Below are 56299 nucleotides of genomic sequence, written 5' to 3'. Positions count from 1 at the left end.
GCCCTGACCGCCGCGGTCTCCGTCGGCGCCACCGCCATCCCGCCCGCGGAGGTCTGGTCGGTCGTCCTGCGACGCCTGGGCGGCGCGCCGCCCCGACCGGGCACCGACGACCTCATCGTCTGGCAACTCCGCGTCCCCCGTGCCCTGTTGGCCGCCCTGGTGGGCGCCGGCCTCGGTCTGGTGGGAACCGCGACCCAGGCGCTGGTCCGCAACCCGCTGGCCGACCCGTACCTGCTGGGCATCTCCCACGGCGCCTCGCTCGGCGCGGTCGCCGCGATCGTGCTGGGCGCGAGCACCGGCGGACTGCTCGGCCTGGGGCTGTCCGCGGCCGCCTTCACCGGCGCACTGGCCGCGTTCGCGCTGGTGTGGTGCCTGACCCGGCGCGGCGGCGGCTTCTCGCCGCTGCGGCTGGTGCTGGCCGGCGTGGGCGTCGGCCAGTTCCTCTCCGGATTCACCAGCTACCTGGTCCTGCAGGCCGGCGACGAGCAGCAGACCCGCAGCGTGCTGTTCTGGCTGATGGGCAGCCTCAGCGGGGCCACCTGGAGCCTGCTGGGGCTGCCGCTGCTCGCCGTCGCGGCCGGACTGCTGGCCCTCCAGGCCCGGGCCCGCGCCATGAACGCCCTGCTCATGGGTGACGAGACCGCCGCCGGCGTGGGCGTGCCGGTGACCCGGCTGCGCCGCGAACTGTTCGTGGTCACCAGCCTGCTGACCGGCGTCCTGGTCGCGGTCTCCGGCGCCGTCGGCTTCGTCGGCCTGATGGTGCCGCACCTGTGCCGGCTGGTCATCGGCGGCGACCACCGCCGGCTGCTGCCGCTGTCCGCGCTGACCGGGGCGCTGCTGCTGGTCGTCGTGGACCTGGTGTGCCGTACGGCCATGGACACCCAGGAACTGCCGGTCGGGGTGGTCACCGCACTGATCGGCGCGCCCGCCCTGCTGTTCGTGCTGGACCGGCGGACGGCGGCCGACCGGTGAACGTCGCGATCGAGGACCTGCACGTCGGCTACGCGGACCACAACGTCGTCGCCGGGGTCCACCTGATGGCCGCCTCCGGCGAGATCGCCGGACTCGTCGGCCCCAACGGCAGCGGCAAGTCCACCGTCCTGCGGACCGTCTACCGCCATCTGCGGCCCACCGCCGGACGCGTCCTGCTGGCCGGCACCGACCTGCGCACACTCACGCCCGGCCAGACCGCACGGCAGGTCGCCGCGCTGCCCCAGGAACGCGGCAGCGACTTCGAACTGACCGTCCGCGAGGTCGTGATGATGGGACGGACACCCTACAAACGGGCCTTCGCCGCGGACGACGGCGAGGACCGGGAACGGGTGGCGCACGCGCTGGCCGCCGTCGGACTCGCCGGACAGCAGGCCCGAAGGTTCTCCGCCCTCTCCGGCGGCGAACGCCAACGCGCCCTGCTGGCCCGCGCGTTCGCCCAGGACCCGGAGGTGCTGGTGCTGGACGAACCCACCAACCACCTCGACATCCGCCACCAGGTCGAACTGCTCACCCTGCTGCGCGACCGCCGCCGCACCACGCTGATCTCCCTGCACGACCTCAATGCCGCCGCCTCCCTCTGCGACCGGCTGCACGTGCTGCACGGCGGCCGGGTGGTGGCCTCCGGCACCCCGCGCGAGGTGCTCACCCCGGACCTGCTGGCCGAGGTCTTCGGCGTACGCGCCGCGGTGACCGAACACCCCCTCACCGGCGACCTGTTGATCGCCTACGACCACCGCGCGCCGCTGCCCGCGGAGCACGGCTGACGGGCGGCGGCGCCGACGGCAGGGGCGGCCGACGGGGGAGGGTGGCCCTCGACCGCCCTCCCCTCGTTCTCACCCCGCCGCCACGAAGTGGCTCGGCCGGCCGTCCCGCAGCACCGGCCGGCCGAGCCGCTCGGCCTCCGCCCGGTGCCGCAACTCCCGCCTGCCGTCCGGGTGTTCCAGCACGCACGAGTGCCAGGGCGTCAGCCAGACGTCCGGCGCCGCCAGCAGCCGGATCCCGAACTTCGCCGAGCCGCGCGGCTGCGGATGGATCGAGAGCCGCACCGCCCCCGGGTGATGGCGGGCGACCAGCTCGCCCCAGGCCCGGCTGCGCCGCATCACGCCGTACGCGCGCCGGCGGCAGTCGCGTTGCAGTGCCGAACGGGTGCCGGAGAACGCGGCGGTGTCCTCGAAGAGGAACCGGGTGATGCCCTGGTACAGCCGGCGGGTCGGCTCGTGGCCGCGGGTCTGTGCGCGCAGCGCCTCCAGCGCGGGGGCGTGCCGTTCGTCGACCAGCGCCCGCAGGGCGTCGTACGACAGCCCGGGTCCGTACACCGCCCGCAGGTCGAACACGTCCAGCCGGGTCAGCCCCTCCGCCCGGATCAGGGCGCGCAGCGCGTCGCCGTAGGCGTCGACGGTGCGGTCGGGGACGTGGATGAGGTCGCTGAAGACATGGCCGTCGGAGCAGACGATCACCCGCGCGCCGGGCGGGTGGACGGCCTCGATCCGGGCGCAGAGCCCGTCCAGGAAGCGCAGGGCCAGCCGCTCGCCCTCGTCGGGGAGCGGGCCGAGCACCTTGGCCGGGTTCGGCGACTTGCAGGGGAAGCCCGGGAGCGTGAACACGATCGGCCGGCCCGCCGCCACCGGGCCCATGAGCTGCCGGTGCTGCTCGGGGAACGCCTCCGGCCCGTCCCCGCCCGCGGCGTCCAGCGTCCGCCGGTACGGCAGGAGGACGGCGAGCACCGCCGCGCACACCGCCCCGGGGTCGGCGGGCGGCGGGACGGCGGCGGGACGGGCGGGCAGCAGACCGTCGGGGTGGGTCAGCACGCGGCGGCCGCCCCGTCCGCGAACCGCCCCGAGGTGAACGGGCAACCGCCCCCGGAGACCGCACCGTCGGCGTCCCCGCCGGCGACCTCGCCGGCCCCGTACGCCACCGGCAGCCGGTCGACGCCGCGCGCCAACACCGCCGGAATCCAGGTCAGTTGGTCCTCCGGGGTGGCGAGCCGGAGCCCGGGGAGCCGCCGGAGCAGCGTCTCCAGGGCGATCCGGAGCTCGATCCGGGCGAGCGCGGCACCGGGGCAGAAGTGGATGCCGTGGCCGAAGGCCAGATGCGAACGGGGGGAGCGGTCGAGGTCCAGGCGGTCGGCGTCGGCGAACCGGCGCGGGTCCCGGTTCGCCGCGCACAGCGACACGATGACCGAGTCGCCGGCCGGCACCCGGGTCCCGTGCAGCTCGGCGTCCTCGGCGAAGAACCGCCAGGTCGTCAGCTCGAAGGCGCTGTCGTACCGCAGCAGTTCCTCGACCGCACGCGGCAGCAGCTCCGGACGGGCGGCCAGCTCGGCGAGCTGCCGCGGATGGCGCAGCAGGGCGACCAGGGCCGTGGTGATCTGGTTCGTGACCGGTTCCTGCCCGGCCACCAGCAGCTGGAAGATCATCGAATCCAGCTCGGCCGGCTCGATCCGGCCGTCGTCGCACGCGGCCACCAGCCGGGACAGCAGATCCGTGCCCCGCTCCCGGCGCTTGTGCGCGACCAGGCCGGCGATGTACCGCTGCAGCCCGCGCAGCCGCGCCTCGTACGCCGGCCGGCCCGGGTCCGTGGGCCCCACCGGCTGGACCACCTTCCCCCAGTCCCGGTCGAAGCCGTTCGCCAACTCCTCGGGCAGCCCGATCACTTCGGCGAGCACCTGGAAGGGGAAGCGGGCCGCGAAGGTCTCGACGAGGTCCGTGGTGCCGCTCTCCGGCAGCCCGTCGAGCAGGGCCTCGGCCCGCTCCTGGAAACGGGGCCGGAGCGCCTCGACGCGCGACGGGGCGAAGGTGTCCGTGAGCAGCCGGCGCAGCGCGGTGTGCCGGGGCGGGTCCTGGTGCAGCAGATGCACCTGGAGCTGGGAGTGCTGCGGCTCGGGCATGATCGAGGCGCGGGCCCGCCAGGCCGCGTTGCCCCGGGAGTGGTGCTTTCCCAACCGCGGGTCGGTCAGCGCCTGATGGGCGGCCTCGTACCCGGTGACGAGCCAGGCGCACACCCCGCTGGGGAACCGCACCCGGTGCACCGGGCCGCGCTCCCGCAGCTCGGCGTAGAGCGGATACGGATCTCGGGTGTGGTCCGCCCCGTAGAGCGGGACGGGCTCGGGCAATCTGGACATGGGGGTTCCTCCACGGCACTGACCGGTGACCGCCGTGCGCGAACGGCACGGCGTGGGAGAGGTCGGTCGCCGGGCGCGTCGAGTTCCCGCCGGGCACCGACGAATCCGGCGGAGGCGGGGAGCGGCGGAGGGCGAACGGGGGTGTGCGCAAACCCAGTTAGTCGGCCGGCGACGCCACCGGGTTCCGGTGCCGCCACGGGATGAACCTCACGTGCCAAAGGCCCCCCGATCGGCCGCTTGGCCCCGTGCCCACCTGCCACGATGACGCGATGTCCCGTTCTCCGGCCGACCGCCGTCGGCCCCCGCACCGCACCGCCGCCGCCCGCTTGCTGCCCGCCCGGCCGGTGCTCGGATTCATCGCCCTGCTGGCCGTCCTCTTCGCGCTGTCCTACGCGGCCGGTACGCTCGCCGGCCCGGTCGCCCCGGGCCTGCACCCGGCCGGCGGCCGGCGCGGCGGCGACCAGGCTCCCGCCGAGCACGGGGACATGGGCGGTATGCCCGGGATGGGCGCCCCCGCGCCCCGCCCGCTCCTCGTGGGGGCAGTGCGATGACCGCCCGTACGACCACCCTCACCATCGGCGGGATGACCTGCGCCGCCTGCGTGGGCCGGGTCGAGCGGAAACTCGGCCGGCTGGACGGCGTGGCGGCCTCGGTCAACCTGGCGACCGGCCGGGCCACCGTCCGGCACCCGGAAGCGGTGTCCGTCGACGACCTCATCACCACCGTGGAGGCGGCCGGGTTCACCGCGCAGCCACCGGAACCGGGGGTGCCGCACACCCCGGACGGCGAGCACCGGCCGACGGCGCCGGACGTCGACACCCTCGGCGCCCGCCACCGGCTGCTGGTCACCGCCCTGCTCTCGCTGCCCGTCCTGGTCCTGTCGATGGTCCCCGGCTGGCAGTTCCGGCACTGGCAGTGGCTGTGCTTCGTGCTCGCCGCCCCGGTCGCCGTATGGGGCGCCGCGCCCTTCCACGCCCGTGCGCTGCGCGGACTGCGGCACGGCGCCGCCACCATGGACACCCTGGTCTCGCTCGGTGTCGCCGCGTCCTTCGGCTGGTCGGCGTGGGCGCTGTTCCTCGGCGGGGCGGGCGCGCCCGGCATGACGATGCCCTTCAGCCTGCTGCCCGCCGCGGGTGACGGCAGTGCGCACCTCTACCTCGAAGCCGCCGTCGGCGTACCGCTGTTCGTGCTGGCCGGACGGCACATGGAGGCCAGGGCCCGGCGCGGCACCGGCGCCGCGCTGCGGGCGCTGGCCGAACTCGCCGCCAAGGACGTCGCCGTACGGGTGGCGGGGGAGGAGCGGCGCATCCCGGTCGAGCGGCTGCGGGCCGGCGACCGCTTCCTGGTCCGGCCCGGGGAGCGGGTCGCCACCGACGGCACCGTCGTCGAGGGCAGTTCCGCCCTGGACCTGGCCCTGATCACCGGCGAGAGCCGCCCGGTCGAGGTCGGCCCGGGCTCGGCGGTGGTCGGCGGCGCGGTCAACTCCGGCGGCCTGCTGGAGGTACGGGCCGACGCGGTCGGCGCCGACACCCAGCTCGCCCGGATCACCCGGCTCGTCGAGGACGCCCAGACCGGCAAGACCCGGATCCAGCGGCTGGCCGACGCGGTGGCCGCGGTCTTCGTCCCCGCGGTGCTGACCGTCTCGGTCAGCGTCCTGGGCTTCTGGCTCGGCGCCGGGGCCGAGCCGCAGGCCGCGGTCACCGCCGCGGTCGCCGTCCTCGTCGTGGCCTGCCCGTGCGCCCTGGGCCTGGCCACCCCGACCGCCCTGCTCGCGGCCACCGGCCGCGGCGCCCAGCTCGGCATCCTGGTCCGCGGCCCGCAGGCGCTGGAACGGCTGCGCCGGATCGACACCGTCGTCCTCGACAAGACCGGCACCCTGACCACCGGCCGGATGACCGTCACCGCCGTCACCGCCCGCACCGACGGCCTCGGCCCGGACACCGCGCTGCGGCTGGCGGCCGGCGTCGAACAGGGCTCGGAACACCCGCTGGCCCGCGCGGTCACCACCCGCGCCCGCGACCGGCACCCGGGCCAACCCCTGCCCGCCGTCCGCGAGTTCGCCGCCCTGCCCGGCCACGGCGTACGCGGCACCACGGACGGGCACCGGGTGGAGGTGGCCCGGCCCGGCGACCCGGCCGGGCTGCCGGCCCCGCTCCCGGACGCGGTACGCGACGCCGAGACCGCCGGCCACACCGCCGTCCTGGTCACCGTCGACGGCACCCCCGAGGCCGTCCTCGCGGTCGGCGACGCGCTGCGCCCCGACAGCTACCGCGCCGTCGACCACCTGCGCCGGCTGGGCCTGCGCCCGGTGCTGGCCACCGGCGACCGCGCCGCCACCGCCCGCGCGGTCGCCGGCCACCTCGCCATCACCGAACTGCACGCCGACGTGACGCCCGAGGACAAGGCCGCCCTCGTCACCACCCTCCAGCAGCAGGGCGCCCGGGTCGCGGTGGTCGGTGACGGCGTCAACGACGCGGCCGCGCTGGCCCTGGCCGACCTCGGCATCGCCATGGGCAGCGGCACCGACGCCGCGATCGGCGCCGCGGACGTCACCCTCGTCCGCGAGGACCTCCAGGCCGTCGCCGACGCGGTACGCCTGGCCCGGCGCACCCTGACCACCATCCGGGCCAACCTCGTCTGGGCCTTCGGCTACAACCTGGTCACCGTGCCGCTCGCCGCCGTCGGCCTGCTCAACCCCATGCTCGCCGCCGCCGCGATGTCCGCCAGCTCCCTGCTCGTCGTCGGCAACAGCCTCCGGCTGCGCGCCTGGCAGCCCGGCGCCGGCCCGACCCGGCCGGCCCGCGGCAGCACCGGCCGCCGCCCCACCCGACACCTTACGGAGACCGCATGACACGGCTGCCCGCGGCCACCGTCGTCGTACCGCTGCTCACCTGCCTGGCGACCCTCGGCGCCCTCACCGCCTGGACGGCGGCGGGCCGGGCCGGCACCCCGGCCCGGATGGCGCTCACCGACGGCCGGGTCCTGGTCCCGTCCGGCCCCGAGGCCACCGCCGCGTTCGTCACCGTCCGCAACACCGGCGGCGCGGACGACGTACTGACCGGCGTCACCGGCCCCGAGGGGCACCGGGCGATGCTCGGCCGCTCCCTCGACATCGGCCACAACGCCCGCAGCATGGCCATGGTCCCCACCGCCGCCGTGCCGGCCGGCGGCACCCTGCGGATGACGCCGACCACCCTGGACATCATGATCAGCCCGCCGCCGCGGCTCGCGCCCGGCGACCGGCTCACCCTCACCCTGCACTTCCGCGACAGCCCCCCGCGGACCGTACGGGCCACCGCCGTGCGCCCCGGTGAAATCCGCACGGACGGGGGCCCGGGGACCGGCCGCGCCCGTCCCTGAGCCCCCTCGGCGTGGCGGGCGCGGCCCGGCCCTCAGGCCACCGCGCCCGCGAGCGCACCCGGACGGTCGGCCGGCTCCGGCCGTTCCGCCTCCGCCAGCAGCGCCACCAGCGTCTCCCGGGCCCGCGCCACCCGGGACCGTACGGTCCCGACCGGGCAGCCCATCACCCCGGCGGCCGCCGCATACGGCAGCCCCAGCACCTGGGTGAGCAGGAACGCCTCCCGCCGCTCCGGCGCCAGCGCCGCCAGCAGCCCGGTCAGCGCGATGCCCTCGTCGAAGCCGGGCACCCCGCGCGGCTGCGCCCGCTCGGCCGCCGCCTGCCAGTCGTCGGTCGCGGCCAGCCGGGGCCGCACCGCGTGCGACCGGAACCGGTCCGCCACCACCCGCCGGGCGATGGTCAGCAGCCAGGTCCGGGCCGACGACCGGCCCTCGAACCGCGGCAGACTGCGCAGCGCCCGCACGTAGGTGTCCTGCACCAGGTCGTCGGTGGCCTGCGGATCGCCGCTGAGATGCGTCACATAGCGCCGCACGTCGAGCTGGGTGGCCCGGACGAACTGCTCGACGGCTCGCTCGTCACCGGTCCGGGCGGCCAGCGCCCAGCCGGTCACCGCCTCGTCATCCCGCATTCCGCGACCGCCCCTCGCCGCCGGTCCGCGCTTCGGAGAGGATGGCGGTATGCACTGCGCGCCCCTCCGTACGGCCCTCTCCGCCCGTCTCGACGGGGAGGAGCTGCCACCCGGCCTGACGCCACGCCTGCTCGACGAGCATCTCGCCGGCTGCCCCGGCTGCCGGCGCTTCGAGGCACAGTCCCGTGCCCTGTCGGTGCGGGTCGCGCACGCGCACGCGGCGGCCGGGGACGACCCGGCGACCGTCGAGGCGCTGCTCGCCGGGCTGCGGTCGCGGCCCGTACGGCAGGAAGGGGCCGCACACGCCCGGGAGGAGGGACGTACCGGAGGTGCGGCCGCGGGCTGAGGCCGCCTGGGCGCCCCGAGCGACGGCCGTGGACACGGGCGGCGTCGCCACCGGCATCCGGACACGATTGATCATCTGGAGTCCTTCGCATGATCCGGCCCCGCACGCGGCGGTGACCGGTGAAGTCGGAGCAGGGGACATGAGCGCCCGGCGCCCGTCCCCGACTCGGGAATTCGGCCGTGCTGTCAGCAGACAGCCGGCTCATGCGGCGGACCCCGCAGCGACAACGCGTGGGCCAGCAGGAGTGTGCGCACGGACCGGCGCGGCTCCTGACGCGCGGCACGTACGGCGGGCGGCACGGCGGGCAGCACGATCCGCAGCACCAGCGCCAGCGGCGCGAACAGGCGGGCCGACACGCTCCGGACGAGGCGGAAGGCGGCCCGCTCACCGCCCCACAGCCACCAGGCGCTGAGCAGCGCGACGAGGAGGTGGGCGGTCAGCATGCCGGCCGCGCTGCCGTGCGCCGCACCGCCCGGATGCGCCATCCCCGCCATGCCCGGCATCCCGGCCATGCCCGGCATCCCGGCCATGTCGTGTGTTCCGCCGGACGTCCCGTGCACCGCGGTCATCTGGCGGCGCATCAGCCGCATCATCTCGGCGGTGTCGCCCCCGGAGACCGGCAGTTCCCCGGCGCCGCACAGCAGGCTGTCGGCCCACCGCCGGACCAGCGGCAGCTGCCCCCCGCCGGAACCGGCCATCGCCTGGCCGAGGGAGAAGGCACTGTGCAGGGCGGCCTGGGTGCCGACGGTCAGCAGGCCGACGAGCAACGGCCCGCGTTCCCGGCCCGCGACGCACCAGGCGCCGGCCGTGGTGGCCGCGCCGGCGGTGAGCAGCATCCACCCGGGCACCGCCGTACCGGACATCACCGAGTGACCCAGCGCGGCGAGCAGTACGCAGACCACGGCGAACACCGCGGCCCGAAGCCCCCTGAGTACCTGCCCCGCAACCATGACGGGCCCATCGTCGCACTCCGCTTCCGACGCGGAACGCCTGGGTCAGTGTTTGTGACGATCCGTCAGAATCCCGACCGGCCCCCTTCTCTCGAAATGCCTTGCCGGCCGGGCCGCTTCATGACATCCTGTCGTTAACGCAACTAAAGTAGCAATAAGTAGTAGGCAGTGATGAGCAGCAACACGAGACCTGTGCCCCGACGTTCCACCCCCCGTACCCACCTCCCCGCCCCCTCCCTTCCTCGCCTATCGGTCGCCGCCTCCGTCTCCGACACCGCCGCCGGCCCGTACGCGATCGCCGCCGGGCCCGACGGTGCGCTGTGGTTCACGCTGGTCCACGCGGGCCGGATCGGGCGGCTGACGCCCGACGGCCGGCTCGACCAGTACGCCCTCGACGCGCCGGCCTGCGGACCGTCGCTGATCACGCCCGGACCCGACGGCGCCCTGTGGTTCACCCGGGCCCGGGACCACCGGATCGGGCGGATCACGGTCACCGGCGAGGCGACGTCGTTCGCCGTACCCACCCCGGGCGGCGGCCCGTTCGGCATCGCGGCCGGGTCCGACGGCGCGCTGTGGTTCACACAGATGCACGGCGACCGCATAGGCCGCCTCACCCCGGACGACGGCCGGGTGACCGAGTTCCCGCTGCCGGTGACCGGGGCGTTCCCGTCGGCCCTCGCCGCCGGGCCGGACGAGGCGCTGTGGTTCACGCTCCACCAGGCCAACGCCGTCGGCCGGATCGGTCTCGACGGTGCGATCACCCTCCACCCGCTGCCGACCGAGGCCGCCGGGCCGGTCGGCATCACCTGCGGTTCGGATGGCGCCCTCTGGTTCGTCGAGATCGGTGCGGGGCAGATCGGCCGCATCACGACGGACGGCAGGATCGACGAGTTCCCCCTCCCGGACCGCGCGGCCCGGCCACACGCCATCACCGCCGGTCCCGCGGGCGGCTGCTGGTTCACCGAATGGGCCGCCGGCCGCATCGGCCACCTCACCCCGGACGGCCACCTCCAGGAGTACGACCTGCCGGACCGCGGGGCGGAGCCGCACGGCCTGGCATTCGGCCCCGACGGTGCGCTCTATGTGGCCCTGGAAACCGGGCAGATAGCCCGGATGGAGCCGAGGTAGGCACCGGCCGTCCGAAGCGTCGTCCGTAACGGTCCGGTGGGGCGCGGCCGACAGCCGTGCCCCACCGGTGCCGTCCGGCGGTCACCGCCTCAGGGGCGCGGGCCGAGGACCTCTCCGGAGGCCCGTACGGTGATCGCCATCGCGGGGCAGACGTCGGCCGCGTCGAGGGCGCGCTCGTCCTCCTCGATCCGGTCGCGCAGCGGCCGGGCGTGCGCACCGTCGAGGGTGAAGAGGTCCGGTGCGATGGCGGCGCACGAGCCCGACGCCATGCATAGCTGCGGATCGATCTCGATCTCCCACGTCATCGGCGCACTCACCACCCCACCGGCAGGACCCGGGGGCCGCGTACCAGCATCTGCGTCTTCCACTCGACATCGCCGGCCACATGGAGTCCGGGGAAGCGGGTGATCAGGGCGCCGATCGCTTCCTGGAGTTCCAGCCGGGCCAGCGGGGCGCCGAGGCAATGATGGACGCCGTGCCCGAAGCCGAGGTGCTGGTTGCCGGTCCGGGTGATGTTCAGCGTGCCGGGCGCGTCGAAGCGCAGCGCGTCGCGGTTGGCGGCGCCGACCGCGACCAGCACGGGTGTGCCGGCCCGCACCAGTGTGCCGCCGACATCGATGTCCTCCGTGGCGTAGCGGGCCTGGCCGGCGCCGCTGCCGAGCGGGACGAACCGGAGTAACTCCTCGACGGCGCCGCCGATCAGCTCGGGCCGCTCGCGCAGCAGAGCCAGCTGGTCCGGGTGGTCCAGCAGCGCCAGCACGAAGTTGGGGATCTGGGTGGCGGTGGTCTCGTGCCCGGCCACCAGGATCCCGATGCACAGGTCGACGAGCTCCAGCTCCGAGAGCCGGTCACCGGTGTCCCGGGCGTCGATCAGCGCGGTCATCAGGTCGTCCCGCGGAGCGCGCCGGTGCTCCTCGATCAACTCCCGCATGTAGGCGCGGAGTTCCTCCTGATTGGCATCGAACTCCTCGGCCGTCAGCGAGCTGGTCGACAGCGCGGCATCGCTCCACACCCGGAACTTCGGGCGGTCCTGCTCCGGTACGCCGAGCAAGCGGCAGATCACCGCGACGGGAATGGGCAGCGCATAGCGGTCCACGAGGTCGGCCGGCGGCCCGGCGGCCTCCAGCTCGTCGAGCAGTTCCCGGGTCAACTGCTTGACCTGCGGCCGGAGTTTCTCGACCTGCCGGACCGTGAAGGCCTTCGCGACCAGGGTGCGCAGCCGGGTGTGGTCCGGCGGGTCCATGCCCAGGATGCCGCTGTCCCGGCGGCCCTCGGACTGCCGGGGCTCGTCGTGCTTGGCGCTCTCCGCACGGCTGAAACGCTGATCGCCGAGGACGAACCGGGCCTCCGCGTAACGGGTGACGAGCCAGGCCGGTTCGCCGTAGGCCAGTTGCACCTTCAGCAGCCCCGGGCGGTCGCGGACCTGCTCGTAAGCGTCCGCGAGGTCGAGGCTCTCGGCGACATTGAAGGGGTAGGAAAGGGGTGCTGTGTCGGCTGTGGTCAAGGTGACCTCCCTTGTGTAAGCACCTGCTTACACAAGGTATGACGCTCCCTCGGAGCGGTCAACGACGCATCGGCGCCGTCATCGTGACGGGCCGACGGAGAGGAGCGTGACACGACGATGGGGGAGACCTCCCAGCACGGCACGGACGGCACCTGCCGCCGGGACGCCCAGGGCACCCGGCGGCGTCTGCTGGACGCCGCGGCGGAGCTGTTCGCGGAGCGGGGGTACGAACGGGCGACGGTACGGGACATCGCGGCCCGCGCGGGCGCCAACCAGGCCCTGCTGTTCCGTTACTTCGGCACGAAGAAGGCGCTGTTCGGCGAGGTGATGGCGCGCGGCGGACAGGAGCAGCTGCGGACCACCCCCGCCGACCGGCTGTTCGAGGTCGCACTGCGCGGCATGCTCGCCGGCGGCGGCGGTCCGGGCGCCGACCGTTCCCTGGAGGTGTGCCTGCGCTCCATCGGCGGCAGCGACGAGATCGCGGACGCGCTGCGCGGCCTGGGGGAGGAGTACGCCGAGGTGCTCGCCACCCTCTCGGCGTCCGACGACGGCGGACTGCGCGGCGATCTGGCGCTGTCCTGGCTGCTGGGCATCGGTCTGATGCGGGTGGTGGTCGGCAAGGAGCCGCTGGCGAGCGCCGACCCCGACACGGTCTGCACGCTCGCCGTCGGAGCGCTGCGGCACCTCCTGGAGCAGTTGCCGGCTGACGGGACGACGGCTGACGGGACGACGGCTGACGGGACGACGGACTGACGGGCCGGCGGACCGAAAGGGGAGACGCGCGGGAGGAGGCGGGGGGTGAGGGAGCGGCCGTGAGGGCGCGGACGCGAGGGCGCGCGCCCGGAATGCACCCAAAGTCATTCGTGCCGTTTGCCCCATTTCATACTGCGTTCCGGTGATTCCTCGGCGAGTCGCATGTCAAGGGGCAAAACCCTCCTTATCGTCGCGTATGCAGAGAATATTCATTTTCTGCAGAGTCGAGTGAAGGTGGAAACATGCTCCGTTCGATCCCTCGCGGCCTCGCAGTGGCCGGCCTGACCGCGGCTGCCCTCGTGGTACCGACGGCCGGCGCCGCCACCGCCATGACCGCGCCCCCCAGCAGCGCCCAGCCTCCCCTGTGCTCCTCGCAGCGCTGCGACGAGGGTCACCACGGCAACCGGCACCCCAACCGACACCACGGCGGGCACAAGGGTGTCCACAAGGGCGCCCACAAGGGCGTCCACAAGGGCAAGGGCCGCCTGGGGCACGGCGGCCACGACGGCTACGACGGCTACGACCGCGACGGCCGCCGCGACGGCTACGGCTACGGCCGCAACGACGGGTACGACGGCTACGACCGTGGCTACGGCCACGAGGGCTACGGCCACGAGGGCTACGGCCGCGACGGCTACGGCCGCGGCGGCCTGCTGGGACTCGGCCTGCTCGGGCTCCTCTGACCCCCGTCAGGCAGTCACGCGCAGGAGGCCCGGGAAACACACCTCCCGGGCCTCCTGCATGCTCAACCGGCGGCGGTCCGCGCCCCTGTCCACGGAGTCTGCATGTCACCATCCGCCATCCGCAGCAGGAACCGCCGGCGCACCCTCGTCGCCACGGCCCTCCTGCTGTCCGCCGGCATCGTCCTCACCGGTCTCGTCCGGGAGACACCGCCGACGCCCACGGGTACGCCCACCGGCGCCGCCACCGCCGCCACCGCCGCCCCCGCCGACCGGGGCGGCCTCGACCCGCGCACCGCCGCCGTCCTGCGCAAACCCGCCTACCGGCACGCCCAGTGGGGCCTGTTCCAGCAGGACCCGCGCACCGGCAAGGTGATCCGGTCCCGCTACGCCGACCAGTTCTTCCTGCCCGGATCCACCGCGAAGCTCTTCGGTGTCAGCGGCGCCTGGCACACCCTCGGCGGCGGCCACCGCTTCGTCACCCCGGTGTACGCCGTCGGACAGCGCCGCAACGGCACCCTCAGGGGCGACCTCGACCTGGTCGCCCAGGGCGATCTGACCCTCGGCGGCCGGACCCGCAAGAACGGCACCGTCGCCTACACCACCGTCGACCACACCTACGCCAACCTCATCCCCGGAGCCACCCTCACCCCGCAGAACCCGCTGGCCGGCCTCGACCAACTCGCCCGGCAGGTACGGGCGGCGGGGATCCGGCGGGTCGTCGGCGACGTGGTCATCGACCCGCGGCTGTTCCGCCCCGACCCCGAACTCGACCCGGTCCCCACCCCACTGATCGTCAACGACAACGTCATCGACCTGCTGACCACTCCCGGCAGCGGCCCGGGCGCCCCCGCCGGCCTGGAGGTGCGCCCCAAGGTCGCGCCCTACCGGGTCACCTCCGCCGTCCGCACCGTCGCGGCCGGCCGGCCCGCCGACATCACCGTCACGACCTCCCCCGACGGCACCCGCATCCGGCTGACCGGCACCATCGCCGCCGGCTCCGCGCCCGTCCTGCGCATCGCCCCCGTCAAGGACCCAAACGCCTTCGGCCGCACCGCCCTGATCGAGGCGCTGGCCCGGGTCGGTGTCCAGGTCACCGCGCCGGCCGTCGGCCCCAACCCGGCCGCCCGGCTGCCCCGTTCGTACCGGGGCGCCACCACGGTGGCCCGCTACACCTCCCCGCCCTACGCCGAGTACGCCGAACTCATCCTCAAGGTCAGCCACAACCTCGGCGCGAACCTCGCGATCTGCCTGATGGCCAGCCACAAGGGGAGCACCGACTGCCAGGACGGGTTCCCTGTGCTCGCCGCGTTCCTCGACCGGGCCGGGGTCGACCGCCGGGCCGTCCAGCTCGCCGACGGCCGGGGCGGCAATCCGGCCGATCGGACGACCCCGCGCGCCCTGGCCCAGATCCTGACGTACTGGCAGCGCACCCCCGAGGCGCGGCGCTTCCGCGAGGCGCTGCCCGTCCTGGGCGTCGACGGCACCCTCGCGGACAACTGCCGGCACTGCCCCGCCCGCGGCAAGGTCTTCGCCAAGACCGGGACCGTGGCCGGCGCCGACTTCCTCAACGACCGGATCGCCGTGGGCGCCGAGACCGTCGCCGGCTATCTGGACCGCGGCAAGGGCCGGTTCGACGTGTTCTTCGCCGGTGTCAACGGTGCCTCGGCACCGGACATCAACGGCGTCCTGGCCATCGGCGACGACGTCGCCACCGTCGCCGCCCACCTCCAGCAGCAGCGCACCGGCTGACGGGCGGACCCACCGGGCCGCCCGGCCGGCCGCGCCCTCAGCCGGCCTGGCTGCTGTCCTTCAGGCTGCCCCAGCCGTGCCAGCGCTCGACCTCGATCCAGGCACTGACCCGGCGCCGGTCCCGCTGCGGATACGGCTTGCCCAGATAGCGCTGCGCCAGCCGGTCGATGTCGGTCAGGTGCGCGTCGTCCCGGAGCTCGGACACCCGCCCGATCAGGGTCAGATGGGTGTACCAGTTGCCCTCGTCGAGCACGGTCAGCGTCACCCGCGGATCGTCGCGCAGGTGCTGGAGCCGCTTGCGGCCCTCGTCCATGTTGACCAGCACCCGGCCGTCGTCCCAGAGGTACCAGGTCGCGGTGGACACCGGCTGGCCGTCGGACCGCAGGGTGGTGATCACCGAGGGGTTGGGCTTGGCCAGCATCGTGGTGGCGGAAGCGGGAAGCGGTGGTTTCGACATCTCAAGCCCTCATCAGTTCGTGGTGGCTGCCGTCCCGGACGCCGTGCGGCGGCGCTCCGGCTCCTGGCGGAATCATGACGTCAGCGGAGCGGAATGTTCCGGAGGCGGGCGGCGTTCGGATTCCTGATCATGCGTCTGCCCGGTCCGGCCCCGGACCCGATGAGGAAAGGACCGCCCATGCCGCTCCCGTCCACCACCCCAGGCGCCGCACCGCCGCCCCCGGGAGAGCCGACGCGGGGCGACGAGCTGCGCGGCCGGGTCGTCGTCCTCATCGGCGGCGCCAGCGGCATCGGGCTGCGGGTCGCCCACCAGGCCGTCGCGGCCGGCGCCCGGGTCGTCCTCGGCGGCCGTACGCCCGACAGGCTCGCGGCCGCGGCCGAGGCGCTCGGCGACGCCGCCGACTGGCACCCGGTCGAGGTGACCGACCCCGGTTCCGTCGCCGCCTTCTTCGGCCCGCTCGACCGCGTCGACCACGTCTTCACCACCGCCGCGAACTACCGCGTCGGCCCGCTGCGTGAGCTCAGCGACGAGGACGCGGCGAGCCCCTTCACCTCCAAGTTCTGGGGCCAGTACCAGGTCGTCAAGCACGCGGCGCCGCTGCTGTCCGAGGACGGCTCGGTGGTGCTGATGTCCGGCGCCGCGGGCGCCCGGCCCCCGGCGCCCGCGCCCGCCTACGCCGCGTGCAACGCCGCGATCGAGGGACTCGCCCGGGGTCTGGCCGTCGAACTCGCCCCGGTCCGCGTCAACGTCGTCTCGCCCGGCACCGTCGACGGCAACCTCTGGGCCGGGCGCCCGGCCCAGGACCGCGAGGCCGCCTTCGCGCAGTACCGCAGGGACACCCTGCTGCACCGGCTCGGCACCGAGGACGAGATCGCGCACGCGGTGCTGTTCCTCTTCACCAACCGCTACATGACCGGCTCGACGCTCTACCCGGACGGGGGGTACACCCTGCGGTGAGGCCCGGCGGCCGCGGTGGAATCCGGCATCCGGGACCCGGCGTCAACACGGCGGACCGCTCGGGCGGTCCGCCCGCCCGGCGTCCCGCCCGCCGCGGCTCAGGCGTCCTGGTGCGCGGGCCGGGCCGCCGGCACCTGCCGCCGGGGCGGCAGCACGTCGGGCGCACGATGCGGCCGCAGCGCGGTGAGCGCGGTCTCGGTCTCCTCCATCAGGGCCCGGTAGGAGACCAGCCGCTGCCACTCCGGATCGGCGACTCCGGGTACCGTGGCCGAGCGCTCCGTCCACAGGCGCACCAGCGCCGCGTAGACGGGGGTCTGCCGGGTGATTTCCGCGGTGATCCAGCGTGGCGTGGCCGCGGGGCGGGGGAGGAACGTGTGACCGTGACCTGCGACGGTGCCGGAGGTAGGGGCGCTCATGGCCGTAGAAACGATTCTTCCGGCCTGGGGTCACTGCGTATTTTTGCGGCTGCCCGCACAGGAGTCCCGGCGGCATGGGGTTAAACCCCTCGAATATCACCTCATGCAGTGATCTATGGCCGGGAAGCGGACCAATCCGGACGAAAAAACGTTGTCGCTGTCATGGAACCGAGGGAGTTGTGGGAGCGCCACGCGGTACTCGCACAGGCGTTTTGCAGCAGCGATGACGAGGTCCGCCGGACGCAGGGACTCCTCGACGAGGCCGAGGCCCGCCGGTCCCGGACCCTGGCAGCCTTCGCCGTGACCGTCGGCAGCGACGCGGTGGTGGCGGACCTGCTCGGCCTGGACGAGCGCGAAGTGCGGCTGGCCCGCCGCACGGTGGGCAAGGACGACGCCCGCGCGGTCGCCAAGAGCCTGCTCGCCGAACAGACCCCGGCGCGGGAGCAGACCACGGTACGCGAGCCGTCCCCCGACCGACCGGCCGCCGCGCCGACCGCCACCCGGCCCGCACCGGCACCGGCCGCCCCGGACCGCCCCGCGGCGGACCGGCCCGCGCCCACCGGGGCCACGCCCGGCACCCCCGCCGGACAGACCGGCGCGTCCCCGGTCACCCACGACCCGGCCTGGGCGCCGGCCCTCGACGCGGTCCTGATGACCAGCTGGCACACCGGGGTCGACCTCACCGCACTCGCCACCGAACTCGGCCTGGACGTACGGCTCCTGGTCGCCCGCGCCCAGCAACTGTCCACGGAGACCCGCCCCGCCCCGGCCGCGCCGCCCGACCGCACCGGCCGGCACCGGAGAATGGCCACCCTCCAGCCCTCCCCACCGACCGATGCCGGCCCGGCCGCCTGGCGCGAACGCGCCGACCGGCCCGCGTGGGACCAGTACGAACACGACACCTGGAAACAGCAGCCGTACCAGCAGTACCAGTCGTACGCGACGGCCCATCCCCAGCACACCCAGTACGCCGCCTCGGCCACGTCCACCGGCTACCACCAGTACCCCACCCACCAGCCCCACCAGAATCACCACAGCCACCAGGCCCACCAGCACCCCCACGACAGCCAGACCACCCAGACCGTTCAGACCCTCCACAACGGTCAGCAGCTCCAGCACGGGCACGAGCACTACGCCGGGTACCAGGACGTCCAGGAGTACCCCGGGTACGAGCCCCCGCCGGCGCCCTCCGCACCCCCCACCTGGGACGCCAACGCCATCACCGCCGCCCAGCACGACTGGGACGGCATCCTCAGCCAGTGGGAGGCCACCACCCCCACCACCCCGCCCCTGTCCGCACCGGGGCACGGAGCCACCTGACCGGCTCGCCCTCCGCCCCCGCGGCTCCTCACCCGTTCGGGTGGGCCGTCGTCTAGAGTGGACGGCGGGCCGTGACTGGCGCTTGGGTGGGGCACCACCGGGGAGCGGCCCGGCCACCACGGTCACTGCCGCGCGCCTGGGCGATCCACGACGACGCCCAGGAGTACCCGATGTCCCCGACCGCCCGCCTCATGGACGGCACCGCACTGGCCCGCCGGATCATCGAGCAGGCCGCCGAGCGCGCCGCCGCCCTCACCGAGCAGACCAGCCAGGCCCCGTGCCTGGCGACCGTCCTGGTGGGGGAGGACCCCGCCTCGGTGACCTACGTCCGGATGAAGTGCAACCGCTGCGAGAAGGCCGGCATCCGCTCCCGGCACGTGGCCCTGCCCGCCACCACCACGACCGGTGAACTGGTCGACACCCTCACCGCGCTCTCCCAGGACCCCGGGGTGCACGGCATCCTCCTCCAGCACCCGGTCGGCCCGCACATCGACGAGCGCGCCGCCTTCGAGGCCATCGCCCCCGAGAAGGACGTCGACGGCGTCACCTACCACTCCTTCGCCACCATGAGCTTCGGCGCCGAGGGCTTCGCCTCCTGCACACCCGGCGGAATCCTCCGGCTGCTCGACCACTACGGCGTCGAGCTGGCCGGCAAGCACGCCGTCGTGGTCGGCCGCAGCGCGATCCTCGGCAAGCCGGTCGGGATGCTGCTGCTCGGCCGCAACGCCACCGTCACGTACTGCCACTCCCGCACCACCGACCTTGCCGCCCTCACCCGCCAGGCCGACCTCCTGATCGCCGCGGTCGGCCGGCCCCGCCTCCTCACCGCCGACCACATCAAGCCCGGCGCGGTCGTCATCGACGCCGGCTACAACCCCGGCAACATCGGCGACGTCGACTTCGACTCGGCCGCCACCCGCGCCTCCCTGATCACCCCGGTCCCCGGCGGCGTCGGCCCCATGACCATCGCCACCCTCCTCTCCCAGACCGTCGACGCCGCCACCCGCCAGCTCAAGGGCGCCTGACCCCGGAAGACCTCCGCAAGGCCGGTCCGCCCGGCCGGACGTGATCCCTCCGAGCCGCCTGCCCCGCAGTCGCCCACGGCGCTCCGTGCGCCCTGCGAGGCAGGCGTGCGCCCGGTCAGCGGTTTCAGAGCTGGAGCGACTTCGTCTGCAGGAATTCCCTCAGGCCGTGCGCGCCGAGTTCTCGTCCGACGCCTGATTGCCGGTAGCCGCCGAAGGGGGCGAGGGGGTTGTACGCGCCGCCGTTGACGGTCACTTGGCCACACTGCATCGCGCGGGCAAAGGCGATCGCCTGCTTCTGATCGGCCGCCCAGACGGACCCGGCGAGACCGTAGTCGGAGTCATTGGCAATGCGCAGGGCCTCCTCCTCGTCCTCGTACTTCAGGAACGAGAGCACGGGGCCGAAGATCTCTTCCCGCGCGATGCCCATTTCGGGAGTGACGTCGGCGAAGACGGTGGGACGGACGTAGAAGCCCTGGTCGCGGTCGTCAGGAGCCTCCGGGCCACCCGCGACGAGACGGGCGCCCGCTGCCAGGCCCCTGCGGATGTGGTCGCGGACCCTTTCCCGCTGGGCGCCGCTCACCACCGGGCCCAGACGGCAATCGGGGTCGGCCGGATCACCGGGACGATAGGCGGCGATCTCCTTGACGGCGAGGCGCACCGCCTCTTCGTAGTCAGCGGCGCACACCAGCGTGCGCGTCAAGGCATTGCAGGACTGCCCGGCGTTGCGCATGACGTCGGCGACGTTGGCGCGGACGGCCCGGGCGAGGTCGGCTCCGGGGAGGATGACATTGGCGGACTTCCCGCCGAGCTCGAGAGCGACCGGTTTCACCGCCGCACCGGCAAGGGCCCCGATGTGCTTGCCGACGGCCGTGGAACCGGTGAACGAGATCATGTCGACCCCGGGGTGGCGCACCAGTGCCTCCCCGGCTTCCGACCCCCGGCCCGTGACGAGGTTGAAGACCCCCGCGGGGAAGCCCGCGGCCGCTACGCACTCGGTGAACATCTGGGCCGACAGGGGGGTCAGTTCCGCGGGTTTCAACACGACCGTGCAGCCGGCGGCGAGTGCGGGCACGACCTTGCAGACGATCTGGTGCAGCGGGTAGTTCCACGGGGTGATGGCGCCGACGACTCCGACGGGCTCCAGCAGCACCAGGGAGTTGCCCACCTGCTCCTCGAAGGCGAAGTCGGCCGCGAGACCGGCATGCAAGCGCGTCACGGTGACGGGAAGACCGGCCTGCACCCTCCGGGAGAAGCCGATGGTGGTACCCACCTCAGCGGTGATGAGGGAGGCCATCTCGTCCTGCCGGGCGGCGAGTTGGTCGGACAGCGCGGCCAGTAACGCGGCGCGGCGGGCGGGGGCGGTGGCCGCCCAGCCGGGAAGGGCCGAACGGGCCGCGTCGACCGCGGCGTCGACGTCGGCCGCGGAACCGGCCGGAACGGTCCCGATGACCTGCTCGTCGGCGGGGTTGACGACCTCGAGGGAATCCGTTCCGACCGCAGGTCGCCAGCGTCCTTGGATGAACACCTCGTCGTGCGCGATCACAGGTCTGCTCCTCCATACGTCACGGTTGGTAGGGGAAACCTAACCTCGTGCGCCACAAGGGCACCAGCGTGACCAGGAGTTCGGGCCGGTGTCACAGGGGCTGGGCGGCGCGGGCGAGTTCGCGGCGGTGTCGCATGAAGGGGCGGGGGCGGTTGAGGGCGAGCACCGCGGTGGTGCGGCCGTCGCGTTCGTAGCAGGCGAGGAAGGTGCGGTCGTCGGGGGAGCCTTCGAGGATCCGCGGGGTGTCGTGGGGTCCGCGGCGGCCGGCGAACTGGAGGCGCACGCCGTACTGGTCGGACCAGAAGTAGGGGAGGGACCGGTGGGTGGTGACCGTGCGGCCGGCGAGGAGGTTGCGGGCGGCGACCGCGGCCTGTTCGGTCGCGCTGGTCCAGTGCTCGGCCCGGACGCCGGCCACCCTGGCGACGTCGCCGACCGCGACGACGTTGGGCAGCGCGGTGACGCAGCCGGCGTCGCAGACCACGCCGTCGTCGAGGGGCAGCCGGGAGGAGGCGAGCCAGTCGGTGTGCGGTCGGACGCCGATGCCGACCACCACCACATCCGCGGGCAGCCGGCGGCCGTCGGACAGCTCGACCGACGTGACCCGGGGGCCGGCGCCGGCGCCGTGCAGCCCGGCCACGCCCGTGCCGGTCAGCAGGGTGACGCCGTGGTCCGCGTGCAGCGCGGTGCAGATCCGGGCCATCTCCTCGCCGAGTTGCGGCAGGAGCGGAAGCGGGGCGGCCTCGACCACGGTGACGTCATGGCCGAGGGCGGCGCAGGAGGAGGCGACCTCGGCCCCGATGAATCCGGCGCCGATCACCACGACGCGGACCGGGCCCCGGGTCAGGTCGGCGCGCAGCGCGCGGGCGTCGTCGAGGGTGCGCAGGGTGTGGGTTCCGGCGGGTGCCGGGCCGGGGAGACGGCGCGGGGTGGCGCCGGTGGCCAGGACGACGCCGTCGGTGGTCAGCGGCCGGCCGTGGTCCAGCAGTACGGCGCCGGCGGCGGCGTCCAGGCCGGTGGCCCGGGTGCCGAGCAGCCACTCGGCGTCGAGTTCCGCGGTCTCCTCGGCGTCGGCCAGGGCGAGTTGGTCCTGGCCGGTGGTGCCGGTGAGGAAGCCCTTGGACAGCGGCGGCCGGTCGTAGGGGCGGTGCTGCTCGTCCCCGACGATGACCAGCCGGCCGTCGAACCCCTCGGCGCGCAGGGCCCGGGCGGCGTACAGCCCCGCCAGCGAGGCCCCGATGACAGCGACCGACTTCATGCGGCGGTGCCCTCCTCGGCGACGTGGTGCACGTAGATCATGCCGTCCTCGACGGTCACCGGGTGGGTCCGCACGGCCCGGCGGGCGGGCAGGCAGGTGGGCGCACCGGTGCGGAGATCGAATGAAGCGGCGTGCAGCGGGCATTCGACCAGACACCCCTCCAGCCAGCCGTCGGCGAGCGAGGCGTCCTGGTGGGTGCAGGTGTCGTCGATGGCGTACAGCTGCCCGTCGGCGTTGAAGACGGCGATCGGAGGAGCGGTGTCGATGCGTACGGACTCGCCTGCGGGCAGGTCGGCAAGGTGGCAGACAGGAATCACAGGACCCCCCTGTTACTCTTCGGTATCATCGAGTTTCGTGTTGCGCACGATGGAGCGCTATGCGCAACAGAATCCAGTCCGGGGCCAGGCGCGTCAAGCGATCCCCGGAATTGCCGACCGTTCAGATCCGGACCCGCGACCGGGTGACCAGATGGCGAGAACCCACACATGACGGACATCGTGGAGGGACAGGCGGACGGCAGGCCGTCGAAGGGACCCGCCAGCGCCGTGCAGTCGGTGGACCGCGCGGTGACCGTACTGGAGATCCTCGCCCGGCACGGCGAGGCCGGGGTGACCGAGGTCGCCGACGAACTGGGCGTCCACAAATCGACCGCGTTCCGGCTGCTCGGCGTGCTGGAGAGCCGCGGCCTGGTCGGCCAGGAGCAGGAGCGCGGCAAGTACTTCCTCGCGGCCGGGGTGCTGCGGCTGGCCGGCGCGGCCGCCGTCCGGCTGGACATCTCCCAGGAGGGCGCCGCGGTCTGCCGGCAACTGGCCGACGAGCTCGGGGAAACCGTCAACATCGCGGTGCTGGAGAGCGATGCCGCGGTGAACATCATGCAGGCACGCGGCCCGGCCTCGGTCACCGCGCAGAACTGGCTCGGCCGGCGCACCCCGCTGCACGCCACCTCCAGCGGCAAGGCGCTGCTGGCCTACCAGCCGGCACCGGTCCAGGACGCCGTACTCGGCCGGAAACTGCCGCGGCTCACCGAGCGCACGGTCACCTCGCCCGAGGAACTGCGCCGCGAACTCAAGGAGGTCGTCGAGCGCGGTTTCGCGACGGCGGTCGAGGAACTGGAGCTGGGGCTGCGCGCGGTCGCGGCGCCGGTGCGGGCGCACGACGGCTCGGTGATCGGGGCGATCAGCGTGTCCGTGCCCGCGTACCGGCTGGACGAGGAGCGGCTGCCCGAGGTCGTCAAGGGCACCGTCTCCGCGGCCGAGGAGCTCTCCCGCCGTATGGGGTACGCCTGTTGAGCCACTGACGGGCAGATGACGGCGGCGGGGCCGGAGCGCACAGCTCCGGCCCCGCCGCCGTGTCCGGACGCGTAACGAGCCTTTTACGAACAGCTGGCCCGCACCCCTTGACGGTGCCGAGACGGCGTTCCCACTATGTCTCTCATCGCGCAACCAGTCGTGCACTGCGCAACACTGAGGGGTAGGGCATGCCACACGAAGTCCATGCCGTCGTCGCGGCGGAACAAGGCGCACCCGTCGAGCTCCGAACGATCCTGGTGCCGGATCCCGGTCCGGGCGAGGCACTCATCGCCGTACAGGCCTGCGGAGTCTGCCACACCGACCTGCACTACCGGGACGGCGCGATCAACGACGACTTCCCCTTCCTCCTCGGCCACGAGGCCGCCGGAATCGTCGAAGCCGTCGGTCCCGGCGTCACCGATCTCGCCCCGGGCGACTTCGTCGTCCTCGCCTGGCGCGCCCCCTGCGGCACCTGCCGGTCCTGCCGCCGCGGCCGCCCCTGGTACTGCTTCGACTCCCGCAACGCCACCCGGCCCATGACCCTGATGGACCGCACTCCGCTCAGCCCCGCGCTCGGCATCGGCGCCTTCGCCGAGAAGACCCTGGTCGCCGCCGGCCAGGCGGTCAAGGTCGACCCCGCCGCCCGGCCCGAAGCGGCCGGACTCATCGGCTGCGGCGTGATGGCCGGCTACGGCGCCGCCGTCCACACCGGGCAGGTGGGCAGCGGCGACACCGTCGCCGTCATCGGCTGCGGCGGCGTCGGCAACGCCGCGATCGCCGGCGCCTCGATCGCCGGAGCCCGCCGGGTCATCGCCGTCGACATCGACGAACGCAAACTCGACGGCGCCACCCGCTTCGGCGCCACCCACACCGTCAACTCCCGCCGCACCGACCCCGTCGAGGCCGTACGGGAACTCACCGGCGGACACGGCGCCGACGTCGTGATCGACGCCGTCGGCCGCCCCGAGACCTACCGGCAGGGCTTCTACATGCGCGACCTGGCCGGCACCCTGGTCCAAGTCGGCGTCCCCGCACCCGACATGACCATCGAACTCCCGCTCATCGACCTCTTCGGCCGCGGCGGCGCCCTGAAGTCCTCCTGGTACGGCGACTGCCTGCCCAGCCGCGACTTCCCCGTCCTCATCGACCGCCACCTCGGCGGACGCCTCGACCTCGACGGCTTCGTCACCGAGCGGATCACCCTCGACGAGGTCGAGTCCGCCTTCGAGAAGATGCGCCGCGGCGAGGTCCTGCGATCGGTGGTGGTCCTGTGACCCCGGCACCCCCCGCCACCGACGCCCGCGTCGTCATCATCGGCGCCGGCATCGTCGGCTGCTCCCTCGCCGACGAACTCACCGCCCGCGGCTGGACCGACGTCACCGTCCTCGACCAGGGCCCGCTGCCCGCCCCCGGCGGCTCCACCTCCCACGCCCCCGGCCTGGTCTTCCAGACCAGCCCCTCCAAGACCCTGACCGCCTTCGCCCGCTACACGGTCGAGAAGTTCTCCGCCCTCCAGGTGGACGGCCTGCCGTGCTTCCACCCGGTCGGCGGCCTGGAACTCGCCACCACCCCCGAACGCTGGGCCGACCTGCACCGCAAGGCCGGCTGGGCCGCCTCCTGGGGCGTACGCGGCGAACTGGTCTCCCCCGACCGCTGCAAGGAACTCTGGCCCCTCCTCGACCAATCGATGATCCTCGGCGGCTTCCACACCCCCGACGACGGCCTGGCCCGCGCCGTGCTCGCCGCCCGCGCCCAGATGGAGCGCGCACAGGAGCGCGGCGCCCGCTTCCTCGACCGCCACACCGTCACCGGCATCGAGCAGGCCGACGGCCGCGTCACCGGCGTGGTCACGGACCGCGGCACCTTCCCCGCCACCCACGTCGTCTCCGCGGCCGGCTTCTGGGGCCCGGTGATCGGCCGCATGGCCGGCGTCGACGTCCCCCTCCTCCCGCTCGCCCACCAGTACGCGAGGACCAAGCCGCTGCCGGAACTCGCCGGCGCCAACGACCCCCGCACCGAAGCCTCGAAGCCCATCCTCCGCTTCCAGGACCGCGACCTGTACTTCCGCGAGCACACCGACCGCATCGGCATCGGCAGCTACGCCCACCGACCGCTGCCCGTCGACCCGTTCACCGTCCTCCCCTACGACGAGGCACGCACCCGGGGCATGGACATGCCGTCCTCGTTCCCGTTCACCGCCGAGGACTGGGCCCCGAGCTGGGAGGACAGCCGCCGGCTGATGCCCGCCCTGCGCGACACCGACATCGAGGAGGGCTTCAACGGCGTCTTCTCCTTCACCCCCGACGGCATGCCGCTCCTGGGCGAATGCGCCACACTCGGCGGCTTCTGGCTCGCCGAGGCGGTCTGGGTGACGCACTCCGCCGGCGTCGCCAAGGCGGTCGCCGAATGGATGGTCGACGGCCACGCCCGCACCGACCTGCACGAATGCGACCTGCACCGCTTCGAGGACGCCCAGCGTTCCCCCGCCTACGTCCACGACCGCGGCTCCCGGCAGTTCATCGAGGTCTACGACGTCATCCACCCCCTCCAGCCCATGGAACAGCCGCGCCCGCTGCGCGTCAGCCCCTTCCACACCCGCCAGCAGGAACTCGGCGCGTACTTCCTGGAAGGCGGAGGCTGGGAACGCCCGCACTGGTTCCAGGCCAACGCCCACCTCGTCACCGACACCCCGGAACGCGACCCCTGGTCGGCCCGCCACTGGTCGCCCATCGCCGCCGCCGAGGCGAAGGCCACCCGCGAACGGGTCGCCCTGTACGACATGACCCCACTGCGCCGCCTGGAGGTCACCGGCCCCGGCGCGCTCGCCTTCCTCCAGCGCATGACGACCAACAACCTCGCGAAGAAGCCGGGCGCGGTGACGTACACCCTGCTCCTCGACGAGAAGGGCGGCATCCGCTCGGACCTCACCGTGGCCCGGCTCGCCCCCGACCACTTCCAGGTCGGCGCCAACTCACCCGCGGACCTGTCCTGGTTGCAGCGCCACGCACCCGCCGACGTGCACCTTCGTGACCTCACCTCCGGCACCTGCTGCATCGGCGTATGGGGCCCGCTCGCCCGCGACCTGGTCCAGCCGCTGACCCGCGACGACTTCTCCCACGAGGCGTTCGGCTACTTCCGCGCCAAGCACACCCACCTCGGCCACGTCCCGGTCACCGCCCTGCGCCTCAGCTACGTCGGCGAGCTCGGCTGGGAGCTCTACACCACCGCCGACCTGGGCCTCCGCCTCTGGGACACCCTCTGGGAAGCCGGACAGCAGCACGGCGTCATCGCAGCCGGCCGGTCGGCGTTCAACAGCCTGCGCCTGGAGAAGGGCTACCGCTCCTGGGGCCACGACATGACCGAGGAGCACACCCCGTACGAAGCCGGGCTCGGCTTCGCCGTCCGGATGGACCACGGCGACTTCCTCGGCCGCACCGCCCTCGAACAACTCCCGCCGCCGCAAAGGAAATTGACCGCACTGCTCCTCGACGACCCGGCCGCCGTCGTCCTCGGCAAGGAACCCGTCCTCGTCGACGGCACACCCGCCGGCTACGTCACCAGCGCCGCCTACGGCCACACCCTCGGCCGCTGCGTCGCCTACGCCTGGCTGCCCGCCCACCTCACCACCGGCACCGGCGTCCACATCGAGTACTTCGGCGAGAAGCTCCCCGCCACCCTCGCCGAAGAGCCGCTGTTCGACCCGAAGATGACCCGCATCCGCCGCTAGGAGACGCCGCTGCCCGCAGCGTCTCCCGCGCACGACGCCCGCGTCCTCGACCGCACCACCACGAACCACACCGAGCCGTTCGACCCGCGCCGCCATCCCGCCGCGCCCGCCGTCTGAGGAGTCCGCCCGTGACGACGCTCCCCCTGCCACCGAGCCTCATCGCCACGCTCCCCGGCCACTACTACACCGACCCCGCGCTCTTCCGCACCGAACAGGAGCGGATCTTCGAACGCATGTGGTTCTGCGCCGTCCGCTCCGCCGACCTCGACCGGCCCGGAGCCTTCCGCACCGTCCAGGTCGGCCGCGAGAACGTCCTCATCACCCGCTCCCGCACCGGCCACCTGCGCGCCTTCCTCAACGTCTGCCGCCACCGCGGCGCCCGCCTCTGCACCGAAACCGAAGGCCAGGTCCGCCGCACCCTCCAATGCCCCTACCACGCCTGGACCTACGACCTCGACGGCAAGCTCATCGCCGCCCCCAACCTCACCAAGATGCCCGACGTCGACCGCACCACCTACGGCCTCGTCACGGTCGCCCTGCGCGAATGGCTCGGCTACGCCTGGGTGTGCCTGGCCGACGAACCCCCCTCCTTCGAGGACACCGTGATCGGCGCGGCCGTCGAACGGCTCGGCGAGGTGGCCGCCCTCGACCACTACGGCACCGAACGCCTCGCCCTCGGCAAACGCCTCACCTACGACGTGAAGGCCAACTGGAAACTCATCGTCGAGAACTTCATGGAGTGCTACCACTGCGCCACCATCCACCCCGAACTCACCGAAGTCCTCCCGGAGTTCGCCGACGGGTACGCCGCCCAGTACTACGTCGGCCACGGCGCCGAGTTCGGCGACGGTGTCAAGGGCTTCACCGTCGACGGCAGTGAAGGCTTCGGCAGACTCCCCGACGTCTCCGACGACCAGGACCGCCGCTACTACGCCCTCACCGTCAAACCCACGGTCTTCGTGAACCTCGTGCCCGACCACGTCATCCTGCACCGCATGTTCCCGCTGGCCGAGGACCGCACGGTCGTCGAATGCGACTGGCTCTACGCACCGGACGTCATCGCCTCCGGGGCCGACGTCACCCGGTCCGTCGAACTCTTCCACCGCGTCAACGCCCAGGACTTCGCCGCCTGCGAACGCACCCAGCCCGCCATGTCGTCCCGCGCCTACCGCTCCGGCGGCGTCCTCGTCCCCACCGAACACCACATCGGCATCTTCCACGGCTGGCTCCGGCAGCAACTGGGAGCCGACGGTGCCTGACCTCTTCATCGGCGGCCGATGGACCACACCCCGGGACGAGCGCACCCGCGAGATCCGCTGCCCCGCCGACGGCAGCCTCGTCGCCGTCGTCGACGAGGGCGGCGGCAAGGACACCGCCGACGCGATCGCCGCCGCCCGCCACGCCTTCGACCACGGACCCTGGCCCACCACCCCGGCCGCCACCCGCGGCGACCTGCTGCTCCGCGTCGCCGCCCTCCTCGCACGCGACCGGGCCGCGCTCGCCCGCGCCGAGTCCCTCGACACCGGAAAACGCCTGGCCGAGAGCGAAACCGACATCGACGACGTCGCCGCCTGCTTCCGCTACTACGGACGGCTGGCCGGCACCGACGACGGCCGGCTGCCCGACCCCGGCACCCCCGGCGTCGACAGCCGCATCGTCCACGAACCCATCGGCGTCTGCGCCCTGATCACCCCCTGGAACTACCCGCTGCTGCAGACCGGCTGGAAGGTCGCACCGGCCCTGGCCGCGGGCAACACCTTCGTCCTGAAACCCAGCGAACTCACCCCGCACACCGCCCTCCACCTGATGCGGCTGCTCCACGAGGCCGAACTCCCCGACGGCGTCGCCAACCTCGTCCTGGGCACCGGCCCCGAAGCCGGCGCCCCGCTCACCGACCACCCCGACGTCGACATGGTCTCCTTCACCGGCGGACTGTTCACCGGCCGCCGGATCATGGCCGCGGCGGCCGGCACCGTCAAACGCCTCGCCCTCGAACTCGGCGGCAAGAACCCCAACATCGTCTTCGCCGACGCCGACTTCGACACCGCCGTCGACCACGCCCTGACAGCCGTCTTCCTGCACTCCGGACAGGTCTGCTCGGCGGGCGCCCGGCTGCTCGTCGAGGACACCCTGCACGACCGCTTCGTCGACGAGATCGTCCGCCGCGCCCGGCTCATCCGGCCCGGCGGCCCCTTCGACGCCCACGCCCGCACCGGACCGCTGATCTCCGCCGCCCCACCGCGCCAAGGTCGAGACCTACGTCGCCACCGGCATCGCCGAGGGCGCAGTGCTCCGCTGCGGCGGCACCCGCCCCGACGACCCCCGACTCGCCGACGGCCACTACTACCTGCCCACCGTCCTCGACGACTGCCGGGCCACCATGACCGTGGTGCGCGAGGAATCCTTCGGCCCCGTACTGACCGTCGAACGCTTCACCACCGAGGACGAAGCGGTACGGCTCGCCAACGACACCGTCTACGGCCTCGCCGGCGCCGTCTGGACCACCGACCAGGCACGCGCCGACCGCGTCGCCGCCGCGCTGCGCCTCGGCACCGTATGGATCAACGACTACCACCCCTACCTCCCGCAGGCGGAGTGGGGCGGCTTCAAACAGTCCGGCACCGGCCGCGAACTCGGCCCCGGCGGCCTGGCGGAGTACCGGGAAACCAAACACATCTGGCGCAACACGGCACCCGCGCCGGTGCACTGGTTCGACTGAGGAGGAAGGCCCTTGAGCTCACCCGACGCACCCTCGGCAAGACCCGCGGCACAGCCGCACACAGCCCCACCGGCCACCGGCACCGAACCGGACGACACCGGACTCACCGAATTCGGCTACCGCCCCGAACTCCAACGCACCCTCGGCAACTTCCACACCTTCGCCGCCGGCATCAGCTACATCTCCATCCTCACCGGCACCTTCCAGCTCTTCTACTTCGGCTACGGCATCGGCGGACCCGCCTACTGGTGGTCCTGGCCCCTCGTCTTCGCCGGCCAGCTGATGATCGCCCTGTCCTTCGCCGAACTCGCCGCCCGCCACCCGGTCGCCGGCTCCGTCTACAACTGGGCGAAGAAACTCGGCAACCCGCACATCGGCTGGCTGGCCGGCTGGATGATGCTGGTCGCCTCCATCGTCTCGCTCTCCGCCGTGGCCCTGGCCTACCAGCTCACCCTGCCGAAGATCTCCGCCGCCTTCCAGTTCATCGGCGACGGCACCGGCACCTACGACACCGCCACCAACGGCGTCCTCCTCGCCGCCGTACTGATCCTCTTCACCACCCTCGTCAACGCCTTCGGCGTCAAACTCATGGCCCGCATCAACACCGCCGGCGTCTTCATCGAACTCATCGCCACCGTCGTACTGATCGTGCTCTTCGCCGTCCACGTCGTCCGCGGCCCGGACGTCGTCCTCCAGACCCACCACGCCGGCGCCGGCCAGCCCCTCGGCTACCTCGGCGCCTTCCTCACCGCCTCACTGGCCTCCGCCTACGTCATGTACGGCTTCGACACCGCCGCCTCACTCGGCGAGGAATCACTCGACCCCTCCCGCAACGCACCCCGCGCCATCCTCCGCGCCCTGATCGCCTCGTTCGTGCTCGGCGGACTCATCCTGCTCCTCGCCATGATGAGCGTGAGCAGCCTGAACGGTAAGGGACTGACCACCGACGGGCTCCAGTACGTCGTCCTCGACGTCCTGGGCGACACCGGCGGCAAGGCCATGCTGTGGTGCGTCCTCATCGCGGTCACCGTCTGCGCGCTCGCCGTGCACACCGCCGCCATCCGGCTGGCGTTCGCCATGGCCCGCGACAACAACCTCCCCGCCGCCTCCCTCATGGCCAAGGTCAGCCCGCGCTTCCGGACACCGGTCCTGCCCGCCGTCATCGTCGGGGTGCTCTCCCTCGGCGTACTGCTCCTCAACATCCGCCAGCCGCAGATCTTCTCCGTCGTCACCAGCATCGGCATCATCATGATCTACCTGGCCTACCTGCTGGTCACCGCCCCGATGCTGATTGCCAGGCTCCGCGGCCGCTGGACGCCGGCCGGCGGCGGACGGTTCACCCTGGGCCGCTGGGGCCTGCCGGTCAACGTCCTCGCCGTCCTCTGGGGCGCCGGCATGATCGTCAACCTCGCCTGGCCCCGCGACGCCGTCTACAACGCCACCCCGCCGCACCACTGGTACCTGCGCTACGGAGCCGTGCTGTTCGTCGGCGCCGTCGCCGTCGGCGGCTTCGCCTACTACTGGTGCGTCCAACGGCACCGCACCGGCGTCCTCGCCGAACACGCCGCCACCACCGGCCGCACCGCGACCGGCACCACCGACACCCACGTCACCGTCACCGCCACCGACTGACCGCACCGCCCCGGGAGGACAACACCCCATGGAACACGCGGAGTTCGACTACGTCGTCGTCGGCGGCGGCACCGCGGGAAACGTCGTCGCCGCCCGCCTCAGCGAGGACCCCACCGTCACCGTCTGCGTCCTGGAAGCCGGACCCAGCGACGTCGGCGACGACAACATCCTGCGCCTGGAACGCTGGATGGCACTGCTGGAATCCGGCTACGACTGGGACTACCCGGTCGAACCCCAGGAGAACGGCAACAGCTTCATGCGGCACGCCCGCGCCAAGGTCCTCGGCGGCTGCTCCTCGCACAACTCCTGCATCGCCTTCTGGGCACCCGCCGAGGACCTCGACGGCTGGGAGGCGAGCGGCGCCACCGGCTGGGGCGCCCGCGACACCTTCCCGCTCTACCGCCGCCTGGAGAGCAACGACGCACCCGGCGACCACCACGGCCGCACCGGCCCGGTCACCCTGCGCACCATCAAACCCACCGACCCCTGCGGCACCGCCCTCCTCGAAGCCTGCGCCCAGAGCGGCATCCCCACCACACCCTTCAACACCGGCCGCACCGTCATCCGCGGCGCCCACTGGTTCCAGATCAACTCCGACGAGAACAACATCCGCCAGTCCTCCTCGGTCGCCTACCTGCACCCCGTCATGGGCAACCGCCCCAACCTCACCGTACGCACCGGCATCCGCGCCAAACACCTCCTCATCGACGACGACCGGCGCTGCACCGGCGTCGCCTACCTCGACCCCGACCTCCTCCACACCCGCACGGTCCGCGCCCGCCGCGAAACCATCGTCTCCTGCGGCTCCATCGACACCCCCAAACTGCTGATGCTCTCCGGCATCGGCCCCGCCGACCACCTCCGCGACATCGGCATCGACGTCCGCGTCCACTCACCCGGCGTCGGCGAGAACCTCCAGGACCACCCCGAGGGCGTCATCATGTGGCAGGCGAAGCAGCCCATGGTCACCGCCTCCAACCAATGGTGGGAGATCGGCATCTTCGCCGACACCGAACCCGGCCTCGACCGCCCGGACCTGATGTTCCACTACGGCTCGGTCCCCTTCGACCTGAACACCGCCCGGCACGGCTACCCCACCTCCGAGAACGCCTTCTGCCTCACCCCGAACGTCACCCGCGCCCGCTCCCGCGGCACCGTCCGGCTCCGCACCCGCGACTTCCGGGACAAACCCAGGGTCGACCCGCGCTACTTCACCCACGAACACGACATCCGGGTGATGACCCACGGCCTGCGGCTGGCCCGGGAGATCGCCGCCCGCCCCGCACTCGCCGACTGGACCGGCGCCGAACTCGCCCCCGGCCCCGACGTCCGCACCGACGACGAACTCCTCGACTACATCCGCACCACCCACAACACCGTCTACCACCCCTCCTGCACGGTGAAGATGGGCGCCGCCGACGACACCACGGCACCCCTCGACGCCCGGCTGCGGGTCAAGGGCGTCACCGGCCTCCGGGTCGCGGACGGCTCGGTCATGCCCGACCTCGTCACCGTCAACCCCTGCATCACCACCATGATGATCGGCGAGAAGTGCGCGGACATGGTGCGGCAGGACGCGGGCTGAAACCCTTGACAGCCACCAGGAACGAATGAAGAGGTCTTCATGCCCCCTCGCTAGGATGACCCCATGGGTCACGGCATGGACGACAAAAGCACCACAACCACCCGCGAACGACTCGACGCCGTCGGCGCCACCGACGTCGCCGCCACCCTCCAGGCCCTCTCCACCCCCTCCCGGCTACGCATCCTCGCCCGCCTCCAGGAAGGCCCCTGCGCCGTCGGCGACCTTGCCACCGCCGTCGGCATGGAACAGTCCGCCTGCTCGCACCAGCTCCGCCTGCTCCGCAACCTCGGCCTCGTCACCGGCGAACGCAACGGCCGCTCCATCGTCTACGCCCTCTACGACCACCACGTCGCCGAACTCCTCGACCAAGCCCTCTACCACGTCGAACACCTGCGACTGGGACTGCATGACGGGACGTCAACTGCTGTGGTGCGGTAAGGAGATGGGCCCTGAGGAAATGGCGCCCCTGGCCTGACAGCCGCCCCCGGGGCGAGGGGCGGGAGGCAGCTGCCACACCTACCGACCTGCTACCGAGCTACGGCTGATCTACTACCGTCCTACTGCTGATCCACTACCGGTCCGAGCTACAGCCGGCGGTTGTCCAGCACCGCGACCGCCCGCCGCACCCGCGCCGTCTCCTCCGTATCCAGCTGCGCCACCAACAGCTCGGGCGCACCGCCCAGTTGGGCCCGCACCGTGCCGTCCGGACCGACCAGCGCACTGCGCCCGACACCGTTCGGCGCCTTCGTCGGCACCTCCGGGTCGGCCTGCGGGTCCGGCGCGGCCTGGCCGACGGCCGCCAGCCACACCGTCGCATCCAGCGCGCGGGCCCGTACCAGCAGATCCCACTGCGCACGCTTGCCGGGGCCCGCACCCCAGGAAGCGGGCAGCACCGACACCGTCGCCCCGGCATCCGCATGCGCCCGGAACAGCTCCGGGAACCGCAGGTCGTAGCAGGTCGCCAGACCCACCCGGACGCCCTCCACGTCGATCGTCACCACCCGGCTGCCCGCGGCCACCGTGTCGGACTCCCGGAACCCGAACGCGTCATACAGGTGGATCTTGTCGTACGACTCCTCGACCCCGGGCCCGGTCGCCAGCAGCGTATTGGCGACCCGCCCCTCAGGCGCCGGGGTGAACATGCCCACCACCACCGTCACCCCCGTCTCCCGGGCCACCGCACGCACGCCCTCGGCCCACGGCCCGTCCAGCGGCTCCGCCACCGGCCCCAGCGGCACCCCGAACCGCACCATGGACGCCTCGGGCAACACCGCCAGCCGCGCCCCCTCGCGTGCCGCCCGCCGCACGTGGTCCTGCACCGCCGCAAGGTTCTCCTTCGGCTCGGCCGACGCCGTCATCTGGCACAGCGCGATACGCATGCGATCCCTCTCTCCGACTCTCCGAAGCATCTCGTGTACGGAACCCCGCAGGACCCCGCACACGACCCTGTACACGATTCTGATCCACTCACCCGGGGAGCGCGGTTCCGGGACGGGGTTATTCCGGGTACGGGGTTATTCGGGGTAGGGGGTGGTTCCGGGTACGGGGTTCCGGGTGCCGGGCGGGCCGGCCCGTGATGCGGCCGAGCGCTGACGTGGCCGAGCGCGTGATGTGGCTGCGGCCCGGGAGGGTGACCCGTACGGGCTGTACGGGTGTCGCCGACAACGCCGGGCCGGCCAGGTCGGGCCAGGCCAGGTGGGGCCAGGTCAGGCTGGCCGCCTGGCTGGTCGCCGTCGGCGTCGCCTCACCGTCGACATGGGCGTCGCCTCACAGCCGCCCCGTGCCCGCCACTTCCTCCGGCCGCAGCAGGGCGGCGAGCCGCTCGGCGGGCAACAGGCCCTGCTCCAGCACGAGTTCGGCTACTCCACGCCCGGTGGCGAGGGCTTCCTGGGCGATCGCGGTCGCCGCTGTGTACCCGATGTGCGGGTTGAGTGCGGTGACCAGCCCGATCGAGTTCTCCACGCTCGCCCGGAGCGTTTCGGTGTTCGCGGTGATGCCGTCCACGCAGCGCTCGGCGAGCGTGCGGCAGGCGGCCCCGAGGTGGGTGATGCTTTCGGAGAGCGAGTGCAGGATGATCGGCTCGAAGGCGTTGAGCTGGAGCTGTCCCGCCTCGGCGGCCATCGTGATGGTGACGTCGTTCCCGATCACCTCGAAGGCGACCTGGTTGACGACCTCCGGGATCACCGGGTTGACCTTGCCCGGCATGATGCTCGAACCGGCCTGTACCGGCGGGAGGTTGATCTCCGCCAGGCCCGCCCGCGGCCCGGACGACAACAGCCGCAGGTCGTTGCAGCTCTTGGAGAGCTTGACGGCGATCCGCTTCAGCACGCCGGAGAGATGGACGAACGCTCCGCAGTCCTGCGTCGCCTCGACGAGATTGGCCGCGGTCACCAGCGGCAGCCCGGTGATGGCGGCAAGATGCCCGCGAGCCGCCTCGGCGTACCCCCGAGGCGCATTGAGGCCCGTGCCGATGGCCGTCGCACCGAGATTGATCTCGTGGATGAGCAGTACGGCCTCCGCCAGCCGGCTCTGGTCCTCCTCCAGCATCACCGCGTACGCGGAGAACTCCTGCCCCAGCGTCATCGGCACCGCATCCTGGAGCTGCGTCCGCCCCATCTTCAGCACCTCGCGGAACTCCTCCGCCTTGGCGGCAAAGCTCGCCCGCAACACACCCATCGCGTCGACCAGCTCCCGCACCGCCATGATCGTGGCGACCTTGACCGCGGTCGGGTACACGTCATTCGTCGACTGCCCCAGGTTGACGTGCTCGTTCGGGTGCAGCCGGGCGTAGTCGCCCTTCGTATGCCCGAGGATCTCCAACGCCCGATTGGCGATCACCTCATTGGCATTCATGTTCGTCGAGGTCCCAGCACCCCCCTGAATCACATCAACCACGAACTGCTCATGCAGCCGCCCCTCCACCCGAATCTCGCGACAGGCAGCAACAATCGCCTCCGCCCGCTCCCGGTCGAGCAGCCCCAGATCCTGGTTGGCCCGGGCCGCAGCCTCCTTGACGGCGGCCAGCGCATTGATCAGATGCGGATAGGCAGAGATCGCCATCCCACTGATCGGAAAGTTCTCCACGGCCCGCAACGTATGCACGCCCCAGTAGGCATCGACGGGTATCTCCCGATCCCCCAACAGATCGTGTTCCCAACGGTGATCAGTAGCAGCAGTCACGAAAAAACGTCCTTCGGGGAAGTGAGAGAAGAGCGATGAGGGAAGAGATGGGCCCAAGGCCCGAGGCGCGAGCCCCAAGGAGCAGGGCCTAAGGCGCAGGGCCCGAGGTGCAACGCCTGAGGCCTCAGCCATGGAGGACCCCGACAGCCATGAAGGACCCGACAGATTCATCACACAGAGTGACCGAGTCGGGAACGAATCACGCTCCGTAATCGTTGCCGGGGTATGAGGAGGCGTCAGGAGGCGTCAGGAGGCAGGAAGCGGGCGGCAAAGGGACAGGGGGCGAGCTCTAGGAAACGGAGTTGGAGGAGGAACCGGAAGCAGGAACCGGAGCAGCCGGAGCAGCGGAAGCGGGACCGGGTCCGGAAGCGGGCATGGACAGGGCCCCCGCCGCCCGCAGCGCCCCGACCGGTGCGCCGCCCCCGATGACCGGTGTGGCGGCGAAGTCGGCGAGGACGTCCGGGTCAACACCGCAGCGCGCCAGGGCAGCCGCGGTCACGGGCATCCGGGCGCGGTCGGCGCCGTCGGCTATCTTCACGCCGACCGCCCGCCCGTCCGGTAGTGCCGCGATCTGAACGCCCTCGAAGCCGTCCTTGGCGAGCAGCCCGGGGATCGCACGCACCAGCCGCGCGGTGTCCCGGTCGGCACCGGAGATCATCTCGGGGTGGGTACGCATGGCGTGCGCGACCCGGCCCTCGTGGGTGTCGGGGGCTGCCGTCCCGAGCCGGGCGGCGGCCCGGGTTAGGCCGTGCAGGGAGACCGCGAAGAGCGGGGCGCCGCAGCCGTCGACGGTGACGCGGGCGATGCGCTGGCCGGTGAGGTCCTCGACCGTCGCGGCGATCTCCCGCTGCAGCGGGTGGTCCGGGTCGAGGTAGGTGTCCCGTTGCCAGCCCCGGGCCAGGGTCGTCAGCAGCATTGCGGCGTGCTTGCCCGAGCAGTTCTGGGTGAGGCGGGTCGGGCCCAGGCCGCGGCGGATCCACTCGTCGCGTTCGGCGGGGCCGTACGGCAGGTCCGGGACGTTGCGCAGGGCGTCGTCGGTCAGGCCGGCACTGGCGAGCATGCGACGGGCGGTGGCCAGGTGGCGTTCGTCGCCGGAGTGGCTGGCGGCGGCGAGGGCCAGCGCTTCGTCGTCCAGCGGCGGCAGGCCCGCGCGGAGCAGGCCGACGGCCTGGAGCGGCTTGAGGGCCGAGCGCGGGTAGAAGGCGGCCTCGATGTCGCCGGCCTGGAACTGCACGCTCCCATCGGCCGCCAGCACCACGACCGAGCCGTGGTGGACGCCCTCGATGATGCCGCCGCGCACCACATGGGCGAGAGGGGCGTGGGCGGGTTCGCGGATTTCGGGCGGGTTTGCCGCCTTGGGCGGGTTCGATGCCGCGTTGGCCCCCATCGTCCCCATCGACGTCATTGCCGTCATCGACCTCATTGCCGTCATCGTCGGCGCCATGTCGGCGGTGGGTGACGGTTCGGGTGAGGGTTCGCTGATGGATGAGGAGCTGATGGGTGAGGAGCTCACGGGGGAGGGGGTGGCGGGCAGTTGGGGTTCCTTTGAGGGGTTGTTGGTGGGGGACGGCTCGTGGAGGGGGTGCTCGGTCACGGCTGGGGCTCGGGTTTCGGGGTGGGGGCCGCGCCGGGGGCGGGGGAGGGGCTGGGGGCGGCGGCGACGATTTGGGTGAGGGTGGTTTCCACGCGGGTGAGGTGGTGGGCCATGGCTTCTTCGGCGTCGGGGGCGGAGTTGTCGATGAGGGCCTCGACGATGGCGCGGTGTTCGCGGTTGGACTGCTCGCGGCGGCCGCCGAGCTCGTTGAGGAACGCCGACTGGCGGGCCAGGGCGTCGCGGATCTCCTCGATGACGCGGCGGAAGACCGGGTTGCGGGCGGCCTGGGCGACCGCCAGGTGGAAGAGGGTGTCCATGGCCACCCAGGCGGTGGTGTCGGTCTCCCGTTCCATCCGTTCCAGCAGGTGGGTGAGGTGGTCGAGGTCCTCCGGGGTGCGGCGCTGCGCCGCGTACCCGGCGACCGGGATCTCCACATGGCGGCGGACCTCCAGGAGGTCGCTCGCCGCGTAGTCGCCGAAGGTGGGGTCGGCCACCGCGCCGTCGGAGACGACGAAGGTGCCCTTGCCGGTGCGCGAGACGGTGAGGCCCATGGTCTGCAGGGCGCGCAGGGCCTCGCGGAGTACGGGGCGGCTCACCTCCAGGCGGCGGCAGAGCTCCGCCTCCGAGGGCAGCTTGTCGCCGACCGCGTATTCGCCCCGTTCGATGGCGCCGCGCAGGTGGTGCAGGACCGCTTCCATCGCGCTGACGCGACGGAGCGCACCGCCGCCGGAGGTCCCGTACGTACCGGAAGCACCAGTAGTGGCTGAGGCTGTCTGGCTGTCTGACAGGTTGGACGTCACGGAGGGATCCTGAGACCTGGGGGGAGGAGATGTCAAGGCGCGGTGGAATGCGGAGGGTGGGGGGTGGGGTCTTCCGTGCGGAGGTCCAGCATGGAGAAGACCTTGTCGTAGCGGCGGCCGCCCATGGCGACGAAGGCGGGCAGGCGGCCGTCTTCGCGGAAGCCGAGGGAGTGGCAGGGGCGGAGTGCGCGGGTGTTGTCGGCGCGCGCGTCGAGGGTGCGGACCTCGATCTTCACCTCGCGGGCACGTCGATCTTCGCCTCGCGGGCATCGGCGACCAAAGCACTGGTCAGCGACCTGCCGATGCCGATGCCGATGCCGATGCCGATGCCGTGAGCCTCGGCGGCCACCGCGATCTTCACCAGATCGGCGTGCTGGCGGTTGGTCGCCTGGGTGTAGCGCAGCCAGTACCCCAGCCCGATCAGCCGGCGGCGGAGGCAGGCGGCGCGTAGTGCCCCGTCGCCGTGCCGTGCGGCTCGCGGGACCCGGGCGATGAGGTCGGCCGCCTCGTCCGGCGCAGGCGGGGTCGTCCCGGCCGAGGGGCTCGCCGGCGCGTACGAGGTCGGCCAGTACGCGGTGGGCCTCGGCGGGGAAGCGGGCCCGCCAGATCCCGGTCGGCGGTCGGTTGCGCTGCGTCGAGCAGGGCGGGCGGGGGTGGCGTCTTCCCTGCCGTTCGTCGAGGTCTCCGTGATCGGGAGGCCAGGGGGTGCGCCTCATCCCCCGGGCCCGGACGGATGGGCCCGGACGGAAGAAATGCCCAGGAAGGCGATCCGGGCCGGGAAGCGAAGCCGTAGCCGCCTGGGGTGGACGGCCGGTGGGACTGGGTGGCCCACGGGACGTGGTCTCGGGCCGGCCCGCGCCGCCCGGCGGGGGCGGTGTTCCGGGCGGCTGGCCGGTGGGAGATGGGCGACCGGTGAGCAGTGGGCGGGCGGTGTCGCCGTGGACTCGGGTCAGCCCGCTGCCGCCCAGCGGTAGCGGTGTTCCGGGCGGCCGGTGTCGCCGTATTTGAGGGTCAGGATGATGTGGCCGCTGCGTTCCAGGTGTTTGAGATAGCGCTGGGCGGTGGAGCGGCTGACGCCGGCGCGGGTGGCGACCTCGTGGGCGGACAGCGGTACCCGGGCCGCGTCCAGGACCCGGCGGATCAGTCCGACGGTGGCAGCGGAGTGGCCCTTGGGGAGTTCGGTGTGCGGGGAGTCGGCGGTCCGGAAGGCGCCGAATATCCGGTCGACCTGTTCCTGGCCGGCCTCGCCGCGGCCGCTCACCCCCTCGACGGTGCGGCGCAGCGCGACATAGCCGTCGAGCTTGGCGCGCAGTCCGGAGAAGCCGAACGGTTTGACGAGGTACTGCAGCGCGCCGGACCGCATCGCGTCCTGGATGGTCGTCACGTCGCGGGCCGCGGTCACCATGATCACGTCGGTGCGGTGGCCGAGTTGCCGCAGCCGCCGGAGCAGCGAGAGCCCGTTCTCGTCCGGCAGGTAGTGGTCGAGCAGCACCAGGTCGGCGTGGGTGCGTTCCAGGGCGGCGAGTGCCTGGGCGGCGGTGTGCGCGCAGCCGGTGACCCGGAAGCCGGGTACCTGGGAGACGTAGGCGGCGTTGATCTCGGCGACGTGGAAGTCGTCGTCCACGACGAGGACGTCGATCATCGGGGGTCTCCGGTCATCGTGACGCTCCGCGGTCAGTCATCGTGACGCTCCGCCGGTCATTCATCGCGCCGCTCCGTCCGTCAATCATCGTGACGCTCCGCCGGTCCTCGTGACCTCGGACGGTCATCCATCGTGACGCGCCGACGTTCACCCATCGGGGCGCGCCGGCGGTCGTGGTGATGTCCGATGGTCATCGGGACGCTCCGGCGGTCATCGTGGCTCTCCGATCGGCGTGGTGGGTGACGTGGTGGGGCGTTCTTCCTGGAGTGCTTCGGGCAGGACGACGGTGAACACCGCGCCGCCGCCGGCGCGGGCGGTGACGCGGGCCATGCCGCCGTAGCGTTCGGCGAGCCGGCGCACCAGTGCCAGGCCGATGCCGCGGCCGCGGTGGAAGGTGACCGGGGTCCCGGCCGGGCGTCCGGTGGCCGGTGGGCGGGGTGTCTTGGTGGACCATCCCTCGGCGAAGATCTGCTCGCGCAGGGCGGGCGGCACTCCGGGGCCGGTGTCGGAGACCCGCAGGACGACGGTGCGGTGCTCGGCGCGCAACTCGACCTCGACGAACGGCTGTTGGCGGTGGCGTTCGGCGGTGGCGTCGAGTGCGTTGTCGATCAGGTTGCCGAGGACGGTCACCAGGTCGCGCGGGTCGACCACGGCGTGCGGCAGCAGGGTGGCGTCGGAGATCCGCAGGGAGACCCCGCGTTCGGCGGCGATGGCGGCCTTGCCGACGAGCAGTGCGGACAGCAGCGGGTCGTGCACCCGCTCGGCGATCTGTTCCGCGGAGGCCCGGTGGGCGCTGGCCACTTCGGTGACGAATTCGACGGCCTTGTCGTACCGGCCGAGTTCGAGCAGGCCGCGTACCGTGTGCAGCTGGTTGGCGTGTTCGTGGTCCTGGGCGCGGAGGGCGTCCAACAGGCCCTGGGTGCCGTCGAGTTCGCGGCCGAGGAGTTCGAGTTCGGTGCGGTCCCGGAGGGTGACCACGGCTCCGCCGTCCCGGGTGGGTACGCGGTTGGCGAGCAGTACCCGGCCGCCGCAGACGGCCAGCAGGTCCGTGCCCGCCACCCGTCCGGCGAGCACTTCCGTGGTCCGGCCCGGCGGCAGCACCTCCTCCAGGGGCCGTCCGGCGGCCCCGGCGTCGAGGCCGAGGAGTCGTCCGGCCTCGTCGTTGACCAGCCGGATCCTGCCGTGCCGGTCGAAGGCGACCACGCCCTCGCGGATGCCGTGCAGCATCGCCTCGCGTTCGTCGAGCAGTGCGGAGATGTCGGTGAACGCGACGCCGTGCGTACGGCGGCGGAGCCGGCGGGCGAGGGCGACCGTGGCCAGGACGCCGACGGCGAGCGCGGCGGCCGCGTAGCGCAGGACGCCGGGGAGGGTGCCGATCAGGCGGCTGTGGACGCTGTCGTAGGCGATGCCGACGGAGACGGCGCCGACGATGCGGCCGCGGGGGTCGCGCAGCGGGACCTTGGCGCGGGCCGAGCGTCCGAGGGTGCCGGTGTCGATCTGGCGCACCTCGCGTCCGGCGAGGGTGCGGCTGGGGTCGGTGGAGACGTGCCGGCCTATTTCGGCGGGGTTGGTGTGCGACCAGCGCACTCCGTGGGTGTCCATGACGACGACGTACAGGGCGCCGGTCGCCCGGCGGATCCGTTCCGCGGCGGTCTGGACCGGTCCGTGCCGGTCGGGCGGGGTGGTGGTGATTTCGCGGGGGAGGTCGGGGTCGGTGGCGGTGGTCTGGGCGATGGACTGGGCCCGGCGCATCGCCTGGTCGTCGAGTTCGGAGCTGAGCGGGGCGAGGAACAGGCTGGTGGCGAGCACCAGCACGCCGGTGGTGAGGGTGAGTTGGGCGGTCAGCACCTGGGCGAAGACGCGCCGGGGCCAGTGGATCCGCATGCTCTCCTCGTCCTCGGGCCCCTGCCGCGTGCGCGCGGAACCGACACATTCTCTTTACGGGGTGATGACCGCAACGGTATGCCGTGCGTGAGCATCCGCGCACCCCCTGGTGATGTTGTTGTTGTTCTAGCGTGAGCAAAACGAGCACAACAGGGTTTGCGCGCAGAAAGGCGGGTTGTGGCCACAAGCGTGTCGGTGTGCCGGATCACACCTAGCGTCCCGGGCCATGAACAGCCACCTGAGCCCCGCCATCGAACTACGGGGCACCAGCAAGACGTTCCGGACGCCGTCGGGCGGTCTGCACACCGCCGTCCGGGATCTGGATCTGGTCGTCGGGCGCGGTGAGTTCGTCGCCGTGGTCGGCCCCACGGGATGCGGGAAGTCCACCACGCTCACCCTGATCAGCGGGCTGGAGGAGCCCACCCGGGGCGAGGTGCTGGTGGCGGGGGAGCCGGTCCGCGGTATCGGCGACACGGTCGGTTTCGTGTTCCAGCAGGACGCGGTCTTCCCCTGGCGCACCGTGCTGTCGAACGTGATGGCCGGGCCGCGTTTCCGCGGCGTGCCGAAGGCGGAGGCGAGGGAGCGGGCGCGGGAGTGGCTGGCCCGGGTCGGGCTGGCGGCCTTCGAGGACCGCTATCCGCATCAGCTCTCCGGTGGCCAGCGCAAGCGGGTCGCGCTGGCCGCGACGTTCGTCAACGATCCGGGGATCCTGCTGATGGACGAGCCGTTCTCGGCGCTCGATGTGCAGACCCGGGCGCTGATGTCGGACGAGCTGCTGGAGCTGTGGTCGGGCACCGGTGCCTCCGTCGTGTTCGTCACGCACGACCTGGAGGAGTCGATCGCGCTCGCCGACAAGGTGGTGGTGATGACGGCCGGGCCGGCGACCGTCAAGGAGGTCTTCGAGATCGATCTGCCGCGGCCCCGGCGGGTCGAGTCGGTGCGGCTGGAGCCGCGGTTCATCGAGATCTACCGGGAGATCTGGTCCTCGCTCGGCGAAGAGGTCCGCATCACCCGCGAGAGGGGTGCCGCCGATGCCGCCTGAGACCGTCTCCGCGCCCGTCGCGGTGGTCAAGTCCGGTGCCCGTGCGGACCGTTCGCGGGAGCGGGCGCGGGCCGCGCGCCGGCGCCGGCTGCTGGTGTACGGCACCCGGGTGCTGCTGCTCGTCGGTCTGCTCGGGTTGTGGGAGGGGCTGGCCCGGGCCGCGGTCATCGATCCGTTCAACTTCTCGATGCCGTCGAGGATCTGGGACCAGATGAGCCAGTGGGCGCTGAACGGCACCCCGCAGGGCCCGTTGTGGGAGCAGATCTGGTACACGCTCTATGAGGCGCTGCTCGGCTGGGTGATCGGTGTGCTCACCGGGGTGGTGCTGGGCATCGCGCTGGGCCGGGTGCGTTTCCTGGCCGATGTGCTCGGCCCGTACATCAAGGTGCTCAATGCGCTGCCGCGGATCGTGCTGGCGCCGATCTTCCTGATCTGGTTCGGTCTGGGCCCGGCGTCCAAGGTGGCGTCCGCCGTGGTCCTGGTGTTCTTCCCGGTGTTCTTCAACGCGTTCCAGGGCGCGCGGGAGGTGGACCGCAATCTGGTGGCCAACTCCCGGATCCTGGGGGCGAGCAACCGTCAGGTGACCTTGCAGGTGGTGATCCCGTCGGCCACCTCGTGGATCTTCACGAGCCTGCACGTCAGCTTCGGTTTCGCGCTGATCGGCGCGATCGTCGGCGAGTACATCGGCGCGACCAAGGGCCTCGGCCTGCTGGTCTCGGCGTCCCAGGGCACGTTCAACGCGGCCGGTGTGTATGCCGCCATGGTGATCCTCGCCGTGGTCGCTCTGGTCGCCGAGGGCCTGCTGGCGTTCCTGGAGAAGCGGCTGTTCCGCTGGAGGCCGGCCGACGCCTCGGACGCCCGCTGACCGCCGTGCTCCTTCTTCCGTCCACCCACTGATGAATTCAAGGATTTGATCATGCGTACGTCCGTCAAGCTGACCGCCGCGGCGGCCTCCGCCCTGCTCGCCCTCACCACGCTCACGGCCTGTGGTGACAACGGATCGAAGGACGCCGCGGCCGGCGACAACGGCAAGATCAAGATCATGGTGGGTGGTCTCGACAAGGTCATCTACCTGCCGGCCAGACTCACCCAGCAGCTGGGTTACTTCGAGGACGAGGGGGTGCACGTCACGCTGCTCACCGAACCGGCCGGTGTGCAGGCCACCACCTCGCTCCTCTCCGGTGACGTCCAGGGCGTCGTCGGCTTCTACGACCACACCCTCGACCTGCAGGTGAAGGGCAAGCAGGTGGAGTCGGTGGTGCAGTTCGCGCACGCCCCCGGCGAGGTGGAGGTGGTCTCCACCAAGGCGGCCGGGGGCCTCACCTCGGCCAAGGACTTCAAGGGCAAGAAGCTCGGCGTCACCGGGCTCGGCTCGTCCACCGACTTCCTGACCAAGTACCTCGCGGTGAAGAACGGGGTGCAGACCAACGAGTTCACCCCGGTGGCGGTCGGCGCCGGGCAGACCTTCCTCTCGGCGATGAAGCAGGGTTCGATCGACGGCGGGATGACCACCGACCCGACCGTCGCGCAGGTCCTCGACAAGAACCTGGGCAAGGTGCTCATCGACATGCGCACGCCGGAGGGGTCGAAGGAGGCGCTCGGCGGCCCGTACCCGTCGTCCAGCCTCTACATGAACACCGACTGGGTGAACAGCCACAAGGACACCGTGCGCAAGCTCGCCAAGGCCTTCGTGAAGACCCTGAAGTGGATGTCCACGCACACGCCCGAGCAGATCGCCGCCAAGATGCCGGCCGACTACGCGCAGGGCGGCAAGGAGCTCTATGCGCAGGCGATCAAGGACACCCTGCCGATGTTCACCAAGGACGGCGTGATGCCGGCCGACGGCCCGGCGACCGTGCAGCGGGTGCTGAAGTCCTTCAACCCGAACCTCAAGAACGCCTCGGTCGACCTGAAGAAGACCTACACCACCGAGTTCGTCAAGAACGGCGGCTGACCGGCGGTCGGGGCGCGGCCCGGGCGGACTTCAGACGAAGTTGATCTCCGCCCGGGCCAGCAGCGGGTCCTCGACCAGCTGCCACAGCGGCACGGCGTAGTTGCCGAGGCCGTAGCGGCCGCCGAAGTGCAGGCCGAGCACCCGGTGGTCGGTGAGGTCGATGACGGGGGAGCCGCTGTTGCCGCCCAGCGTCGAGCAGTCGTGCTGGATGACGTTCCGGTCCGGCACCAGCCCCGTGGTGGTGCCGGGCTGCAGCCGTTTGACGTTGTAGATGTCCATGAAGATCCGGCGCATCGACTCGGGTTCGTTGCGCCGGCCGTCGTACGCCGGGTAGCCCACGCAGTACACCGGGCGGCCGGGCAGATCGGCCGGGGCGTCCGCGGCCACCGCCAGGGGAGGGGGCAGCGCGCTGCCGCCGGGCGGCGGGGCGACCCGCAGCAGGGCCAGGTCGACGTCCTCGTGGACGCCCACCACCTCGACGACGTCGAACGAGGGGCTCGCCGCGCCGGGTGCCGGGCCGCCGCCCCCGAGCAGCGGGTCGACGTACTCCTCGCCGGTGTCGACATTGGCGCTGATGCCCTGCTGGAAGGTCCAGCCGCGGCCGTCGCCGCGGGCGAACTCCAGCGCCACATGACGATTCGTCAGGACGGTGTCCGGGCCGACCAGGAACGCGGTCCCCAGCCAGTCCAGGCTGATGTGGCCGGACAGTTCGACCCGGCCGACCCGTGCGAACGACTCCCGGATCGCCGCCCGGTGCCCGTCGAGCACCGCCCAGTCGCCCTGCTGGGCCGCGAAGTCGTGGTTCTGGACGAGGATCGCCGGCCGGCCCTCCAGCAGGACGATCGCCTCCATGCCGAAGGACTCGTCGTCGCTGATCTCGTCCGTGCGCCCCTCGGCGAGCTTCTCCAGGCCGATCGCGCCCGCGGTCAGCACCCGGGCCCGCTCCGCCTGCGCGAACTGCGCGATCTGGCCGGCCGGTTGCTGCTCCGCCGGCAGTTCCTCCAGGGATTCCGGGATCTCGGACGACAGCCCGTCCCGTACCCGTGCCGCGACCTCGTGCAGATCCGAGAAGACCTGCTCCGGGCCGGCCGCGACCGGTGATCTGTTCCGCCTTGGCATCTCGCCCTCCTCGATGGCGCCGCCGCCTCGCGCTACGGCGCCGCTTGTGCCGCCTGGATCTCGGCATGGATGCCGGGACTGGTGGTTTCCAGATGGCGCAGCACGCTGCGCATCTGGGTGCCTACGTTGACGAATGCCGTGGTCCGGCCCTGGAACAGCACGTTCTCCACGCGCCGGGTGCCCCGGTGGAGCGCCACCACCTTCCAGTCGTCCGTGAGGACCGGCGAGCCCGAGGACCCGCCGCGGGTGTCGGTGAAGTAGCGCACGTCGTTCTCGTCCGCCTCGTAGACGAGGTTGTTGCGCAGCGCGACCCGCTTCGGCAGGCCGCCGGGGTGCTGGATGATGTTGACCGCCACGTAGTCGCCCCGGCCGACCGTCAGCGGCCGTTCCGCCAGTCGCAGCACCGGCCGGGCCGGCGCCTCGGCCAGCCGCAGCAGCGCGTAGTCCAACGCCGCGTCCGCCGCGACGAGTTCGGCGACCGCGGCCTCCTCGGTCTCGATGTCGTCGGTGTCGTAGTCGAACCGGGCACGGGTGTGCCGGGCCTGCAGGTGCAGGTCCTCCGGGTCGGCCACCGGCCGTCCCGCGCCGGTCCCGGCCCGGGCGTTGACCACATGGTGATTGGTGACGAGCAGGTCGGGGGCGATCAGCCAGCCGGTCCCGGAGTGCGGGAAGCCGTTCGGCTGCATCGGCGAACCCCCTTGGTACGGCGGGACCTTGAGGCGCGCCACCGCCCCGCCGGCCAGCTCCCCGCCGCGCAGGAACCCGATCGGCACGGTGTCGTCCCGGTGGACGATCTCCTCCTTGATCTCCCCGGGTGCGGGCATCGAGGCCAGGACGTCCGGCTCGCCGCCCGCCTGGCGCGCCACGTCGTCCAGGGCCCGCTGGAAGACGGTGAGCGGCTCGGCCTCGGTGGTCTCGGCGACGGCGTTGCGCAGCCAGATCTCCAGCGGCACCGAGCCGTCGACCAGCCGCTCCACCCGGTTCATCTGGCTGAGGTCGGAGTGCACCTGGCGGCCCGGCGCGGGGTGCAGCGGCAGCGTGCCGCGGTAGCGCGGCATGATCCCGTCCATCAGCAGCGGCCGCACCGACGGGTCGGCGAGCCCGGTCTCCACCGCGGCGTCGAGCACCGCCCGGATCTCGTCCGGCGAGAGGTAGCCGTTCACCGGTCGTCCCGCCTTTCGCGCGCGCGTCGTTCCTCGGGGGCCGGGGCGGCGCGGACGTGCGCGCCGGTGGTGGTCCGTGCGCCGCTGCCCACTCCCATCGCCGCGGCCACCCCGGCGACGATCTCCCCGCTCCGGTCCGGTACGGCCAGCAGGCGCCGGGCCAGCGCGTCGAGGGTGCCGCGGTCCCGGGCCAGCCGCAGGATCCCGGCGATGCTGGTCGGTGCGGCCCCGGGTTCCGGGCGGGACGGCCCGGCGGCCTCGTCCAGGATCTCCATCACCTTGCCCAGCAGTGCCGGCTGCCTGCGGGTCGCCCGGCGCATCGCCGCGCCCAGCGCGTCCAGCGTCTCGTCGTCGGACGGCAGCCCCACCACCTCCACCGCGTGTTCCAGCGCACCGGGGGCCTGGGCGTAGATCTGCGAGGCGACCGCGCGCACCAGCACCGGTCGCTCGGACAGCACGTCGTCGGGCAACTTCCGCAGCCGCTCGGCGAGTTGCCGGCCGGTGGCCGGCTCCGCGCGCCCCTCGTCGGCGGTCAGCCGGGCCCGGGCCAGCAGGGCGCCCATCGCCTCCAGGTCCTGCCCGAGGCCCACCGCGACGTCCTCCGCGGCCCGCAGAGCGCGGTCGGCGTGCACCGGATCGCCGTCCTCCTGCGCGAGCCGCGCGGAGAGCAGCAGCAGCTCCAGCCGGCGCTCCCCGCACTCCGCGCGCCCGAGCGGGACCAGGGCGTCCGCGACCGCCCGCCGGGCCTCGCCGCGCCGCCCGACACGGCTGAGCGCCTCGGCGTACAGGGCGTGCAGCGGACTGCACGGCGTCCAGGGGCGGCGCCGGCCGACCCGCTCCAGGGCCGCCGCCGCGAAGCCCTGCGCCAGCAGGTCCTCGACCTCCTGGGCGGCGATCCGCTCCCAGTCCTCCTGGTCCGCGCCGGCCGCCACGTGGTCGGGCGCACCGCCGCCGAGCCGGGCGGTGAGCAGCCCCGCGGCCCGCGGCGACATCTCCTGCCCGGCCCCGGCGAGGAACCGTTCGACGCCCGGCAGCCAGCGCTTCTCGACCGAGCGCGGGTTCTCGTCCAGCCGCAGCCGGTGGTAGATCTCCTCGGCGCGGGCCTCCAGTCCGTCGCGGGCCGCGTAGTACGCCACCGCGCGCCGCTCGACCTCCCGCATCACCGCGGTGCGGTCGCCGCCGGGCAGCCGCAGCATGATGGCCCGGACGTCGCCGCGGTAGCGCACCGCGTCGGGAGCGGCCGGCTCGACCATGTCCAGCCGGCTCAGCTCGTCGAACAGCTCCCGGGCCCGGTCCGGGCCCGGTACGTCGAGGCCGCACGGCCCGGCGAGCACGTCCCGGATGATCTCCGGGGTGATGACCCGCAGCACCAGGCCGGGGTGGGCGAGCCGGCGGACGTCCTCGTCGGCGATGTGGCTGAGGATCCGGTCGTAGAGGATGCCCTGCACCAGCAGTTGGTCGACCCGGCGGAAGACCTCCCGCCGGCGTTCGGGCAGGCTGCGGATCAGCTCACCGGTCGGTTCGCCCGCCAGGCCCGCGAGGGTCGCGGCCCGCGCCGCCAGCTTCAGGCTGAGCGGATGCCCGCCGACCCGGGCGGCCAGCTCCCGGGCCACCTCGGGGTCGTTCACGCCGCAGGACGCGAGCACGCCCACCGCCGCCTCCGGGTCGAGTTCGCCGAGTTCGATGTCGAACGACTCCACCCGTTTCGCCGGGTGCGCGACCGGTGCGCGCCCGGAGACCACGAACCGCAGCCGCGGATAGGCGCTCTGGAACGCCCTGTAGACCGCCACCATCCGGCCCAGGGCCGGTGAGCCGCGGTACTGCGCCTCCTCGAAGGTGTCGACGGCCATCACGAACGGCGGGTCCGGCTCGTCCGGGCGGGACTTCTGCTCCGCGACCGCCCGCGTCAGGACCTCGCCGACCCGCCGGACCAGCCCGGTCTCCCGGCCGGTGGCCGCCGACTGGAACTGCTGCGAGTAGCTGCGCCCGAGGACCGCCCGGGTGGCGGCGAGTTCCTGCAGCTGGGTCACCCGCTCCTGCCCCTCGCGCTGGCTGCGGGCGACCTGCTGGCACTCCTCCGCCAGCGCGTCCAGCTCGGCGCGGTGGGCCGGGTACTGGATGCCGAGCTGCCGGGCCGCCTCGGCGATCAGCGTGATCGGCTCGTGGACGGAGAGGGTGGGCCGCTCGAAGTCGATGTAGGCGAACGGGATGCCGCCGGCCGGGTCGTGGACGCTGTCGAGCAGGAACTTGGCGAGCAGGGTGCTCTTGCCCATGCCGCCGGGCCCGTGGATGACCATCGCGGGGACCGGCGGGGGACCGCCGCCGGGGCCGGCCGCCGGCGGCCCGGGCGGTGCGGCGCCGGCGGGCAGCGCGAGGTAGGCGCGCAGCTCGGCGAGTTCGGCGGACCGGCCCTGGAACGGGCGGCGGACCAGGCGTTCCAGCGGCTCCAGCAGCCGGGCCCGCTCCAGGGCGCGCTGCAGCCGGCCGGTGTCCGGCAGGCCGGTCATGCCCGGCACCCGGGACAGCCACAGCACCGCCTGCAGCGCGTCGGCCAGTTCACCGGCGGTCAGCCGGTCGATCGCCAGCGGCGTGCCGAACAGCTGGGCCAGCGCGAACCGTTCCGGCCCGGGCCCGTCCGGCAGCTGGCCGATGTTGGCGGCGAGCAGGCGCCGGGCCGCCTCGGGCCCGGCCAGCCCGCCGAGCGCCTCCTCCCGGACCTCGGCCTTCAGCGCCCAGCCGGCCTGGTCCCGCATGCCCAGGGTCGTGCAGTCGTCGACGAGTTCCAGGACCGCCCGGCCGGTGGCGTGCTTCTCGTCGGGCAGCCGCAGCTCGCGCGGGTCGAAACGGGCCAGCAGGCAGGCCGCCTCCCGGTAGGCGCGGCGGGTGGGGGAGACGCCGCCGCGGCGCTCCCCGCCGGTGTGCAGCGCCTCGCGCAGCCGGGCCGCGAAGACCTCCCGCAGGCCCGACGGGGCCCCACGCTCAGAGGGACCGATAGACACGGACCGCTCCCTCCACCGCTGTACTGACCCGGCGCATGTAGCTCTCGCCGGCCCCGCCGCCGGATTCCGCGGCGTAGAGCACCTCTTCCACGGCGACCTCGACGAGTTCGTCGATGGCCGACCCGGGCGGCCCGCCGGCCGCCAGCACCTCCGGCGGCGATTCGTGGAAGACCTGGTGGAAGAAGGACCGCAGATCGCCCGGTTCGACGACCCGCGCGGTGTCCCAGGACACACTGCCGCGCAGGTCGTACGGGAGCTGGCGCATGGCACGCCCGTAGCCGAGCAGCACCAGCCGGGGCGCCTGGTCGCCGTGGACCGCGGAGTGCTCGTAGACGGCCGTGGCGAGCTGTCCGATGAAGTCCCACACGTCGGAGCTGGGGTCGAGCCGGTCGCACTCGTCGAGCACCAGCCACAGCCGCTCCTCGGCGGCGGTGGCGCGGCCGGCGACCCAGTGCGCGGCCTCGTCGACGGACGGCAGCGGGTCGTTGAGGCCGGTGGGGTCGATCGGGGCGGGGCCGGTGCCCGGTTCGGCGACGAAGTCGGCCAGCCGCCGGACGACCTTGGCCGCGGTGGAGGTCCGCGACAGGGTGACCCGGACGGGACGGAAGCCGCTGTGCTGACCGATGTGGCGCAGGAAGGTGTAGGTGTACGAGCGGCCGCTGTCCGGCTCGCCGTCGACCAGCAGGATGCACTTGTCGGGGTCGGCGATGAACCGGCGCAGCGTCTCCCGCAGGCCCTGCCGGTCGATGAAGGCCTCGGTGCCGTTCTTCAGCACGCAGGTGCGGAAGGTGTCCTGCGCGGCGTGGGCGCGGCAGTCCTCCCGCAGCCGGTCCCGGAACTCCCGGACCTTCACGATGTCGGGCAGCACGGCCAGTTCGTCGACCGCGGTGAGCGCCTCCACCAGCCGCAGCTGCCGCTCGATGTCCGTGCGCGAGCGGTGCACGAGGGTCCGGGCGTTGTCCGAGCTGATGTGGGTCAGCGGCAGCGCGGCGACGAAGTCCTCGGGGAAGCCGTACTCGGCGAGCCGGTCGTGCGGCTCGGTGGTGTCGACCAGATGGTTCTGCACCCAGGTGGTGACGAGGTCCCACTCGGTTTCGGTCAGCGGCATGCCCGGCCTACCCCGGACCGTCGCCGAAGATCCGCAGCACCGGTTCGCGCACCGGGTGCTGCGACAGGTACGCGTCGATGCCGTGGTGGTTGCGGCTGTCGTTGGTGACCAGCACATCGGTGACCCGGTCCTCGGGTGCGTACTCGGGGCGCAGGGTGTGGTCCAGCGCCACCAGGTCCCGCAGGTCGGAGGCGTTGCGCCAGGCCGCCACACCGTCCGGTACGGCCGGCGGGCGGGCCAGCCGGTCCTGGATCTCGGTGATCGCCAGCGGTGAGCCGACGGTGACCAGCAGCGCGACGTCGCGCTTGCGCTCCCGCAGCACCTCGTAGGCGATGACCGTGCCCAGGCTGTGTCCGACCACGACCAGCGGGCCGCCGTCCAGGCCGTCCAGTGCCTCCTGCATCACGGCGCGCATCGCCGGTCCCGCCCCGCCGAAGAAGTAGGCGTACACGTCCTTGAACGCGTGCTGCACCAGGGCCCGGAACAGCGCGGTGCGGCCGGGCCGGGGCAGCGGCACGACCTCCAGCGGGAGTGCGTCGGCCGGCGCGGGCTCCGGGGCGGCCTCGGTGTGCGCGAGGGTGTCCGCGAGGTAGGTCATGTCCCGCAGCCAGTCGGCCAGGGCGTCCTCGTCGGGGCCCGCCCGCCGCTCCAGGGCCGTGCCGCCGGCCTCCTGCCGGGCCTCGTCGAGGGTCCGCGCCACGAACGCGTCGGCGGGCGGGACGGCGGCCGCGGCCCGCTCCTCCGGGCCGGCCGGGGAGCCCTTGGCCGGCTCCGGGCCGCCGTCCAGCGGGTCCGGCCGGTGGTCGGGCAGCGGCGCGGGGTAGCGCACCGGCGCCCAGTAGGCCATCCGCGACGTCCCATTGGGACTTGAGCAGGTCCGAGCGGACCTTGTTGCCGTTGCCGTGGATGTAGACGACGCTCGGTCGCATGGTGGGTCCCCTCGCCGTTCAGTCGCGCCGCAGCACGATGTCGTCGTGCGACGCGAGTCGTTTCCAGCGTTCCTCCGGGGCGCGCCGCACCGGCATCAGGTCGGCGGCCGGCAGCGGGCCCAGGTCCAGTGAGGTCAGCTCGGCGACGTCCGACACCGGTACCTGGAAGGTGCGGTAGGCGCCCAGCGGCGGCGGTGCGCCCGGCACCGCGCCGGCCAGCGCCCGGTCGGCGTCCCGGATCAGGTCCGGGCTCTGGTCCAGGACGTACGCGGTGGCCGCGAGCGCACCGTCCTGGAGGAACGCGGCCACCTTCCAGAAGCGCAGCGGCACCTGGATGCCCCGGTAGGGCGGGTCGGAGTCGTGCAGCACCGGCCCGGTGAGCACGGCCAGTCTGCGGTCGTGGGGGGCGGCGTGGCCGAGCAGGTGGTCCGTCAGCCCGTCCCAGAGCTGTTTGGCCTGGTTGACCACGTCGGCCTGCGGGGCGGCGTTGGTGTAGTGGAAGGTGTCCGCATCGGCCCGGCCGGCCTCCGCCGCCTCGCCCCAGACCGGGTCGGGGCGGCGCACCAGAGGGCCCTTGTCCAGGGAGTTGTCCCGGTAGACCGCGTCGCCGGCCTGCAGGTCCTCGGGCAGCCTGGGGTCGAACCGCCAGTGGCCCTCCCGCGGTACGTGCTGCCGCAGCAGCCGGCCGTCGACGCAGGCGCCGGTGGCCGCCGCCAGCCGCCGGTCCGGGCGCAGCAGCACCGTGAAGTGGGTGTACGGCAGGACCACGGTCCGCGTCCCGGGGACGGCCGGCACCGGCAGCGGGACGGGCACGCCGAGGAAGTGCTCGTCGTAGCCCGCGCGGTCCGCCAGGGCGTCCCCGGGCGCCGGGCCGGTCGTGGCACGGCCGGCCCGGGACGCATCGGATGTGGTCATATGGCAACCGCTTCCCGGTGGTACGGCCCGCCGACCGGCGTCCCCGGCGAAGCCACTCCAACAGCCGCCCGCACCGGCCCGCACCGGCCGCCGGCGTGCGTGCAGGGGACCGTTCAGGCGGTTGGGCGGGCCGGCGAGTTCACCGGCCGGCGGGCCACGGAACGCATCCAGGCGTTGCCCCGACCCCCGCCGCTGCCAAGGAGCCCGCGATGCCCACCGGCCTCTCCCTCCACGTCGGACTCAACCAGGTCGATCCCGCCCGGTACGGCGGCTGGGACGGCCGGCTCGTCGCCTGCGAGAACGACGCCCACGACATGGCCGCGCTGGCCCGCGGCGCCGGCTTCGCCCCGACGACCCTGCTCACCCCCGACGGCACCGTCGAGCGCGTCACCGCCGAACTGCGCAAGGCCGCCAAGACGCTCAAGAGCGGCGACATCCTGCTGCTCACCTACTCCGGGCACGGCGGCCAGGTCCCCAACACCACCGGCGGCGACGACGAGGCGGACCGATTCGACGAGACGCTGGTGCTGTACGACCGGGAATTCCTCGACGACGAGCTGCACCGGGAATTCGGCCGGTTCGCCCGCGGCGTCCGCCTCCTCGTCGTCCTCGACTGCTGCCACAGCGGCACCGCCGTCGAAATGCCGGACCAGGGTGACTCCGCCCACGCCGCCCGGCTGATGCCGCCCGACCGGCAGTACGAGATCTACCGGCGCGACCAGGAATTCTTCCAGGAGATCCAGCGGGAACTCGGCGCCCGCAAGAGCCGCGACGCGGCCGCCGACGCCCTGCTCCTCGCCGCCTGCCAGGACAACCAGCTGGCCTCCGACGGCGACACCAACGGGAAATTCACCGGGACCCTCCTGGACGTCTGGAACGGCGGCGCCTTCCGCGGCGGCTACCGCACGTTCCACCGCGACATCCAGCGCGGTATGCCGCCCACCCAGAGCCCCAACCTCTACACGACCGGAAATCCCGACCCGGCCTTCCTGGAACAGCAGCCGTTCACCGTGTGACGGCCCCCGCGGCCCTGCCGGGGAACGCGGACGGGACGCGGCCCGCCGGCCACGTCCCGTCCCGTCGTTGTCGTCCCGCTCACTCCGAGGGGTAGATGTCACCGCCCCGCATCATGCTTTCCTGCTCGCTCTGCGACTGCAGCCGGCGGGCCTTCTCCTGGAGCCGCTTCCGCTCCTCCGGATCATTGGTGCGCTCCGCGCTCTCCTGCAATTCCCTCGCCTTGTCCCGCATCTGCTGAATGCGTGCACGGGATTCTCCGGTTGCGTCCATGGTCTGTCCTCGCACTGTGTAGGGAAGCTGCCCGATACCAGCGAATCAGGCCCGGCGGCCCACGGCACCTCGAAAATCCCGCCGCCCCGGCTGAGGGAAAGCCGGCCGCCCCGAGTCCTTTCGCCGCTCCGCCCGCGGACGCGGCGCGCCCGGGCGTCCCGGCGTGTCTCCACCGGATGGCCTTCCTGAATGGCGACCGCGCCGAAGAGGGACGTTGGCTGAAGCACAGCAGCACAACGTCCGCCGAGTGTCAGCGCTCCTGGTGTTTGACGCTCCCATCGTTCAGTGGAGTCCTCCATGACATCCGAACCAGCTCTTTGTGGGGGCGACGCCGAACTGTCATCGACAGAACACGGCGAGCACATTCCGCCCCTCACCCCTGAGAAGAACTCGGCCCGCACGATTCTGTGGGAGGCAGTCACCCATCGGCCCTTGGAGGAAGTCGCCGCCCTCGTGGAACTGCTCCGCCGGAGCGGCGACGTTCCCAATCCCGGCGACGAAGCCCTCCGGCTGGCGGTCGTTTCCCGTCCGGTGAGCGAGGTCGCGGAGCTCTTCGACCTGCTCCGGTCCGACCCGCACACCGCGGAGGCCGGGTACGACGCGCTGCGCGCGGCGGCCGTCGGCCGGTCCGTCGAGGAGGTCGCGCAGCTCATCGAGCTGTTCGACCGGACGAAGGCGGACGGCTCCGACCCGTACGGCATGCCCCCGCACTTCCCGTCGGACCCCGGCCCGGGGGGTTCCGGCGGTCCCGGGGGCCCCGGCGGTCCGGGCGGTCCGGGCGGCGGGCCGGGGGAGCCCGAGCCCACCACCGCCATGCCGTTCCTCGACCCGGACGTCCGCCCCCTCGGTCCCACCGGGCAGCCGGCCGGCGCGGGCGGACGGTACGACACCGCGGCGCACCAGCAGCCGCCGCAGCGCACCCCCTGGTCCCGTCCCGCCGCCAACCAGCAGCAGGGCGGGCAGCCGGCGTGGGCCCAGCAGCACGCCGGGCACGACGAGCCCCGGCAGCCGGGCTACGCGTTCCCCGGTGTGCTGCGGTCCGTGCTGCGCTGGCCGGCCGCGGCCGCGCTGGCGCTGTGCGGGCTGGGCCACCTGCCGGTGCACTCCGGGCACATGCAGGGCGCCCAGGCGGCCGCCGGGCTGTCGATGGCCATCGCCGTGGTCTACCTGCTGCTGGCCGGCTGGCTGGCGATGCGGGACACCGCTCTGGTCTGGACGGTCAGTGCCGCGGCGGCCATGGTCATCATCGCGCTGCACGCGCTGTCCCGGGCGGGCGTGCTGACGCCCCTGGGCGGCGGTCTCGGCGAGACCGGGATGTGGCCCGAAATGCTGGCGGTGGCCCTGGCGATCGTCAGTGCGGGCCTGGCCGGGGCGGCGCTGCTCAGCCGTCCCCGCCGGGTAGGTCCGGCACCGGCCGGAGCGTAACCGGCCGCAGAAGCCGGCCACGGGCGCGGGGGGGGGAGCAAAGACGGGGGGCAAAAGACGCCCCCCCCCACCCCCATCCGTCCCCCCCCCCCAACACGCGAGGGGCCACAAACACACAAC

General features: G+C 73.0%; 51 protein-coding genes, 1 pseudogene and 1 riboswitch (1 of these 53 cut by a window edge). Of the genes and pseudogenes, 26 read left to right on the top strand and 26 right to left on the bottom strand.

The window, feature by feature from the left end; translation table 11 throughout:
* Both ACZ7MX_RS31615 and ACZ7MX_RS31610 read left to right on the top strand, forming a co-directional pair.
* A protein-coding gene (locus ACZ7MX_RS31615) for a FecCD family ABC transporter permease (RefSeq protein WP_472137036.1) crosses the window boundary here: on the top strand, positions 1-972 show its 3' portion. It extends 114 nt beyond the left edge of the window; only the last 972 of its 1086 coding nucleotides appear in the window; its start codon lies beyond the left edge, outside the window; it ends in the stop codon at positions 970-972.
* Positions 969-1757, top strand: coding sequence for an ABC transporter ATP-binding protein (locus ACZ7MX_RS31610; RefSeq protein ID WP_472137034.1), 789 nt, complete (start codon positions 969-971; stop codon positions 1755-1757). Before ACZ7MX_RS31615 ends, ACZ7MX_RS31610 begins: the two co-directional genes overlap by 4 nt.
* Positions 1758-1826: 69 nt before the next feature.
* Here ACZ7MX_RS31610 and ACZ7MX_RS31605 read toward each other — a convergent pair whose 3' ends face one another.
* Both ACZ7MX_RS31605 and ACZ7MX_RS31600 read right to left on the bottom strand, forming a co-directional pair.
* A complete protein-coding gene (locus ACZ7MX_RS31605; protein ID WP_472137032.1) occupies positions 1827-2801 on the bottom strand; it encodes an L-tyrosine/L-tryptophan isonitrile synthase family protein in 975 nt (324 codons plus the stop codon).
* Positions 2795-4114 carry a cytochrome P450 family protein gene (locus tag ACZ7MX_RS31600; protein WP_472137030.1) on the bottom strand — a complete coding sequence of 440 codons (1320 nt, stop codon included), beginning with the start codon at positions 4112-4114 and terminating at the stop codon, positions 2795-2797. Before ACZ7MX_RS31600 ends, ACZ7MX_RS31605 begins: the two co-directional genes overlap by 7 nt.
* Before the next feature lie 269 nt (positions 4115-4383).
* Here ACZ7MX_RS31600 and ACZ7MX_RS31595 point away from each other — a divergent pair, with 269 nt between their 5' ends.
* The 3 genes from ACZ7MX_RS31595 to ACZ7MX_RS31585 are packed head-to-tail and all read left to right on the top strand — an operon-like array spanning position 4384 to position 7474.
* Entirely contained in the window at positions 4384-4665 is a 282-nt protein-coding gene (locus ACZ7MX_RS31595) for a hypothetical protein (protein ID WP_472137028.1), read from the top strand.
* Entirely contained in the window at positions 4662-6965 is a 2304-nt protein-coding gene (locus ACZ7MX_RS31590) for a heavy metal translocating P-type ATPase (protein WP_472137026.1), read from the top strand. The genes ACZ7MX_RS31595 and ACZ7MX_RS31590 overlap by 4 nt, the downstream gene beginning before the upstream one ends.
* Positions 6962-7474, top strand: a complete 513-nt coding sequence (locus ACZ7MX_RS31585; RefSeq protein ID WP_472137024.1) for a copper chaperone PCu(A)C — start codon at positions 6962-6964, stop codon at positions 7472-7474. Before ACZ7MX_RS31590 ends, ACZ7MX_RS31585 begins: the two co-directional genes overlap by 4 nt.
* Before the next feature lie 32 nt (positions 7475-7506).
* Here the strand turns inward: ACZ7MX_RS31585 and ACZ7MX_RS31580 are convergent, their stop codons facing one another.
* Positions 7507-8100 carry a sigma-70 family RNA polymerase sigma factor gene (locus ACZ7MX_RS31580; RefSeq protein WP_472137023.1) on the bottom strand — a complete coding sequence of 198 codons (594 nt, stop codon included), beginning with the start codon at positions 8098-8100 and terminating at the stop codon, positions 7507-7509.
* A 49-nt stretch (positions 8101-8149) separates the two neighbouring features.
* On the opposite strand from ACZ7MX_RS31580, the gene ACZ7MX_RS31575 reads away from it, so the two are divergent.
* The gene (locus ACZ7MX_RS31575; protein WP_472137021.1) at positions 8150-8446 is read left to right on the top strand and encodes a zf-HC2 domain-containing protein; all 297 of its coding nucleotides are present in this window, start codon (positions 8150-8152) and stop codon (positions 8444-8446) included.
* Positions 8447-8631: 185 nt separating this feature from the next.
* Here ACZ7MX_RS31575 and ACZ7MX_RS31570 read toward each other — a convergent pair whose 3' ends face one another.
* Positions 8632-9396 (bottom strand): PE-PGRS family protein, encoded by a 765-nt coding sequence (locus ACZ7MX_RS31570; RefSeq protein ID WP_472137019.1) that lies wholly within the window; start codon positions 9394-9396, stop codon positions 8632-8634.
* Positions 9397-9588: 192 nt separating this feature from the next.
* Between ACZ7MX_RS31570 and ACZ7MX_RS31565 the strand changes: the two genes are divergently transcribed.
* Positions 9589-10524, top strand: a complete 936-nt coding sequence (locus ACZ7MX_RS31565) for a Vgb family protein (RefSeq protein WP_472137017.1) — start codon at positions 9589-9591, stop codon at positions 10522-10524.
* Between the two features lie 89 nt (positions 10525-10613).
* On the opposite strand, the gene ACZ7MX_RS31560 is transcribed toward ACZ7MX_RS31565, so the two are convergent.
* Both ACZ7MX_RS31560 and ACZ7MX_RS31555 read right to left on the bottom strand, forming a co-directional pair.
* A complete protein-coding gene (locus ACZ7MX_RS31560) occupies positions 10614-10829 on the bottom strand; it encodes a ferredoxin (protein ID WP_472137015.1) in 216 nt (71 codons plus the stop codon).
* Positions 10830-10837: 8 nt separating this feature from the next.
* Positions 10838-12028, bottom strand: coding sequence for a cytochrome P450 (locus ACZ7MX_RS31555; RefSeq protein WP_472137013.1), 1191 nt, complete (start codon positions 12026-12028; stop codon positions 10838-10840).
* A gap of 117 nt (positions 12029-12145) precedes the next feature.
* On the opposite strand from ACZ7MX_RS31555, the gene ACZ7MX_RS31550 reads away from it, so the two are divergent.
* The 3 genes from ACZ7MX_RS31550 to dacB all read left to right on the top strand — a co-directional run bounded on the left by ACZ7MX_RS31550 (position 12146) and on the right by dacB (position 15213).
* The gene (locus tag ACZ7MX_RS31550; protein WP_472137011.1) at positions 12146-12781 is read left to right on the top strand and encodes a TetR/AcrR family transcriptional regulator; all 636 of its coding nucleotides are present in this window, start codon (positions 12146-12148) and stop codon (positions 12779-12781) included.
* Between the two features lie 242 nt (positions 12782-13023).
* Positions 13024-13464, top strand: coding sequence for a hypothetical protein (locus ACZ7MX_RS31545; RefSeq protein WP_472137009.1), 441 nt, complete (start codon positions 13024-13026; stop codon positions 13462-13464).
* A gap of 102 nt (positions 13465-13566) precedes the next feature.
* Positions 13567-15213 (top strand): D-alanyl-D-alanine carboxypeptidase/D-alanyl-D-alanine endopeptidase, encoded by a 1647-nt coding sequence (gene dacB / locus ACZ7MX_RS31540; protein ID WP_472137007.1) that lies wholly within the window; start codon positions 13567-13569, stop codon positions 15211-15213.
* Positions 15214-15250: 37 nt separating this feature from the next.
* Here dacB and ACZ7MX_RS31535 read toward each other — a convergent pair whose 3' ends face one another.
* Positions 15251-15670 (bottom strand): PPOX class F420-dependent oxidoreductase, encoded by a 420-nt coding sequence (locus ACZ7MX_RS31535; RefSeq protein ID WP_472137006.1) that lies wholly within the window; start codon positions 15668-15670, stop codon positions 15251-15253.
* A gap of 177 nt (positions 15671-15847) precedes the next feature.
* On the opposite strand from ACZ7MX_RS31535, the gene ACZ7MX_RS31530 reads away from it, so the two are divergent.
* Positions 15848-16627 (top strand): SDR family oxidoreductase, encoded by a 780-nt coding sequence (locus ACZ7MX_RS31530; RefSeq protein ID WP_472137004.1) that lies wholly within the window; start codon positions 15848-15850, stop codon positions 16625-16627.
* 98 nt (positions 16628-16725) lie between these two features.
* On the opposite strand, the gene ACZ7MX_RS31525 is transcribed toward ACZ7MX_RS31530, so the two are convergent.
* On the bottom strand, positions 16726-17043 hold the full coding sequence (locus tag ACZ7MX_RS31525) for a hypothetical protein (RefSeq protein WP_472137003.1): 318 nt from the start codon (positions 17041-17043) through the stop codon (positions 16726-16728).
* A 162-nt stretch (positions 17044-17205) separates the two neighbouring features.
* Here ACZ7MX_RS31525 and ACZ7MX_RS31520 point away from each other — a divergent pair, with 162 nt between their 5' ends.
* Positions 17206-18363, top strand: coding sequence for a hypothetical protein (locus ACZ7MX_RS31520; RefSeq protein ID WP_472137001.1), 1158 nt, complete (start codon positions 17206-17208; stop codon positions 18361-18363).
* 61 nt (positions 18364-18424) lie between these two features.
* A riboswitch (ZMP/ZTP riboswitch) is annotated at positions 18425-18512 on the top strand.
* A gap of 21 nt (positions 18513-18533) precedes the next feature.
* The gene (locus ACZ7MX_RS31515; RefSeq protein ID WP_472136999.1) at positions 18534-19388 is read left to right on the top strand and encodes a bifunctional 5,10-methylenetetrahydrofolate dehydrogenase/5,10-methenyltetrahydrofolate cyclohydrolase; all 855 of its coding nucleotides are present in this window, start codon (positions 18534-18536) and stop codon (positions 19386-19388) included.
* Between the two features lie 124 nt (positions 19389-19512).
* Here the strand turns inward: ACZ7MX_RS31515 and ACZ7MX_RS31510 are convergent, their stop codons facing one another.
* From ACZ7MX_RS31510 to ACZ7MX_RS31500, 3 genes are all read right to left on the bottom strand, one after another.
* Positions 19513-20931 carry an aldehyde dehydrogenase family protein gene (locus ACZ7MX_RS31510; RefSeq protein ID WP_472136997.1) on the bottom strand — a complete coding sequence of 473 codons (1419 nt, stop codon included), beginning with the start codon at positions 20929-20931 and terminating at the stop codon, positions 19513-19515.
* Between the two features lie 91 nt (positions 20932-21022).
* Entirely contained in the window at positions 21023-22186 is a 1164-nt protein-coding gene (locus ACZ7MX_RS31505) for an NAD(P)/FAD-dependent oxidoreductase (RefSeq protein WP_472136995.1), read from the bottom strand.
* A complete protein-coding gene (locus ACZ7MX_RS31500) occupies positions 22183-22503 on the bottom strand; it encodes a bifunctional 3-phenylpropionate/cinnamic acid dioxygenase ferredoxin subunit (protein WP_030411057.1) in 321 nt (106 codons plus the stop codon). The genes ACZ7MX_RS31505 and ACZ7MX_RS31500 overlap by 4 nt, the downstream gene beginning before the upstream one ends.
* 168 nt (positions 22504-22671) lie before the next feature.
* Between ACZ7MX_RS31500 and ACZ7MX_RS31495 the strand changes: the two genes are divergently transcribed.
* From ACZ7MX_RS31495 to ACZ7MX_RS31460, 8 genes and pseudogenes are all read left to right on the top strand, one after another.
* Positions 22672-23475, top strand: a complete 804-nt coding sequence (locus tag ACZ7MX_RS31495; protein WP_472136993.1) for an IclR family transcriptional regulator — start codon at positions 22672-22674, stop codon at positions 23473-23475.
* Between the two features lie 188 nt (positions 23476-23663).
* Positions 23664-24749 (top strand): S-(hydroxymethyl)mycothiol dehydrogenase, encoded by a 1086-nt coding sequence (locus ACZ7MX_RS31490; protein WP_472136991.1) that lies wholly within the window; start codon positions 23664-23666, stop codon positions 24747-24749.
* On the top strand, positions 24746-27202 hold the full coding sequence (locus ACZ7MX_RS31485; protein ID WP_472136989.1) for a GcvT family protein: 2457 nt from the start codon (positions 24746-24748) through the stop codon (positions 27200-27202). The genes ACZ7MX_RS31490 and ACZ7MX_RS31485 overlap by 4 nt, the downstream gene beginning before the upstream one ends.
* 128 nt (positions 27203-27330) lie before the next feature.
* Positions 27331-28461 (top strand): aromatic ring-hydroxylating oxygenase subunit alpha, encoded by a 1131-nt coding sequence (locus tag ACZ7MX_RS31480; protein WP_472136988.1) that lies wholly within the window; start codon positions 27331-27333, stop codon positions 28459-28461.
* Positions 28454-29921 (top strand): annotated as a pseudogene (locus ACZ7MX_RS31475) (aldehyde dehydrogenase family protein). Before ACZ7MX_RS31480 ends, ACZ7MX_RS31475 begins: the two are co-directional and overlap by 8 nt.
* A 12-nt stretch (positions 29922-29933) precedes the next feature.
* Entirely contained in the window at positions 29934-31553 is a 1620-nt protein-coding gene (locus ACZ7MX_RS31470; protein ID WP_472136986.1) for an APC family permease, read from the top strand.
* Positions 31554-31581: 28 nt separating this feature from the next.
* Positions 31582-33138: a GMC family oxidoreductase gene (locus tag ACZ7MX_RS31465; RefSeq protein WP_472136984.1), complete on the top strand. Its 1557-nt coding sequence runs from the start codon at positions 31582-31584 to the stop codon at positions 33136-33138.
* A gap of 63 nt (positions 33139-33201) precedes the next feature.
* Positions 33202-33576, top strand: a complete 375-nt coding sequence (locus tag ACZ7MX_RS31460) for an ArsR/SmtB family transcription factor (protein WP_472136982.1) — start codon at positions 33202-33204, stop codon at positions 33574-33576.
* Positions 33577-33722: 146 nt separating this feature from the next.
* Here ACZ7MX_RS31460 and ACZ7MX_RS31455 read toward each other — a convergent pair whose 3' ends face one another.
* The 8 genes from ACZ7MX_RS31455 to ACZ7MX_RS31420 form a co-directional block, all read right to left on the bottom strand.
* Entirely contained in the window at positions 33723-34517 is a 795-nt protein-coding gene (locus tag ACZ7MX_RS31455) for a carbon-nitrogen hydrolase family protein (RefSeq protein WP_472136980.1), read from the bottom strand.
* Between the two features lie 388 nt (positions 34518-34905).
* The gene (aspA, locus tag ACZ7MX_RS31450) at positions 34906-36318 is read right to left on the bottom strand and encodes an aspartate ammonia-lyase (RefSeq protein ID WP_472137243.1); all 1413 of its coding nucleotides are present in this window, start codon (positions 36316-36318) and stop codon (positions 34906-34908) included.
* A 289-nt stretch (positions 36319-36607) separates the two neighbouring features.
* Positions 36608-37723 carry an asparaginase gene (locus ACZ7MX_RS31445; protein WP_472137241.1) on the bottom strand — a complete coding sequence of 372 codons (1116 nt, stop codon included), beginning with the start codon at positions 37721-37723 and terminating at the stop codon, positions 36608-36610.
* A gap of 185 nt (positions 37724-37908) precedes the next feature.
* On the bottom strand, positions 37909-38610 hold the full coding sequence (locus ACZ7MX_RS31440; RefSeq protein ID WP_472137239.1) for a FadR/GntR family transcriptional regulator: 702 nt from the start codon (positions 38608-38610) through the stop codon (positions 37909-37911).
* A gap of 134 nt (positions 38611-38744) precedes the next feature.
* Entirely contained in the window at positions 38745-38948 is a 204-nt protein-coding gene (locus ACZ7MX_RS31435; RefSeq protein ID WP_472136978.1) for a hypothetical protein, read from the bottom strand.
* A complete protein-coding gene (locus ACZ7MX_RS31430; RefSeq protein ID WP_472136976.1) occupies positions 38945-39073 on the bottom strand; it encodes a hypothetical protein in 129 nt (42 codons plus the stop codon). Before ACZ7MX_RS31430 ends, ACZ7MX_RS31435 begins: the two co-directional genes overlap by 4 nt.
* Before the next feature lie 588 nt (positions 39074-39661).
* Positions 39662-40354 (bottom strand): response regulator, encoded by a 693-nt coding sequence (locus tag ACZ7MX_RS31425; RefSeq protein ID WP_472136974.1) that lies wholly within the window; start codon positions 40352-40354, stop codon positions 39662-39664.
* Between the two features lie 210 nt (positions 40355-40564).
* Entirely contained in the window at positions 40565-42238 is a 1674-nt protein-coding gene (locus ACZ7MX_RS31420; protein ID WP_472136972.1) for a sensor histidine kinase, read from the bottom strand.
* Positions 42239-42464: 226 nt separating this feature from the next.
* On the opposite strand from ACZ7MX_RS31420, the gene ACZ7MX_RS31415 reads away from it, so the two are divergent.
* From ACZ7MX_RS31415 to ACZ7MX_RS31405, 3 genes are read left to right on the top strand one after another with little or no spacing between them, the layout of a single operon-like run.
* Positions 42465-43280 carry an ABC transporter ATP-binding protein gene (locus tag ACZ7MX_RS31415; RefSeq protein WP_472136970.1) on the top strand — a complete coding sequence of 272 codons (816 nt, stop codon included), beginning with the start codon at positions 42465-42467 and terminating at the stop codon, positions 43278-43280.
* Positions 43270-44145: an ABC transporter permease gene (locus tag ACZ7MX_RS31410; RefSeq protein ID WP_472136968.1), complete on the top strand. Its 876-nt coding sequence runs from the start codon at positions 43270-43272 to the stop codon at positions 44143-44145. Before ACZ7MX_RS31415 ends, ACZ7MX_RS31410 begins: the two co-directional genes overlap by 11 nt.
* A gap of 51 nt (positions 44146-44196) precedes the next feature.
* Positions 44197-45234: an ABC transporter substrate-binding protein gene (locus ACZ7MX_RS31405; protein WP_472136966.1), complete on the top strand. Its 1038-nt coding sequence runs from the start codon at positions 44197-44199 to the stop codon at positions 45232-45234.
* 30 nt (positions 45235-45264) lie between these two features.
* On the opposite strand, the gene ACZ7MX_RS31400 is transcribed toward ACZ7MX_RS31405, so the two are convergent.
* From ACZ7MX_RS31400 to ACZ7MX_RS31375, 6 genes are all read right to left on the bottom strand, one after another.
* Positions 45265-46353, bottom strand: coding sequence for a trypsin-like serine peptidase (locus ACZ7MX_RS31400; protein ID WP_472136964.1), 1089 nt, complete (start codon positions 46351-46353; stop codon positions 45265-45267).
* A 32-nt stretch (positions 46354-46385) separates the two neighbouring features.
* The gene (locus ACZ7MX_RS31395; protein WP_472136962.1) at positions 46386-47516 is read right to left on the bottom strand and encodes a trypsin-like peptidase domain-containing protein; all 1131 of its coding nucleotides are present in this window, start codon (positions 47514-47516) and stop codon (positions 46386-46388) included.
* Positions 47513-50515, bottom strand: coding sequence for an ATP-binding protein (locus ACZ7MX_RS31390; protein ID WP_472136960.1), 3003 nt, complete (start codon positions 50513-50515; stop codon positions 47513-47515). Before ACZ7MX_RS31390 ends, ACZ7MX_RS31395 begins: the two co-directional genes overlap by 4 nt.
* Complete coding sequence (locus tag ACZ7MX_RS31385; protein ID WP_472136958.1) at positions 50496-51623, bottom strand: hypothetical protein; 1128 nt, start codon at positions 51621-51623, stop codon at positions 50496-50498. Before ACZ7MX_RS31385 ends, ACZ7MX_RS31390 begins: the two co-directional genes overlap by 20 nt.
* Before the next feature lie 7 nt (positions 51624-51630).
* Positions 51631-52470 carry an alpha/beta fold hydrolase gene (locus ACZ7MX_RS31380; protein ID WP_472136956.1) on the bottom strand — a complete coding sequence of 280 codons (840 nt, stop codon included), beginning with the start codon at positions 52468-52470 and terminating at the stop codon, positions 51631-51633.
* Between the two features lie 100 nt (positions 52471-52570).
* Positions 52571-53467 carry a DNA/RNA non-specific endonuclease gene (locus tag ACZ7MX_RS31375; protein WP_472136954.1) on the bottom strand — a complete coding sequence of 299 codons (897 nt, stop codon included), beginning with the start codon at positions 53465-53467 and terminating at the stop codon, positions 52571-52573.
* A gap of 209 nt (positions 53468-53676) precedes the next feature.
* Between ACZ7MX_RS31375 and ACZ7MX_RS31370 the strand changes: the two genes are divergently transcribed.
* Complete coding sequence (locus ACZ7MX_RS31370) at positions 53677-54483, top strand: caspase family protein (RefSeq protein ID WP_472136953.1); 807 nt, start codon at positions 53677-53679, stop codon at positions 54481-54483.
* A 79-nt stretch (positions 54484-54562) separates the two neighbouring features.
* Here the strand turns inward: ACZ7MX_RS31370 and ACZ7MX_RS31365 are convergent, their stop codons facing one another.
* Positions 54563-54754: a DUF6381 family protein gene (locus tag ACZ7MX_RS31365; RefSeq protein WP_472136951.1), complete on the bottom strand. Its 192-nt coding sequence runs from the start codon at positions 54752-54754 to the stop codon at positions 54563-54565.
* A gap of 297 nt (positions 54755-55051) precedes the next feature.
* Here ACZ7MX_RS31365 and ACZ7MX_RS31360 point away from each other — a divergent pair, with 297 nt between their 5' ends.
* Positions 55052-56179 carry a hypothetical protein gene (locus tag ACZ7MX_RS31360; protein WP_472136949.1) on the top strand — a complete coding sequence of 376 codons (1128 nt, stop codon included), beginning with the start codon at positions 55052-55054 and terminating at the stop codon, positions 56177-56179.
* Positions 56180-56299: the final 120 nt, after the last annotated feature.

This window comes from Streptomyces sp. NPDC107765, assembly GCF_055657085.1.
Note: the sequence above shows the minus strand (reverse complement) of the source record. Positions and strands in the feature narration are given on the sequence as shown.

Bases quoted from the DNA above. Each gene is read 5' to 3' on its own strand.
- ACZ7MX_RS31600 (WP_472137030.1), bottom strand. From the start codon at position 4,114: ATGTCCAGATTGCCCGAGCCCGTCCCGCTCTACGGGGCGGACCACACC.
- ACZ7MX_RS31595 (WP_472137028.1), top strand. From the start codon at position 4,384: ATGTCCCGTTCTCCGGCCGACCGCCGTCGGCCCCCGCACCGCACCGCC.
- ACZ7MX_RS31590 (WP_472137026.1), top strand. From the start codon at position 4,662: ATGACCGCCCGTACGACCACCCTCACCATCGGCGGGATGACCTGCGCC.
- ACZ7MX_RS31585 (WP_472137024.1), top strand. From the start codon at position 6,962: ATGACACGGCTGCCCGCGGCCACCGTCGTCGTACCGCTGCTCACCTGC.
- ACZ7MX_RS31580 (WP_472137023.1), bottom strand. From the start codon at position 8,100: ATGCGGGATGACGAGGCGGTGACCGGCTGGGCGCTGGCCGCCCGGACC.
- ACZ7MX_RS31575 (WP_472137021.1), top strand. From the start codon at position 8,150: ATGCACTGCGCGCCCCTCCGTACGGCCCTCTCCGCCCGTCTCGACGGG.
- ACZ7MX_RS31570 (WP_472137019.1), bottom strand. From the start codon at position 9,396: ATGGTTGCGGGGCAGGTACTCAGGGGGCTTCGGGCCGCGGTGTTCGCC.
- ACZ7MX_RS31560 (WP_472137015.1), bottom strand. From the start codon at position 10,829: ATGACGTGGGAGATCGAGATCGATCCGCAGCTATGCATGGCGTCGGGC.
- ACZ7MX_RS31550 (WP_472137011.1), top strand. From the start codon at position 12,146: ATGGGGGAGACCTCCCAGCACGGCACGGACGGCACCTGCCGCCGGGAC.
- ACZ7MX_RS31545 (WP_472137009.1), top strand. From the start codon at position 13,024: ATGCTCCGTTCGATCCCTCGCGGCCTCGCAGTGGCCGGCCTGACCGCG.
- dacB (WP_472137007.1), top strand. From the start codon at position 13,567: ATGTCACCATCCGCCATCCGCAGCAGGAACCGCCGGCGCACCCTCGTC.
- ACZ7MX_RS31535 (WP_472137006.1), bottom strand. From the start codon at position 15,670: ATGTCGAAACCACCGCTTCCCGCTTCCGCCACCACGATGCTGGCCAAG.
- ACZ7MX_RS31530 (WP_472137004.1), top strand. From the start codon at position 15,848: ATGCCGCTCCCGTCCACCACCCCAGGCGCCGCACCGCCGCCCCCGGGA.
- ACZ7MX_RS31525 (WP_472137003.1), bottom strand. From the start codon at position 17,043: ATGAGCGCCCCTACCTCCGGCACCGTCGCAGGTCACGGTCACACGTTC.
- ACZ7MX_RS31520 (WP_472137001.1), top strand. From the start codon at position 17,206: ATGGAACCGAGGGAGTTGTGGGAGCGCCACGCGGTACTCGCACAGGCG.
- ACZ7MX_RS31515 (WP_472136999.1), top strand. From the start codon at position 18,534: ATGTCCCCGACCGCCCGCCTCATGGACGGCACCGCACTGGCCCGCCGG.
- ACZ7MX_RS31505 (WP_472136995.1), bottom strand. From the start codon at position 22,186: ATGAAGTCGGTCGCTGTCATCGGGGCCTCGCTGGCGGGGCTGTACGCC.
- ACZ7MX_RS31495 (WP_472136993.1), top strand. From the start codon at position 22,672: ATGACGGACATCGTGGAGGGACAGGCGGACGGCAGGCCGTCGAAGGGA.
- ACZ7MX_RS31490 (WP_472136991.1), top strand. From the start codon at position 23,664: ATGCCACACGAAGTCCATGCCGTCGTCGCGGCGGAACAAGGCGCACCC.
- ACZ7MX_RS31465 (WP_472136984.1), top strand. From the start codon at position 31,582: ATGGAACACGCGGAGTTCGACTACGTCGTCGTCGGCGGCGGCACCGCG.
- ACZ7MX_RS31460 (WP_472136982.1), top strand. From the start codon at position 33,202: ATGGGTCACGGCATGGACGACAAAAGCACCACAACCACCCGCGAACGA.
- ACZ7MX_RS31455 (WP_472136980.1), bottom strand. From the start codon at position 34,517: ATGCGTATCGCGCTGTGCCAGATGACGGCGTCGGCCGAGCCGAAGGAG.
- ACZ7MX_RS31445 (WP_472137241.1), bottom strand. From the start codon at position 37,723: ATGACGTCGATGGGGACGATGGGGGCCAACGCGGCATCGAACCCGCCC.
- ACZ7MX_RS31440 (WP_472137239.1), bottom strand. From the start codon at position 38,610: ATGGAAGCGGTCCTGCACCACCTGCGCGGCGCCATCGAACGGGGCGAA.
- ACZ7MX_RS31425 (WP_472136974.1), bottom strand. From the start codon at position 40,354: ATGATCGACGTCCTCGTCGTGGACGACGACTTCCACGTCGCCGAGATC.
- ACZ7MX_RS31420 (WP_472136972.1), bottom strand. From the start codon at position 42,238: ATGCGGATCCACTGGCCCCGGCGCGTCTTCGCCCAGGTGCTGACCGCC.
- ACZ7MX_RS31415 (WP_472136970.1), top strand. From the start codon at position 42,465: ATGAACAGCCACCTGAGCCCCGCCATCGAACTACGGGGCACCAGCAAG.
- ACZ7MX_RS31410 (WP_472136968.1), top strand. From the start codon at position 43,270: ATGCCGCCTGAGACCGTCTCCGCGCCCGTCGCGGTGGTCAAGTCCGGT.
- ACZ7MX_RS31405 (WP_472136966.1), top strand. From the start codon at position 44,197: ATGCGTACGTCCGTCAAGCTGACCGCCGCGGCGGCCTCCGCCCTGCTC.
- ACZ7MX_RS31400 (WP_472136964.1), bottom strand. From the start codon at position 46,353: ATGCCAAGGCGGAACAGATCACCGGTCGCGGCCGGCCCGGAGCAGGTC.
- ACZ7MX_RS31385 (WP_472136958.1), bottom strand. From the start codon at position 51,623: ATGCCGCTGACCGAAACCGAGTGGGACCTCGTCACCACCTGGGTGCAG.
- ACZ7MX_RS31380 (WP_472136956.1), bottom strand. From the start codon at position 52,470: ATGGCCTACTGGGCGCCGGTGCGCTACCCCGCGCCGCTGCCCGACCAC.
- ACZ7MX_RS31375 (WP_472136954.1), bottom strand. From the start codon at position 53,467: ATGACCACATCCGATGCGTCCCGGGCCGGCCGTGCCACGACCGGCCCG.
- ACZ7MX_RS31370 (WP_472136953.1), top strand. From the start codon at position 53,677: ATGCCCACCGGCCTCTCCCTCCACGTCGGACTCAACCAGGTCGATCCC.
- ACZ7MX_RS31365 (WP_472136951.1), bottom strand. From the start codon at position 54,754: ATGGACGCAACCGGAGAATCCCGTGCACGCATTCAGCAGATGCGGGAC.
- ACZ7MX_RS31360 (WP_472136949.1), top strand. From the start codon at position 55,052: ATGACATCCGAACCAGCTCTTTGTGGGGGCGACGCCGAACTGTCATCG.